The 54,032-nt window shown below is 71.9% G+C and carries 60 protein-coding genes and 2 pseudogenes (2 of these 62 cut by a window edge); 30 read left to right on the top strand and 32 right to left on the bottom strand.

Annotated elements, in window-relative coordinates; genetic code table 11:
* From ICC28_RS14585 to ICC28_RS14575, 3 genes are all read right to left on the bottom strand, one after another.
* Positions 1-541 carry the 5' portion of a lantibiotic dehydratase gene (locus tag ICC28_RS14585; RefSeq protein ID WP_188288958.1) on the bottom strand. It extends 2,753 nt beyond the left edge of the window, so 541 of the gene's 3,294 nt are visible here — the first part of the coding sequence; its start codon is at positions 539-541; the stop codon falls past the left edge of the window.
* A gap of 55 nt (positions 542-596) precedes the next feature.
* The gene (locus tag ICC28_RS14580; protein WP_188288957.1) at positions 597-2,057 is read right to left on the bottom strand and encodes a lanthionine synthetase C family protein; all 1,461 of its coding nucleotides are present in this window, start codon (positions 2,055-2,057) and stop codon (positions 597-599) included.
* Between the two features lie 173 nt (positions 2,058-2,230).
* Positions 2,231-2,425: an FDLD family class I lanthipeptide gene (locus ICC28_RS14575; protein WP_188288956.1), complete on the bottom strand. Its 195-nt coding sequence runs from the start codon at positions 2,423-2,425 to the stop codon at positions 2,231-2,233.
* Between the two features lie 181 nt (positions 2,426-2,606).
* Between ICC28_RS14575 and ICC28_RS14570 the strand changes: the two genes are divergently transcribed.
* A complete protein-coding gene (locus ICC28_RS14570) occupies positions 2,607-3,533 on the top strand; it encodes an LLM class F420-dependent oxidoreductase (protein ID WP_188288955.1) in 927 nt (308 codons plus the stop codon).
* A 145-nt stretch (positions 3,534-3,678) separates the two neighbouring features.
* On the top strand, positions 3,679-4,140 hold the full coding sequence (locus tag ICC28_RS14565; protein WP_188288954.1) for a hypothetical protein: 462 nt from the start codon (positions 3,679-3,681) through the stop codon (positions 4,138-4,140).
* Between the two features lie 6 nt (positions 4,141-4,146).
* On the opposite strand, the gene ICC28_RS14560 is transcribed toward ICC28_RS14565, so the two are convergent.
* Together ICC28_RS14560 and ICC28_RS14555 are read right to left on the bottom strand one after the other, a co-directional pair.
* Positions 4,147-4,854 (bottom strand): class I SAM-dependent methyltransferase, encoded by a 708-nt coding sequence (locus tag ICC28_RS14560; protein WP_282703829.1) that lies wholly within the window; start codon positions 4,852-4,854, stop codon positions 4,147-4,149.
* 194 nt (positions 4,855-5,048) lie between these two features.
* Positions 5,049-5,726 (bottom strand): ferritin-like domain-containing protein, encoded by a 678-nt coding sequence (locus ICC28_RS14555; RefSeq protein WP_188288953.1) that lies wholly within the window; start codon positions 5,724-5,726, stop codon positions 5,049-5,051.
* A gap of 173 nt (positions 5,727-5,899) precedes the next feature.
* Between ICC28_RS14555 and ICC28_RS14550 the strand changes: the two genes are divergently transcribed.
* The 8 genes and pseudogenes from ICC28_RS14550 to ICC28_RS14515 form a co-directional block, all read left to right on the top strand.
* A complete protein-coding gene (locus ICC28_RS14550) occupies positions 5,900-6,595 on the top strand; it encodes a response regulator transcription factor (RefSeq protein ID WP_188288952.1) in 696 nt (231 codons plus the stop codon).
* On the top strand, positions 6,585-8,072 hold the full coding sequence (locus tag ICC28_RS14545) for an ATP-binding protein (RefSeq protein WP_188288951.1): 1,488 nt from the start codon (positions 6,585-6,587) through the stop codon (positions 8,070-8,072). The genes ICC28_RS14550 and ICC28_RS14545 overlap by 11 nt, the downstream gene beginning before the upstream one ends.
* A gap of 68 nt (positions 8,073-8,140) precedes the next feature.
* Entirely contained in the window at positions 8,141-8,467 is a 327-nt protein-coding gene (locus ICC28_RS14540) for a rhodanese-like domain-containing protein (RefSeq protein ID WP_188288950.1), read from the top strand.
* A gap of 47 nt (positions 8,468-8,514) precedes the next feature.
* Entirely contained in the window at positions 8,515-9,744 is a 1,230-nt protein-coding gene (locus ICC28_RS14535) for an FAD/NAD(P)-binding oxidoreductase (protein ID WP_188288949.1), read from the top strand.
* Between the two features lie 125 nt (positions 9,745-9,869).
* A complete protein-coding gene (locus tag ICC28_RS14530) occupies positions 9,870-11,255 on the top strand; it encodes an MBL fold metallo-hydrolase (protein WP_188288948.1) in 1,386 nt (461 codons plus the stop codon).
* Positions 11,256-11,343: 88 nt separating this feature from the next.
* Entirely contained in the window at positions 11,344-11,925 is a 582-nt protein-coding gene (locus tag ICC28_RS14525; RefSeq protein WP_188288947.1) for a rhodanese-like domain-containing protein, read from the top strand.
* A complete protein-coding gene (locus ICC28_RS14520) occupies positions 11,922-12,842 on the top strand; it encodes a sulfite exporter TauE/SafE family protein (protein ID WP_188288946.1) in 921 nt (306 codons plus the stop codon). Before ICC28_RS14525 ends, ICC28_RS14520 begins: the two co-directional genes overlap by 4 nt.
* A gap of 18 nt (positions 12,843-12,860) precedes the next feature.
* Positions 12,861-12,989, top strand: a pseudogene (locus ICC28_RS14515) (metal-sensing transcriptional repressor); the annotation flags it as partial.
* A 421-nt stretch (positions 12,990-13,410) separates the two neighbouring features.
* On the opposite strand, the gene ICC28_RS14510 reads toward ICC28_RS14515, so the two are convergent.
* From ICC28_RS14510 to ICC28_RS14500, 3 genes are read right to left on the bottom strand one after another with little or no spacing between them, the layout of a single operon-like run.
* On the bottom strand, positions 13,411-13,884 hold the full coding sequence (locus ICC28_RS14510) for a DsrE/DsrF/DrsH-like family protein (RefSeq protein WP_188288945.1): 474 nt from the start codon (positions 13,882-13,884) through the stop codon (positions 13,411-13,413).
* 30 nt (positions 13,885-13,914) lie between these two features.
* Positions 13,915-14,232, bottom strand: coding sequence for a TusE/DsrC/DsvC family sulfur relay protein (locus ICC28_RS14505; protein ID WP_188288944.1), 318 nt, complete (start codon positions 14,230-14,232; stop codon positions 13,915-13,917).
* A 17-nt stretch (positions 14,233-14,249) separates the two neighbouring features.
* The gene (locus tag ICC28_RS14500; RefSeq protein WP_188288943.1) at positions 14,250-15,491 is read right to left on the bottom strand and encodes an NAD(P)/FAD-dependent oxidoreductase; all 1,242 of its coding nucleotides are present in this window, start codon (positions 15,489-15,491) and stop codon (positions 14,250-14,252) included.
* A gap of 276 nt (positions 15,492-15,767) precedes the next feature.
* Between ICC28_RS14500 and ICC28_RS14495 the strand changes: the two genes are divergently transcribed.
* The 4 genes from ICC28_RS14495 to ICC28_RS14480 all read left to right on the top strand — a co-directional run bounded on the left by ICC28_RS14495 (position 15,768) and on the right by ICC28_RS14480 (position 18,783).
* Positions 15,768-16,220, top strand: a complete 453-nt coding sequence (locus tag ICC28_RS14495; RefSeq protein WP_188288942.1) for an OsmC family protein — start codon at positions 15,768-15,770, stop codon at positions 16,218-16,220.
* Complete coding sequence (locus ICC28_RS14490) at positions 16,217-17,911, top strand: aminotransferase class V-fold PLP-dependent enzyme (protein WP_188288941.1); 1,695 nt, start codon at positions 16,217-16,219, stop codon at positions 17,909-17,911. The genes ICC28_RS14495 and ICC28_RS14490 overlap by 4 nt, the downstream gene beginning before the upstream one ends.
* Positions 17,912-17,962: 51 nt before the next feature.
* Positions 17,963-18,334: a thioredoxin family protein gene (locus ICC28_RS14485; protein ID WP_188288940.1), complete on the top strand. Its 372-nt coding sequence runs from the start codon at positions 17,963-17,965 to the stop codon at positions 18,332-18,334.
* Positions 18,335-18,495: 161 nt separating this feature from the next.
* Positions 18,496-18,783, top strand: a complete 288-nt coding sequence (locus ICC28_RS14480; protein WP_047017838.1) for a metal-sensitive transcriptional regulator — start codon at positions 18,496-18,498, stop codon at positions 18,781-18,783.
* 137 nt (positions 18,784-18,920) lie between these two features.
* Here the strand turns inward: ICC28_RS14480 and ICC28_RS14475 are convergent, their stop codons facing one another.
* On the bottom strand, positions 18,921-19,886 hold the full coding sequence (locus ICC28_RS14475) for a pirin family protein (RefSeq protein WP_188288939.1): 966 nt from the start codon (positions 19,884-19,886) through the stop codon (positions 18,921-18,923).
* A 111-nt stretch (positions 19,887-19,997) separates the two neighbouring features.
* On the opposite strand from ICC28_RS14475, the gene ICC28_RS14470 reads away from it, so the two are divergent.
* Together ICC28_RS14470 and ICC28_RS14465 are read left to right on the top strand one after the other, a co-directional pair.
* Positions 19,998-20,489 (top strand): MarR family winged helix-turn-helix transcriptional regulator, encoded by a 492-nt coding sequence (locus tag ICC28_RS14470; protein WP_188288938.1) that lies wholly within the window; start codon positions 19,998-20,000, stop codon positions 20,487-20,489.
* Positions 20,486-20,929, top strand: a complete 444-nt coding sequence (locus ICC28_RS14465; RefSeq protein ID WP_188288937.1) for a MarR family transcriptional regulator — start codon at positions 20,486-20,488, stop codon at positions 20,927-20,929. Before ICC28_RS14470 ends, ICC28_RS14465 begins: the two co-directional genes overlap by 4 nt.
* 10 nt (positions 20,930-20,939) lie before the next feature.
* On the opposite strand, the gene ICC28_RS14460 is transcribed toward ICC28_RS14465, so the two are convergent.
* On the bottom strand, positions 20,940-22,349 hold the full coding sequence (locus ICC28_RS14460; RefSeq protein WP_188288936.1) for a PepSY-associated TM helix domain-containing protein: 1,410 nt from the start codon (positions 22,347-22,349) through the stop codon (positions 20,940-20,942).
* 130 nt (positions 22,350-22,479) lie between these two features.
* Between ICC28_RS14460 and ICC28_RS14455 the strand changes: the two genes are divergently transcribed.
* The gene (locus tag ICC28_RS14455; RefSeq protein WP_188288935.1) at positions 22,480-23,127 is read left to right on the top strand and encodes a peptide deformylase; all 648 of its coding nucleotides are present in this window, start codon (positions 22,480-22,482) and stop codon (positions 23,125-23,127) included.
* Between the two features lie 5 nt (positions 23,128-23,132).
* Here the strand turns inward: ICC28_RS14455 and ICC28_RS14450 are convergent, their stop codons facing one another.
* Positions 23,133-24,566 (bottom strand): dihydrolipoyl dehydrogenase family protein, encoded by a 1,434-nt coding sequence (locus tag ICC28_RS14450; RefSeq protein WP_188288934.1) that lies wholly within the window; start codon positions 24,564-24,566, stop codon positions 23,133-23,135.
* Between the two features lie 154 nt (positions 24,567-24,720).
* On the opposite strand from ICC28_RS14450, the gene trxA reads away from it, so the two are divergent.
* A complete protein-coding gene (gene trxA, locus ICC28_RS14445) occupies positions 24,721-25,119 on the top strand; it encodes a thioredoxin (RefSeq protein WP_188288933.1) in 399 nt (132 codons plus the stop codon).
* A gap of 15 nt (positions 25,120-25,134) precedes the next feature.
* Here trxA and ICC28_RS14440 read toward each other — a convergent pair whose 3' ends face one another.
* From ICC28_RS14440 to ICC28_RS14430, 3 genes are all read right to left on the bottom strand, one after another.
* Complete coding sequence (locus ICC28_RS14440; RefSeq protein ID WP_188288932.1) at positions 25,135-26,571, bottom strand: aldehyde dehydrogenase family protein; 1,437 nt, start codon at positions 26,569-26,571, stop codon at positions 25,135-25,137.
* 280 nt (positions 26,572-26,851) lie between these two features.
* Complete coding sequence (locus ICC28_RS14435; RefSeq protein ID WP_188288931.1) at positions 26,852-27,898, bottom strand: LacI family DNA-binding transcriptional regulator; 1,047 nt, start codon at positions 27,896-27,898, stop codon at positions 26,852-26,854.
* Between the two features lie 300 nt (positions 27,899-28,198).
* Positions 28,199-28,861 carry a TetR/AcrR family transcriptional regulator gene (locus ICC28_RS14430; RefSeq protein WP_223188827.1) on the bottom strand — a complete coding sequence of 221 codons (663 nt, stop codon included), beginning with the start codon at positions 28,859-28,861 and terminating at the stop codon, positions 28,199-28,201.
* Positions 28,862-28,979: 118 nt separating this feature from the next.
* On the opposite strand from ICC28_RS14430, the gene ICC28_RS14425 reads away from it, so the two are divergent.
* A complete protein-coding gene (locus ICC28_RS14425) occupies positions 28,980-29,543 on the top strand; it encodes an NAD(P)H-dependent oxidoreductase (protein WP_188288929.1) in 564 nt (187 codons plus the stop codon).
* A gap of 57 nt (positions 29,544-29,600) precedes the next feature.
* Here the strand turns inward: ICC28_RS14425 and ICC28_RS14420 are convergent, their stop codons facing one another.
* A complete protein-coding gene (locus ICC28_RS14420; RefSeq protein WP_188288928.1) occupies positions 29,601-30,506 on the bottom strand; it encodes a LysR family transcriptional regulator in 906 nt (301 codons plus the stop codon).
* 114 nt (positions 30,507-30,620) lie between these two features.
* On the opposite strand from ICC28_RS14420, the gene ICC28_RS14415 reads away from it, so the two are divergent.
* Both ICC28_RS14415 and ICC28_RS14410 read left to right on the top strand, forming a co-directional pair.
* Positions 30,621-30,842, top strand: coding sequence for a hypothetical protein (locus ICC28_RS14415; protein WP_188288927.1), 222 nt, complete (start codon positions 30,621-30,623; stop codon positions 30,840-30,842).
* A 135-nt stretch (positions 30,843-30,977) separates the two neighbouring features.
* The gene (locus tag ICC28_RS14410) at positions 30,978-31,976 is read left to right on the top strand and encodes an FkbM family methyltransferase (RefSeq protein ID WP_188288926.1); all 999 of its coding nucleotides are present in this window, start codon (positions 30,978-30,980) and stop codon (positions 31,974-31,976) included.
* A 166-nt stretch (positions 31,977-32,142) separates the two neighbouring features.
* On the opposite strand, the gene ICC28_RS14405 is transcribed toward ICC28_RS14410, so the two are convergent.
* Positions 32,143-32,496 (bottom strand): hypothetical protein, encoded by a 354-nt coding sequence (locus tag ICC28_RS14405; protein ID WP_188288925.1) that lies wholly within the window; start codon positions 32,494-32,496, stop codon positions 32,143-32,145.
* A gap of 191 nt (positions 32,497-32,687) precedes the next feature.
* On the opposite strand from ICC28_RS14405, the gene ICC28_RS14400 reads away from it, so the two are divergent.
* A complete protein-coding gene (locus tag ICC28_RS14400; protein ID WP_188288924.1) occupies positions 32,688-33,158 on the top strand; it encodes a MarR family winged helix-turn-helix transcriptional regulator in 471 nt (156 codons plus the stop codon).
* Between the two features lies 1 nt (position 33,159).
* Here the strand turns inward: ICC28_RS14400 and ICC28_RS14395 are convergent, their stop codons facing one another.
* From ICC28_RS14395 to ICC28_RS14385, 3 genes are all read right to left on the bottom strand, one after another.
* Complete coding sequence (locus ICC28_RS14395; RefSeq protein ID WP_188288923.1) at positions 33,160-34,014, bottom strand: fructosamine kinase family protein; 855 nt, start codon at positions 34,012-34,014, stop codon at positions 33,160-33,162.
* A gap of 32 nt (positions 34,015-34,046) precedes the next feature.
* Entirely contained in the window at positions 34,047-34,181 is a 135-nt protein-coding gene (locus tag ICC28_RS41105) for a hypothetical protein (protein ID WP_262928470.1), read from the bottom strand.
* Between the two features lie 291 nt (positions 34,182-34,472).
* Positions 34,473-35,360 (bottom strand): LysR family transcriptional regulator, encoded by an 888-nt coding sequence (locus ICC28_RS14385; RefSeq protein WP_188288922.1) that lies wholly within the window; start codon positions 35,358-35,360, stop codon positions 34,473-34,475.
* Positions 35,361-35,491: 131 nt separating this feature from the next.
* Here ICC28_RS14385 and ICC28_RS14380 point away from each other — a divergent pair, with 131 nt between their 5' ends.
* Positions 35,492-35,965 (top strand): nuclear transport factor 2 family protein, encoded by a 474-nt coding sequence (locus ICC28_RS14380; protein ID WP_188288921.1) that lies wholly within the window; start codon positions 35,492-35,494, stop codon positions 35,963-35,965.
* Positions 35,966-36,017: 52 nt separating this feature from the next.
* Positions 36,018-37,214, top strand: a complete 1,197-nt coding sequence (locus tag ICC28_RS14375; protein WP_188288920.1) for an NAD(P)/FAD-dependent oxidoreductase — start codon at positions 36,018-36,020, stop codon at positions 37,212-37,214.
* On the opposite strand, the gene ICC28_RS14370 is transcribed toward ICC28_RS14375, so the two are convergent.
* The 5 genes from ICC28_RS14370 to ICC28_RS14350 form a co-directional block, all read right to left on the bottom strand.
* Positions 37,215-38,357, bottom strand: coding sequence for a winged helix DNA-binding domain-containing protein (locus ICC28_RS14370; RefSeq protein WP_188288919.1), 1,143 nt, complete (start codon positions 38,355-38,357; stop codon positions 37,215-37,217).
* Entirely contained in the window at positions 38,354-38,953 is a 600-nt protein-coding gene (locus ICC28_RS14365; RefSeq protein WP_317454018.1) for a 2'-5' RNA ligase family protein, read from the bottom strand. The genes ICC28_RS14370 and ICC28_RS14365 overlap by 4 nt, the downstream gene beginning before the upstream one ends.
* Before the next feature lie 167 nt (positions 38,954-39,120).
* Positions 39,121-39,501 carry a DUF2267 domain-containing protein gene (locus ICC28_RS14360; protein WP_223188865.1) on the bottom strand — a complete coding sequence of 127 codons (381 nt, stop codon included), beginning with the start codon at positions 39,499-39,501 and terminating at the stop codon, positions 39,121-39,123.
* Between the two features lie 113 nt (positions 39,502-39,614).
* A complete protein-coding gene (locus tag ICC28_RS14355) occupies positions 39,615-40,010 on the bottom strand; it encodes a DUF2267 domain-containing protein (RefSeq protein WP_188288916.1) in 396 nt (131 codons plus the stop codon).
* A 97-nt stretch (positions 40,011-40,107) separates the two neighbouring features.
* Positions 40,108-40,539 carry an Hsp20/alpha crystallin family protein gene (locus ICC28_RS14350; protein ID WP_188288915.1) on the bottom strand — a complete coding sequence of 144 codons (432 nt, stop codon included), beginning with the start codon at positions 40,537-40,539 and terminating at the stop codon, positions 40,108-40,110.
* Between the two features lie 128 nt (positions 40,540-40,667).
* Here ICC28_RS14350 and ICC28_RS14345 point away from each other — a divergent pair, with 128 nt between their 5' ends.
* Positions 40,668-41,318, top strand: coding sequence for a type III effector protein (locus ICC28_RS14345; protein WP_188288914.1), 651 nt, complete (start codon positions 40,668-40,670; stop codon positions 41,316-41,318).
* Positions 41,319-41,454: 136 nt separating this feature from the next.
* Complete coding sequence (locus tag ICC28_RS14340) at positions 41,455-42,201, top strand: peptidase E (RefSeq protein WP_317454017.1); 747 nt, start codon at positions 41,455-41,457, stop codon at positions 42,199-42,201.
* 57 nt (positions 42,202-42,258) lie between these two features.
* On the opposite strand, the gene ICC28_RS14335 is transcribed toward ICC28_RS14340, so the two are convergent.
* The 8 genes from ICC28_RS14335 to ICC28_RS14300 form a co-directional block, all read right to left on the bottom strand.
* Complete coding sequence (locus ICC28_RS14335) at positions 42,259-42,996, bottom strand: VOC family protein (RefSeq protein WP_188288913.1); 738 nt, start codon at positions 42,994-42,996, stop codon at positions 42,259-42,261.
* Between the two features lie 164 nt (positions 42,997-43,160).
* Positions 43,161-43,844 (bottom strand): response regulator, encoded by a 684-nt coding sequence (locus ICC28_RS14330; protein WP_188288912.1) that lies wholly within the window; start codon positions 43,842-43,844, stop codon positions 43,161-43,163.
* A gap of 106 nt (positions 43,845-43,950) precedes the next feature.
* Positions 43,951-44,565, bottom strand: a complete 615-nt coding sequence (gene kdpC, locus ICC28_RS14325) for a potassium-transporting ATPase subunit KdpC (protein ID WP_188288911.1) — start codon at positions 44,563-44,565, stop codon at positions 43,951-43,953.
* Positions 44,566-44,570: 5 nt separating this feature from the next.
* On the bottom strand, positions 44,571-46,700 hold the full coding sequence (kdpB, locus tag ICC28_RS14320) for a potassium-transporting ATPase subunit KdpB (protein WP_223188826.1): 2,130 nt from the start codon (positions 46,698-46,700) through the stop codon (positions 44,571-44,573).
* Positions 46,697-48,361, bottom strand: a complete 1,665-nt coding sequence (gene kdpA, locus ICC28_RS14315; protein ID WP_188288910.1) for a potassium-transporting ATPase subunit KdpA — start codon at positions 48,359-48,361, stop codon at positions 46,697-46,699. Before kdpA ends, kdpB begins: the two co-directional genes overlap by 4 nt.
* A gap of 9 nt (positions 48,362-48,370) precedes the next feature.
* The gene (gene kdpF / locus ICC28_RS14310) at positions 48,371-48,460 is read right to left on the bottom strand and encodes a K(+)-transporting ATPase subunit F (protein ID WP_188288909.1); all 90 of its coding nucleotides are present in this window, start codon (positions 48,458-48,460) and stop codon (positions 48,371-48,373) included.
* A 541-nt stretch (positions 48,461-49,001) separates the two neighbouring features.
* Positions 49,002-49,898 (bottom strand): alpha/beta hydrolase, encoded by an 897-nt coding sequence (locus tag ICC28_RS14305; protein WP_317454016.1) that lies wholly within the window; start codon positions 49,896-49,898, stop codon positions 49,002-49,004.
* Positions 49,895-50,773, bottom strand: coding sequence for a PhzF family phenazine biosynthesis isomerase (locus ICC28_RS14300; RefSeq protein ID WP_188288908.1), 879 nt, complete (start codon positions 50,771-50,773; stop codon positions 49,895-49,897). Before ICC28_RS14300 ends, ICC28_RS14305 begins: the two co-directional genes overlap by 4 nt.
* Before the next feature lie 94 nt (positions 50,774-50,867).
* On the opposite strand from ICC28_RS14300, the gene ICC28_RS14295 reads away from it, so the two are divergent.
* The 4 genes and pseudogenes from ICC28_RS14295 to ICC28_RS14280 form a co-directional block, all read left to right on the top strand.
* On the top strand, positions 50,868-51,767 hold the full coding sequence (locus ICC28_RS14295; protein ID WP_188288907.1) for a LysR family transcriptional regulator: 900 nt from the start codon (positions 50,868-50,870) through the stop codon (positions 51,765-51,767).
* 222 nt (positions 51,768-51,989) lie between these two features.
* Positions 51,990-52,988, top strand: coding sequence for a threonine/serine dehydratase (locus ICC28_RS14290; protein WP_223188825.1), 999 nt, complete (start codon positions 51,990-51,992; stop codon positions 52,986-52,988).
* A 243-nt stretch (positions 52,989-53,231) separates the two neighbouring features.
* Positions 53,232-53,684: pseudogene (locus ICC28_RS40530) on the top strand (sporulation protein); the annotation flags it as partial.
* Positions 53,685-53,794: 110 nt separating this feature from the next.
* Positions 53,795-54,032: the 5' portion of a tellurite resistance TerB family protein gene (locus ICC28_RS14280; protein WP_188288905.1), read on the top strand. It continues 218 nt past the right edge of the window; the window shows 238 of its 456 coding nt (coding positions 1-238); its start codon is at positions 53,795-53,797; its stop codon lies beyond the right edge, outside the window.

The raw sequence follows: 54,032 nt of genomic DNA, 5'->3' as shown, positions 1-54,032 counted from the left end.
CGTCGCGCTCGATCCGTTCCACCAGGCCCATCAGCCAGTTCATGTCGGGCCTGGTGTGGACGGTCCCGGTCACGGGCAGCCCGAGACGCATCGGCGCTGTGCCCGCACCGTCTTCCGTCCGGTCGCCGAACCGCCCTGCGGCCACTCCCGCGAACAGGCCGAAGGGGGTGGCGCGCGTACTCATCCGGATCAGGTAGCGCAGCAGGCTCCGGTACGTGCGCTCGGTGCGGCGAGCCGACGTTCCGTCCGTGTCGAGGGAGTCCGTGGCATCGGCCAGCGACGGGCTCGCGGCCCTGAGCGCCTGCCTGATCTCCGCCCGGGCCGCCGCCGCGCGCAGCAGCTCCCGGATCCGTTCCCCCGCCTCGCGCAGAGCCCGGTCGAGATCCTCGCCGGGAGCGTTGCGCAGGTTGTCCGCCGGGGCCATCAGCCGGTGATAGGCGGTGACGGGCAGTACGGGCGCGCGCAGCAGGAAGAAGCCCGCAGGTTCGTAGACACCACCGGTGGCGGAGGGGTGAGGTGATCCCTTGTCGAGCTGGCTCATGGGTATGTGATTCCTGCCTTTCGGACTGCGTGAGTCACCTTCGCCATGTCTGCGGTCAAGACATCAGCAGGGCCCGGTCCCACTCCGGCGTGACGGACGTGGCCGCGGCCAGGAGGGCGAGGACCACTCCGGCCGCGCCGGTCAGGAGTCCGGGGTCGTCGACGAACACACCGGGCTGTTCCTCGTCGCGGTAGCCCAGGGGCGCCGTGGGCATGAAGCGGTCCAGGATTTGTTCGGCCAGGACGGGAATCCCGGCCTCGATCGCGGAGCCGGGGGCGTCCGGCAGCATGCGCAGACACACCATGAGAAGACCTGCCGCACCATGGCACAGGGTCGGTGAGGGGATGTGCCGCTCGGGCAACGGGCGGCGCAGCACGCTCTCCACGGCCTCGATCGCGAGGCGTCTGAGCTCGGGGGCTTCCAGGGCGTGTCCCGCGTGCCACAGCGCCATGGCGATGCCGGGCGCTCCGTAGCACCATCCTGCGCGCGACGGCGGCCGGGTGACCGCGGCACCCTGCGCGGGAGGGGCGTGACGGCCCACGTGGTTGGGCCAGTTGACACCCCATGGATCCTCGACGCGATGGTCCGCCAGCCAGTCGGCCAGTGTTCGGATCGCCCCGAGTTGCCCCGGGTGTCGATGGCCCGCCCGCCAGGCCAGCGCGAGGGCGGCGAGCGGGCCGGCGCCGCCGTGCGCAAGTCCCAGGTCGAAGTAGCCCTCCGGGCATTCTTCCAGGAGCGCCGGATCGGGCGATTCGGCCGAGGAAAGCAGACGTCGAGAACCGCCTCCCTCGGCCAGCCGGATCAGATGGCGGACCAGAATTCCCGCCGACTCCCGCTCGGCCGGCTCCTGGGTACCGGTGCCCAGGAGCGCGCAGAGAGCGCCGGAGGCTCCGGTGACCACGTCGTAGAGGTGATCTTGTGTGTACTCGCCAGAAGCGCCGGTGTCCTGGTGCCACGGGCCTTCGGTGATCTGGCGGAGGAGGGCGGAGTGCACCTTTCCCGCTGCGGTCGCGTACCGCGGCTCGCTCTCGGCGGCCTGGGCGAGGACCAGCGCGAGGCCGCCGGTACCCCCGTACAGGCTCGGGGTCAGCAGGGGAGTCTGCGCGGTCGAGCGTGCGGAAAGGCTCAGACAGATGTGCATCTGCCGCTCCCAGCCTTCCCCGGGCAGGGCGCGTGCGAGGTACACGAATGCCATGGCCAGGCTGGGAAAGCCACAGGCCAGAGTCGGGCCGACGAATTCGAACCGAGATGAGCGCCGGGCGGCATCCGCCGTGGTGGCGCCCACCAGCTCCAGGTCGCCCAGGCGTTGGCCCACGGACCGCACGCGGTCGAGCGCGCGCTCCCGCAGAGAACCGGACAGCGTGGGCTGCCATGCGCGTGCGGGCGGGTGGGCCTGTGCGGCGCGGTCGTACTCAGGGGTCCTGGTGTTCGTGGGGCCGTCAGTGTTCGTGGGGCCGTCAGTGTTCGTGGCGGCCTGGTCGACCGCGGACGGATGTGCGCGGGACGTCGATGCCATGGAGCGTCCTTACCCGGGCGGCCCGGAGGGGCTGCGCCGACGTGACTGCAAGGGATCTTCGCCAGAGCTGGGACGGGCCACTTGTTGGTGCTCACCGCAACACGTCCCAGCCACTGGCCTCCGTCAGAGGGAGTCACCTCGGCGGGAGTGAAAGGTCACCCCCGGTGGCGCTGCTAGTTCCAGTACTCCGTGGGCATGTTGACGTTCTGCGCGACCTCGCCGGAGCAGCACTTCGTCCACCGGCAGCTGTAGCGGTGCGTGCACCACCAGGCCATCGGGTCGGTGTCCTCCGCTCCGGCCTCCGGAGCGTCGACCCGAATATCCAGGTCGAATTCGTCCAGAGGGATGTCGAGGGTTTGAGTGGTCATGAAATGAGCCTCCAAGTCGGTTGACGTAGAGCGGCTATCGACAGTAGGGATCTCACTCCCGTGATGTAACCCCTACTCGACGGGCCGAATTCTCGACCCCTATTCGAAATTGAGGGGTACCCCTACTCGGAGGGGTCGACTGGGGTAGCCAACATGGAACGAGACTGTCATTCTCGTCGCCATGCGCGGATTCCGGTTTTCCTTCAACATCTGCCAGGCGGAGTCCAAAGAAGACTTCGCCAAAATGTGCCGGAGGAGTGAGGAGTACGGCTATGACGTCGTTCTGACTGCCGATCACCTCGGCATGCTGGCACCGTTTCCCGCCCTCGTTGCGGCAGCGGACGCCACGGACAGGCTGCGTGTCGGCACGCTGGTCCTGAACACTTCGTTCTGGAACCCGGCGCTGCTGGCCAGGGAGATCCTCAGTACCGACCTGCTCACGGACGGCCGCCTCGAAGTCGGCCTCGGCGCCAGCCACATGCGCTGGCAGTTCGACGAGGCGGGCATTCCCTGGGAGCCCATCGCCACTCGTGCCGATCGGCTCGCGAGCACGGTCAGCGAACTGGAGCGGCACTTCACTACGGAGGTCGGCGCGCCGCCGGAAGCGCGGGGCGAGTCACGGGCCGTACAGCAGCGCGGGTTCCACCGCACGGGCCCGCCGCTGCTCATCGGGGGCGTCGGCGACCGCGTGTTGCGGATCGCCGCGGAGCACGCCGACATCGTCAGCATCTCCGGTGTCCACCAGATGCACGGCAAGCCCGCCGGTATGTGCCGTCTCGGCTCCGCCGCCGAGGCGGCCGACCGGGTGCGCTTCGTACGGGAGCACGCGGGCGCCCGGTCCGCCGACCTGGAGTGGCACATGCTGGCGCACGCCGTCGAGGTGACCGACGACCGGCGGGCAGCGGCTGAGAAGCTCCTCAAGCAGCTCGGCATGGGCATCAGCGTGGAGGATGCCTTGGAGACGCCCTATCTGCTGATCGGGACCGTCGACGAGATCGCCGAACAGCTCGTCACCAACCGGGAGAGATACGGATTCTCCTACATCACCGTGCACCAGCCCTACATCGAGGCGTTCGCCCCCGTCATCGACAAGCTCCGGGGCAGTTGACCGGCAGCCGCACCCACCTCCGTCACCCCCTTCTGCCCGGCAGAGGGGGGTCGCTTCACGTCCTCACCCCGAAAGGGCGGGCCTGGGTGTGCGGATGATACCTTCACAGCGCGTATTCGTATCCTGCTATGAGAGTTGACGCATCATGGCTGAAAAACGGCGCTTGAAGAGGCCGGCCACCCTGATTCCCCTGATCGGTGTGATTTTCCTCGTCGGGTGGATGGCGACCGTCATCGTGTCGATCCTGAATGAAGAGCCCGACGGTGAGCCCACATTGAACGAACTGAGCTCGGCCGTGGAGCGAGCCCTGAAGGACGGTGACGCGGGAGCATTCGGCCGCCTCGTCGACTCCGACAGTTCGGGAGACGATTACGCCGCCAACTATGTGGAGCGCCTCGACCGGACCCGTCCGCAGGGGATCCGTACAACGGTGCTGCGGCGCGAGAAGGATCCCGCGATCACGGTCGTCGCGAACGTGGACGGTGGGGGCGTCGTGTGCAGCACTTGGTCGGCGATCCGCAGCGAGGGGCGCTGGGTCCTGGACGCGGCACCGGCCCTGAGCCAGGACGGGGGCTGTGGTGCCGCCGGCGGTGACAACTCCCGCTGAGCGCAGTCAGATCCGGCGGGCTCGCACCCACCAGGCGGCGCTGTGCACCCTGTTGTCCGCGTCCGTCGTGCCGTCGATGCTGAAGCGGCTCACGAAGATCTTCCGCAGTGCCGCGGACGGGACACGCCCGAGCAGAGTGCCCCGGCGCACTTCGAGAGTCTGCCAGCCCGCCACCTCCAGGGCCTCACGAACATAGCGCGCGGAGATCCGGAAGAGCTCCGGGTTGCCCGGCGGCAGTGCGTCCGAGAAGCAGACGAGATGCAACTGTGCGCCGGGGGCGGTGGCACGGTTCAGCGCCCGGAGGTAGCGGGGGCGTTCCTCCTCGTCCAGGCAGTGGAACAGGGCGCAGTCGACCACGGTGTCGAAACGCCCTTCGTACCCGCTCAGTCGGACGGCGTCGGCGACGGCCAGGTCGACGCGGAGCCCACGCCGACGCGCCAGTTCTCGCGCCCGCTCGATCGCGTGGGGGGAGGAATCGAGCCCGGTGACCCGGTGCCCGTGGGCGGACAGGAAGGCGGCGTTCTCCCCCAGGCCGCAGCCCGCATCGAGAACCGCGCCCCGTATGGTGCCCTCGCGCTGCCACTGCACGACGGCCGGCTGAGGCTCGCCGATGTCCCACGGCATGCACTCCTCCGACCCGTCGGCCGCCGCGGATGCGCCCGCACCGTGATCCATGAGCTCGCCCTGCCGGAACGACCCACCGCCATCGGTCACTTGCCCCTCCTCTCCGGTCGCCCGCTCCCCGCTCCCCGGGCCGGCCGGGGGCTTCGAACGTGTCAGCTCGCAACCTGAGCCACAACCCCTACCGCGGGCGAATAAGGGCTTCCCGGGTGCGGCTGCCACGGCGGAGACGGAAGTGGTTCCGAGCGCCCTGCCACGGCGTCACATGCGGACCCGACTTCACTCCCCTATTCCGCGGCGATCCAGTGCTCGAACGCCGCCTGATGCCGCTCGGAGGCGGCGAGCAGGTTGGTGTACACCTGGCGGGTGTCCGGGGCGGTGAGCCCGGACAGCGCCTCGGTCAGTGCGGCGATGTCCTCGGTCTCGACCGTGCGCCCGGCCTTCAGAGCGCCGGACAGGCTGTCCTCTCCCTGCTTCAACAGCCGGTCGTAGGTGGCCTGGACGGTCGGGTCGGTGAACTCACCGGTCGGCTTGCCGGCGGTCGGGTCGGTGACGTCGTAGCGGTCCAGCAGGGTGCGCACGGCGCTCAGCTGGCTGGTCTCTGCCGCGGCGATCCGTTCGAAGACACGTACGTCGTAGCGTGCGGCGAACGCGGTGTAGAGGTCGTGCGCGAGCTTCTCCTCCTCGGCCATGCCCGCCAGCGTGGTCTTCTGGGCCGCGGTCAGGGTGCCCTGCGCGGCGAGGGCGGTGTAGCCGGTGCAGCTCCCGTCGCGGCGGGAATCGTGCATGCCCTCACCGTGCCGTCCGGCGTAGTGCTGACGTCCCGTCATCATCTGCTGCTGCATGGTGGTGCCCGGCGCCGGGGTCTCGTCCGTGCCCGCCGCCACCGCGCCGCCGGCCAGCAGGCCGCCGATGGCGAGCACGCCCGCGGTGACAGCCGTCGCGATCCTGACATTGCGCTTCATGGCGAACCTCCTCGTCTCCGCGGGAGCCTCTTCCGTTCCCGCACCGTCACCGTCGCGCCCGGTCCTGCAGTCGTCGTGCGCTGTGTGTGGAGACGGGATGGAGACGACCGCCGGGCGGGTTGGGGCTGTTCGGCCCCTCGCAGGGGCGGGCGTGTGACGCGTAGATGTGGGACATGGCCGCCACCGTGCTCGTAGTCGAGGACGAGAAGGAGATCCGTGACCTGCTGCGCCGCTACCTGGAGCGCGCGGGGTACGGAGTGCTGACGACCGGCTCGGGTGCGGAGGCGGTACGGCTGCTCGGTGAGCCGGGGATCGACCTGACGTTGCTGGATCTCGGGCTGCCGGACGTGGACGGTGACGAGGTGCTGCGCGAGGCCCGCGAGCGCGGCCGGGTGCCGGTGGTCGTGCTGACCGCGCGTACGACCGTCGAGGACCGTATCCACGGGCTGCGGCTGGGCGCCGACGACTATGTGACCAAGCCGTTCAGTCCCACCGAGGTGGTGCTGCGAGTGGGTGCGGTGCTGCAGCGGGTCGGGGGCACGGCGACCGGGGCGACTCCGGTTCCGTCGTACGGCGACGGACGGCTGCGGATCGACGAGGCCCGGCACGAGGCGGTACTGGATGGCTGTTCCCTGGAGCTGACGCCCACCGAGTGGGGTCTGCTGACCGCGCTGGCTTCGGTGCCCGGTCGGGTGTTCTCGCGCTATGAGCTGGTCAACCGCGTGCGCGGCTACGAGTTCGCCGGGTACGAGCGGACGATCGACTCGCATGTGAAGAATCTGCGGCACAAGCTCGGGGAGGCCGGCGCCGACCTCGTGGTGACTGTGCTGGGCGTGGGCTATCGGCTGGGGTGGTCCCGTGACCCGTGAGCCCGGTTCGCCGCACTCCGGCGTTCGGCCGTCCGGCCGGCTCGGACCGCTCGGGCGGCGCCTGTTCGCCGCGTTCGCCGTGGTGGCGCTGGCCTCCGTGGCACTGCTGACGGCCGCGGCGCTCTTCGGAACCGACCGCGGGCTGAGCAGCGCTCACCAAGCCGACCGGCAGCGCACCGCCGATCGGGTGGCCGCGGCGGCAGCCGACGCCTACCGGGCCGGGGGCGACTGGTCGACGGCCGACCTGTCGGCGGCGCGTTCCCTCGCCGCGGGCGCCGGGGCGGTGCTCACGGTGCGCAACGCGGACGACGGGACGATCTCCGGCCCCTCCGGAGCCGAATCCCGGGACGAGCACGGCGTGCCCGGTTCGGGGCAGGGGCACCACGGGCAGGGCATGGGCTCGGGCCCCGGCGCGAACGCGCTCGTGGTGGTCGACGGCCGCACTGTCGGCTCCGTGCACCTGGCCTTCTCGGCCGGCTCCGGGACGGCGGGTCTGTCCGTCGCCTGGGGCTGGGTGGCCGCGGCTGCCGTCGGTGCGCTGGCTCTGGCGCTGGGCGTGAGCTGGTTCGTCACCCGGCGCCTGACGGCTCCGGTCGTGCGGGTCGCCGCGACCGCGCGTGCGCTGGCCGCCGGGGACCGCAGCGCCCGGGCCCGGATCGACGCACCCGGTGAACTGGGCGACCTCGCCCGCGCCTTCGACGCCATGGCCGACGACGTGGGCCACGCGGAGCAGGCCCGTCACCGCCTCGCCGCAGATGTCGCCCACGAACTGCGCACGCCCCTGGCCTCGCTGCAGGCGGGGCTGGAGGAATTGCGCGACGGCTACACCGAGCCGGCCCCGGACCGTCTGGCCTCGCTGCACGACCAGGCCCTGCGGCTGGGCCGCATCGTCGACGACCTCGGGAAACTCGCCGAGGCCGAGTCCGCCCGGCTGTCCCTGCACCTGGCCGAGGTGGATCTGACCGCCCTGGCCGAGGCCGCCGTGGCCGAACGGGGGGCCGAGCTGCGCACCGCCGGGCTGACCGTGCACACGGTCTCCAGCCCCGCTTCCCTGCCGGTGCGCGCCGACGCCGACCGGCTGCACCAGGCGCTCGGCAACCTGCTCAGCAACACCGCCCGCCACTGCCGTCCCGGCGACACCGTCACCGTCACGACGTCCGCCACGCCCACCGAAGCTCTCGTCGAGGTGGCCGACACCGGCCCCGGCATCCCCGCCGACGAGCTGCCGCACGTCTTCGACCGGCTGTGGCGCGGGGCCCGCGCTCGCGCCGGAGGCGGCAGCGGCATCGGCCTGGCCGTGGTCAAGGAGCTGGTCACCGCCCACGGCGGCACGGTCACCGCGGTCTGCGGACCGGGCGGCGGGACACGGATGACCCTCCGACTGCCCAGGCCCGCGCCGCAGGGATCCCGACTCGGTCCGGGCTCCGTCACCGAGCCCCGCGTTGCCTCTCGGGCAAATACCCCCAGGGGTATTTGACGCCGGTCTCCGGGTCGCCGTACTCTCGGCGACAAGATACCCCCTGGGGTAATTGAGGAGGCAACGAAGTGGCTCGTGAAGTGACACAGGAAGCGTTCGTGGCGGACTGGGCCGACGGCGCACTCGTCATCGACGTACGGGAGGCGGACGAATACGCGGCCGGACACGTCCCCGGCGCGCGTCTGATGCCGCTGCGCACCGTGCCCGCCCGCTGCGGCGAACTGCCCACCGACCGGCCGGTGTACGTGATCTGCGCCAGCGGCAACCGCAGCCGGACCGCCGCCGACCGGATGACCTCCCGCGGCATCGACGCCTACTCCGTCGTCGGCGGCACCGGCGCCTGGGCCCGCGCCGGACGTCCGGTCGCGGCCGGTTCACCCGAGCACGCCGCCTGATCCCTGTCCGACACCCGCACACCGGCCAGTCGGAAAGGAGCCCCGCCTTGGCCGCCACCCCCTCCCCCACCGACGCCCCGATCTCCGGCCGTCACCGTGTCGCCGTCGTCGGCGGCGGCAGCGCCGGCATCAGCGTCGCCGCCCGGCTGCGCCGCGCCGGGATCAGCGACATCACCCTGATCGAACCGTCCGACACGCACTGGTACCAGCCGCTGTGGACCCTGGTCGGCGGCGGCCAGGCACCCCTGCGCAGCACCCGCCGCCCCCAAGGGTCGGTCATCCCGGACGGCGTCCGGTGGATCCAGCGGCGCGCCCTCGCCGTCGACCCCGACGCCCGCACGGTGAGCCTCTCCGGCGGAGCCGAACTCACCTACGAACACCTGGTGATGGCACCGGGTCTCCAGCTCGACTGGGACGGCGTCCCCGGCCTCGGCGAGGCCGTGGGCCACGACCGGGTGAGCAGCAACTATGCCCCCGAGTACGCCCCGCGCACCTGGGAGCTGATCCGGCAGATGCGCTCGGGTACGGCCGTCTTCACGCACCCCGCGACCCCGCTGAAGTGCGGCGGGGCCCCGCAGAAGATCGCCTACCTGACCGCCGACCACTGGCGCAAGCAGAAGGTCCTCGACGACATCCGCATCGTCCTGGTCATCCCCGATCCGGCGATGTTCAAGGTGCCCGCCTGGTCTCGGGTCCTGGAGAAGGTGGCCGCCCGGTACGGCATCGAGGTGCGGCTGCGCTCCGAGATGACCGCCGTCGACGGCGACGCCCGCGAGCTCACCGTCACCGACCGTGCGAACGGCACCAAGGAGACCCTCGGCTACGACCTGCTGCACGCCGTGCCGCCGCAGAGCGCACCCGACTGGGTCAAGACGAGCCCGCTCGCCGACCCGGCCGGCCCGCAGGGCTTCGTCGCGGCCGACAAGCACACCCTCCAACACCCTTCGTACGAGAACGTCTTCGCGCTCGGTGACGTGGCGAACCTGCCCACGTCGAAGACCGGCGCCGCGGTACGCAAGCAGGCCCCGGTGGTCGCGGCGAATCTCCTCGACGTCATGAACGGCCGTTCCCCGTCGCACCGGTACGACGGCTACACGTCCTGCCCGCTGGTGACCGCCCGCGACCGGATGCTGCTCGCCGAGTTCGACTACGACCTGACCCCCACGCCCACGTTCCCGCTGCTCGACCCGTTCAAGGAACGGCGCACGATGTGGCTGTTCAAGCGGTACGGCCTGCCGCCGGTGTACTGGCACGGCATGCTCACCGGCCGCCTCTGACCGGTCGGCCCGGGCCTCCCCCGACCCGGGCCGACCACTCCCCCCGCCCCCGCCAAGGGCGGACCAGAACCCTCTATATACCCCCCGGGGTAATCAACCCAGTCCGACATGGAGGTCACCCGACCATGTTCTTCGCCCAGTACTACCTCGACTGCCTCTCCCAGGCGTCCTACATGATCGCCGACGAGAGCACCGGCAAGGCCGTCGTCGTCGACCCGCGCCGCGACGTCTCCGAGTACCTCACCGACGCCGCCGAGCACGGCTTCACCATCGAGGCCGTCATCAACACCCACTTCCACGCCGACTTCCTCGCCGGCCACCTGGAGCTCGCCGACCGCACCGGCGCCTGGATCGGCTACGGACAGCGCGCCGAGGCCGAGTACCCCATCCGCAAACTGACCGACGGCGAGCGCATCAGCCTCGGCGACGTGCAGCTGCAGATCCTCGAAACCCCCGGGCACACCCCGGAGTCGATCAGCGTCCTGGTGTACGAGCACACGGGCGACGCCGTCCCCTACGGCGTCCTGACCGGCGACGCGCTGTTCATCGGCGACGTGGGCCGGCCCGACCTGCTCGCCTCGATCGGCGTCACCGCCGACGAACTCGGCCACATGCTCTACGACACCATCCAGCACAAGCTGATGGACCTCCCGGACGCGGTCCGGGTCTTCCCCGCCCACGGCGCCGGCTCCGCCTGCGGCAAGAACCTCTCCACCCAGCGCCAGTCCACCATCGGCGAACAGCGCGCCACCAACTACGCCTGCCGCCCCATGAGTGAGGAGAAGTTCGTCCAGCTGGTGACGGCGGGCCAGCCGTCCGCGCCCGCCTACTTCGTCTACGACGCCATCCTCAACCGCAAGGAGCACGGCCTGTTCGACGCGGCCGCCGCGCCCCGGCCCCTGTCGGTGGAGGAGTTCATGGAGCGGCGAGCGGCCGGAGCCGTCGTGGTCGACGCCCGTTCCCCGCAGGACTTCGCCCCGGGACACCTGCGCGGCTCGGTCAACGTCCCCGCGGACGGACGCTTCGCCGAGCAGGCGGGCATGGTCGTCGCCCCCGAACAGGACGTCGTCGTCATCGCCCCGCAGGACCGGGAGGAGGAGGTTGTCACCCGGCTCGCCCGGATCGGCTTCGACAGGGTCGGCGGCTATCTGCGCGAACCCGAGGGCGCCTTCCCGGCCCTGGCCGACGAGATGACGCAGGCCAGCCGGCTGACCGCCGACGAGTTGCACCGTCTGCTCGACGGCGAGGAACCGCCGCTGGTGCTCGACGTGCGCAACACCGCCGAGCGCGAAGAGGGCTTCATCGAGGGCTCGTTGCACATCCCGCTGGCCGAACTCGCCCGCCGCGCCGACGAGATCCCGGCCGACCGGCCCCTGGTCGTCCACTGCGCGGGCGGCCACCGCTCCTCCATCGCCGCCAGCCTGCTGCGCCACCAGGGCCGCACCGACGTCTCCGACCTCCTCGGCGGCTACGGCGCCTGGCTCGCCCTGCCCGCGTCCGCCGACGTCTGATCCGCCGCGCCGCTGACTCCGGGCGGCGGCCACGGGAACCGGCCGCCGCCCGCCCCCAACCGCTTCGACGACATCAAGGAACCCAGCGATGACCACCCACGCCGACAAGCCACGACTCGATCCCGCTGCCCTGCACGACCTCACCCGGGACGGGGAGGGCCCGCGCCTGCTGGACGTGCGCACGCCCGGCGAGTTCCGCACCGCCCACATCCCCGGCTCCTACAACGTCCCCCTCGACACCCTGCGCGAACACCGCGCCGAACTGCGCCACCACCTCGACGAAGACGTCATCCTCATCTGCCGCTCCGGCGCCCGCGCCGCCCAGGCCGAACAGGCCCTCGCCGAGGCCGGACTGCCCAACCTGCGCGTCCTCGACGGCGGCGTCATGGCCTGGGAGAACGCCGGCGGCCCACTCACCCGCGGCCCCGAACGCTGGGACCTGGAGCGACAGGTCCGGCTCATCGCCGGAACCCTCGTCCTGGTGACCGGCATCGCGGGCCTGTTCGTGCCCGGACTGCACCTGATCGGTACCGCCGTCGGCGGCGGGCTGACCGTCGCCGCGCTCACCAACACCTGTGCCATGGGCATGCTGCTGTCGAAGCTGCCCTACAACCGCGGCCCGCGCACCGACCTCGATACCGTCGTCGCCGCCCTGCGGGGCACCCCATGATCGCTGTCATCATCGCCGCGTCCCTGCTCATCGGCGTCAGCCTCGGCATCCTGGGCGGCGGCGGATCCATCCTGACCGTCCCCATCCTGGTCTACCTGGCCGGCATGGAGACCAAGCAGGCCATCGCCACCTCCCTGTTCGTCGTCGGGGTCACCAGCGCCGCCGGCGTCGTCTCCCACGCCCGCGCCGGACGCGTCCGCTGGCGTACCGGGCTGCTGTTCGGCCTGGCCGGCATGACCGGCGCCTACGCGGGCGGACGGCTCGCCGAGTTCATCCCCGGCAGCATCCTGCTGCTCGCGTTCGCCCTCATGATGATCGCCACGGCCGTCGCCATGATCCGGGGACGGAGGCGGGCGCCGAAGAAGGTCCACCACGAACTCCCCGTGCTGCACGTGCTCTTGGACGGCATCGTCGTGGGCCTGGTGACCGGACTGGTCGGCGCCGGCGGAGGCTTCCTCGTCGTTCCCGCGCTCGCCCTGCTCGGCGGGCTGCCGATGACCGTCGCGGTCGGCACCTCGCTGCTGGTCATCTCCATGAAGTCCTTCGCGGGCCTGGCCGGATACCTCGCCAGCGTGCACATCGACTGGGGCCTGGCGGCCCTCGTCACGACGGCGGCCGTCGTCGGCAGCCTGCTCGGCGGCCTGCTCGCCGGACGCATCCCGCAGGACGCGCTGCGCAAGTCCTTCGGCTGGTTCGTCGCCGTCATGGGCATCTTCGTCCTCGGCCAGCAGACCGACTCCGACCTACGCCACACCCTGCTCACCAGCCCCTGGACCTGGGCCTCCGCAGCCGCGGCGGCGGGCATCGCCCTCAGCTGGTACATGCTCGGGCGCTCCGGCCGAACACCGGAGCAGCCGGGCGACGCCCCGGCCGTGCCGGGCGACAACAGCCCGGACCGCCTCGCCAGCCGTCCATGAGGACAGGAGGTGAGAGCCATGGACGAGAAGACGGGCTCGTGGGCCGAGGCGCTCCTTCGGCTGCGGCGGGCCCAGGGACAACTGGCCGCGGTCATCGCCATGATCGAGGCGGAGCACGACCGCAGGGACGTCGTCACTCAGCTGGCTCACCGACTGGGTCGGCCGGCCGGGCAGCCACTGCCCCGACGCCCGACGGGGCGGCCCACCGACACCAGCAGCGGAGCAGCGCGCCCGCGAGGACGCCCGGGCGCGGCTCATCCGCCGGTTCCCGGGCATCCCGCCCGGAACACTGACGACGGCGACGACGGAGGCGTTCGCGTGCTTCGCGGACGCCCGCGCTGCCCCTGTCCGTATCTGCTCGCCGGGGACGATCCAGCGAACCGGGGCACGGGGACGTTGTCGAGAGCGCCGTCCGGGCGACCGGCCAGTTCCACGCGCTCGACGCCCAGTTCCCGTGGGGCGCAGGCGAGTTCGCCCGGCCGCACGTGCGCAGGTCGCCCGGACCACCGCCGGCACGCGCCGCATCCCGCCCGGCAGGCCGCGCCCGGCATCTGTGCTGCCGGCCGTCTCAGGTGTAGATGATCTGGCCGCCGGCCGCGTACTCGTAGAACTCGCCGACGGTGATGATGCCCTGGACCTGCTCGACGAGGTCGTCCTTGTCGAGTTCGAAGAGGTCGACGGACGCCTTGCACGCGTAGATGCCGGCGCCGGTGTCGGCGATCATCTCGATGAACTCCGGGATCGGCGGGATGTCGAGCTTGTCCATCTTGCGTTCCATGTAGCGGGTGACGAGGTCGGGCACGCCCGGCATGCCGCCCAGCAGGGTCGGCAGGTGCAGGCCGGGGTTGCCCACGGTCGCGAGCTTGATGTGCTCCCAGCGCTTCTTCGTGATCGCGTCCAGACCGAAGAAGGTGAAGAACAGATCGGCCTCGATGCCCTCGGCGCGGGCGCCGTTGGCCATGATCAGGGCCGGGTAGATCCCTTCCAGGGATCCCTTGGAGACGATGATCGAGACCTTCTCGATCGTTGCGGTGTCGGCCATGACGGCACGCACTCCTTCGTGTCAGGCGTATCAGATGCAGCCGCGGGGCTTGGGGATGCCGGCGATCTTCGCGGCGGTCTTCGCCGGGCCCTTGGGGAAGAGCTGGTAGAGCTCCTTGACGCCGACGCCGGAGGTCTTGCCGAGGACCCGCACGGTGGGACCGGTGCCCTTGGCCGCGTACTGGTCGCGCATGAAGTGGATGACGATCCAGTGCCGGTCGGTCAAGGTGTCGATGTCGAGTTCCTTGGCGATCTGTTCGGCCATGGGCTCGGTCCACCGGTCGGGCTCGGTGAAGAAGCCTTCCTCGTCGACCGGGACGGGGGTGCCGTCGTAGGTGGCGGTGGGCATGGCGGTACTCCTTCGGTTCAGGCGTGGGTGTGGTGCTTGCCGTGCTCGGGCATGGCCGAGCCGATGCCGGGCAGCTCCCGGCCGGGCAGCAGGCTGTGCCAGTACAGCCACTCGAAGGCGAGCTTGCCGAGGTGGTTGGCGTGCGACTCCTTCAGCAGCGGCAGGCCGACGGCGGCCGGGAAGTGGCCGGGCAGCGGTTCGGTGTCGTAGTTGAAGTCGATGAGCAGGGCCTTGTGGAAGCCCGTCTCGACGAAACAGTTGGCGTGCCCGTCGAAGGAGGCGTCCAGCGGCTGTCCGGCAAGGAACCGGCCGATGTTGTGCACCAGTACCTCGCCCTCGAAGTGGGCCACCGACCCGGCCTTGGAGGCCGGCAGGCCCGCGGCGTCACCGATCGCGAACACCTCGGGGTGGTCGGGGTGTTGGAGGGTGTGAGGGTCGACCGGCACGAAGTCCAGCTCGTCGCCCAGTCCCTCGGAGCGTCCGATGTACTCGGCACCGCCGTGCAGTGGGACGACGACCGCCAGGTCGAAGGGCACCTCCCGTTCGTCGTACGACACGAGCCGGCCGCCCGGGCCGTCGACCTCGCCGAGCGTGAACTCGGTGACCAGCTCGATGCCCTTCTCCTTCAGCAGCCCGCCCAGCGCCTTCGCGGCGACCGGCTTGGTGAACGCGCCGTCGAGCGGCGTGGCGTACGTCAGCTCCACCCGGTCACGGATGCCGAGTCGCTGGAAGTACCAGTCGGCGAGGAACGCGAACTCCAGTGGTGCGACCGGGCATTTGAGGGGCAGGTCGGCCACGTCAATCACGATCCGGCCGCCGTCGAAGCGCTCCAGGGCATGGTGCAGACCGACGGCGCCGGGCAGGTCGTAGAAGGTGAAGACCTTCTCGCCCCAGCCGGGCCCGGTCAGGCCCTCGGTCTCCTCCGGCAACAGCCGGGCTCCGGTGGCGACCACGAGGACGTCGTAGGAGAGCCGGATGCCGTCGGCCAGGTGCACTGTCCGCGCGTCCAGGTCGACCCGCTCGATGCGGGCCTGCTTGTAGTCGACGGCGGTGTTCAGCTGCCGCGGACGGGAGCGGACGAGGTGATGCGGCTGGGCCAGCCCGAAGGGGACGAACAGCAGTCCGGGCTGGTAGATGTGGTCGTCGTCCCGGTCGACGACCGTGATCCGGAAATCCCGCTCGTCGTACGTGCGTTGCAGGCGGTTGGCCGTCAGGGTGCCGGCGGTGCCGCTTCCGAGGATCACGATGTGTTTGCCCATGCCTCCACTGTCATGCGGGAAGTGGGGGCGAGGCATGGGCCGCTGGTCCCCGGCCGAGTACCCACCCGGGTATGTCTTCGGCCGGGCCCACTGGCCTCATGACTCATGTGCCCGCCGTGAACGCCCTGATAAAATACCCAGCAGGGTATACGGCCGCGAGGCCAGGCACGAGGGCCGAGCGGCCCCCGCCGCACCCCGTCGGCCCCTCACCCCGCCCCCGCATCCAGCGGTCGACTGGAATCCGGAGCAGCCGACACCAACGAGAAGGGCTCGGCCATGACCGGCAGCACCCCGCAGACCCTCGGCACGAACCCCCCGCACCCCCTGGACGTGCACCGCCTCGAGGTCGTCCACGTCGACCGGGACGCCTACACGGTGGATGTCCGCGAGCACCGCCTCCGCGTCGACCAGCCCGCCGAGGCGGGCGGCACGGACACCGCGCCCACCCCCACCGAGCTGTTCGCGGCGTCGCTGGCCACCTGCGTGGCGTTCTACGCGGGCCGTTACCTGCACCGGCACGGTCTGCCCCGCGCCGGCCTGCGCGTCCGTACGGAGTTCGTCATGGCCACCGACCGCCCGGCGCGTGTCGCCTCCCTGCGCCTTGTGATCATTCCTCCGCCGGAGCTGCCCGAGCAGCGCCGCGCGGGCCTGCTGGCCGTGGCCTCGCACTGCACGGTCCACAACACCCTCCACCAGCCGCCCGAGATCGACATCGAGCTGGAGCCATGAGTACGGCCTCCCCGCCGGCCGCGTCGGCGCTGCTGGAACGCATTCGCGGCGGTCTGATCGGCGACGACGAGGTGCTGGACGGTCCCTACGGCCCGATGCGGATCGTCTACGCCGACTACACCGCGTCCGGCCGCGCACTGGACTTCGTCGAGGACTTCGTCCGCGAGCAGGTGCTGCCGCGCTACGGCAACACGCACACGGAGAGCTCCAGCACCGGGCTGCAGACCACCCGGCTGCGCGAGGACGCCCGCCGAATCATCCGCGACGCGGTCGGCGGCACCGAGGACGACCTGGTGATCTTCTGCGGCTCCGGTGCCACCGCCGCGGTGAACAAGCTGGTCGGCATCCTGGAGCTGCGCCGCCCGGACCGGCCACCACCGGCCGAGCGGCCGGTGGTGTTCGTGGGCCCCTACGAACACCACTCCAACGAGCTGCCCTGGCGTGAATCGGTCGCCGACGTCGTGGTCATCGACGAGGACCCGGACGGCCACATCGACCTTGCCCGGCTCGAGGCGGAACTGCGACGGTACGCCGGGCGCCCGCTGCTCATCGGCAGCTTCTCCGCCGCGTCCAACGTCACCGGCATCCTCACCGACACCGACCGGGTCGCGCATCTGCTGCACGCCCACGGCGCCCTGTCCTTCTGGGACTACGCCGCGGCGGCACCGTACGTCCCGATCAGGATGGCCGAGAGCGCTCCGGGCGCCGTGGACCACAAAGACGCGCTGTTCCTGTCCCCGCACAAGTTCGTCGGCGGCCCGCAGACCCCCGGCGTGCTCGTGGTGCGGCGCGCACTGGTGCGCAACCCGGTGCCCACCGCGCCCGGCGGCGGCACGGTCGCCTTCGTCGATCCGCTCGGCCACCGCTATCTCGACGACCCGGTGGCCCGCGAGGAGGGCGGCACCCCGGCGATCGTCGAGTCCGTCCGGGCCGGGCTCGTCCTCGCCCTCAAGCAGGCGGTCGGCACCGACACCATCCAGGCCGCCGAGGAGCGCCACTGGCGCCGCGCCCTCGCGGCCTGGGAGAGCAACCCCGGCATCGAGATCCTCGGCAACCACCACGCCCGCCGCCTGTCCATCGTCTCGTTCCGCATCCGCCACGGCGAGCACGCCTACCTGCATCACCACTACGTCGTCGCCCTGCTCAACGACCTGTTCGGCATCCAGGCCCGCGGCGGCTGCTCCTGCGCGGGCCCCTACGGCCACCGCCTGCTCGCGATCGACTCCCCCACCTCCCATGCCCTGCTCGACGAGGTCGTCCACGGCTGCGACGGCATCAAACCCGGCTGGGCCCGGGTGAACTTCAACTACTTCATCAGCGACACCGTCCGCGACTACCTCATCGACGCCGTCGAACTGATCGCCACGCACGGCCACCGGCTGCTTCCCGAGTACCGCTTCGATGCGCACAGCGGACAGTGGCGCCACCACAGCGGCCCCGCCCAACCCCCGCTGCGTCTGACCGACGTGCGCTTCGGCACCGACGGCCGGATCACCGCCCCGGCCGTCCGACACCGCCGGCTGGGCGAGGCGGCACTGGCCGGCCAACTCGCCCGTGCCCGTGCGGTGCTGGCGGCCGGTCCCGACCACCTGGACGACGGCCCCACCGGATTGCCGGCCGACTTCGAGCGCATGCGCTGGTTCCCGCTGCCGCCCGTCTGCCTGGAACAAAACCGCACCGGTGTCGGTTGAACCGGGCAGACAGACATACCCCACCGGGTATATGAGAGAAGAGGGAAGCCCATGCCGACCGTCGAACTGACCAAGGACAACTTCGAGGAGACCGTCACCGGCTCCGACATCCTGCTGATCGACTTCTGGGCCGCCTGGTGCGGACCGTGCCGGATGTTCGGCCCCGTGTACGAGAAGGCGTCCGAGCGCCACCCGGACATCGTCTTCGGCAAGGTCGACACCGAGGCACAGCCCGAACTGGCGGGAGCCTTTCGGATCTCGTCCATCCCCACGCTGATGGCCGTCCGCGAGCGGACCGTCCTGTACGCGCAGCCGGGCGCGCTGCCGCCGCAGGCACTGGAGGAGCTCATCGGGAAGATCCGGGCCGTCGACATGGAGGAGGTGCGGCAGAAGACCGCCGCGGGCTCGGCGGAAGCGAACTGAGGGCTCGGGCCAACCCGCGGCGGGTGTGCGCACATCGATGACGGTCAGCTCGTGCAGCCGCGCGCGGGGGTGCCGGTCATGACAGATGTGATCCTTGATGGTCGCCGCCGTCCCGAACCGGGACGTACAGTACCCCTAGGGGTATTTTTCGAGGAGTGATCGTGGAACTGGAACTTGAGGGTGCGGACCTGAAGGCCGTACTGAACCGGCTGCGGCGGGCGCAGGGTCAGATCTCCGGCGTGATCCGGATGATCGAGGAGGGACGCGACTGCGAGGACGTCGTCACGCAGCTCGCCGCCGCCTCGCGCGCGCTGGACCGGGCCGGTTTCGCGATCATCGCGACGGGCCTGCAGCAGTGCGTGACCGACATGGAGTCCGGGCGCAAGAACGGCGAGGACCCGGAGGCGATGCGCGCCCGCCTGGAGAAGCTGTTCCTGTCCCTGGCCTGACACTGCCCGCCGCGGCCGTCACAGCACTGCGTCGATCAGCATGAAGGCCGCGACCGCCGGCAGCACCAGGGCGAAGATCCGCTGCAGCGTGGCCGCCTTCCGCCTCGCGGCCGCCAACGCTGATGTGTTTCAGCAGGTCAGCGCACTCTTCCCCGCGGCTTCAACGGCACCGGCGGCAACTCCGGTGCGGGCAGTGGCGCCCCGTCGTACCCCTTCACCTCGCCGAAGCGTGTGCCTTCCATCCAGTCCGTGCGGGCCTGGACGATCTCTTCCTGGGAGCGCCCGATCCAGTTCCAGAACATGATCAGCTCTTCCTCGAACGGCTCGCCGCCCAGGAGCATCAGGCTTGCGTCGGAGTCGGCGCGCAGGGGGAGTTCGGTGCGGCCGCAGCCGAGGTAGAGCATGGAGCCGGGGAGGACGGGGACGCCGTCGACATGGGACTCGCCGGACATGGACAGCACGGCGTACTCGAAGTCGGGTTCCAGCGGGAGGCGTACGTCGGCCCCGCGGGCGAGGGTCAGGTCGGCGCCGACGATGGGGGTGTACGTCGTTCCGGGCGAGGTGGCGCCGTCCATGTCGCCGAGGATCAGCGTGGCGGTCAGTCCGGGTGCCGTGACCGTCGGCAGGTCGGCGTGGTGCTCGAAGTGCGGGTCGGTGTGGCGGTGGCCGTCCGGGAGGGCGACCCAGAGCTGGGCGCCGTGCAGGAAGCGGGCGTGCGAGCGGGGGCTCTCCTCGGAGTGGCTGATCGCCCGGCCGGAGGTCATCAGGCCCAGCTCGCGCGGGCGGATCGTCTGCAGGCTGCCGGTGGAGTCGCGGTGCAGCACCTCGCCCTCGTGCAGCCAGCTCACCGTCTGCAGGCCCATGTGCGGGTGCGGCGGCACCTGCATGCCGGGCTCGTCGGCGATGTCGTCGGGGCCGTAGTGATCGACGAAGCACCAGGCACCCACCATGCGCCGGCCCAGGTTGGGCAGCAGGCGGCGCACTTCGGAGGACTCGCCGAGCTTGACCCGGCGAGGGCTGAGGAGTTCGCGTACGGGCTCCGCCACCACGAAGCCACGGCCGCCGCACACCGCGGGCACCGCCTCGCGATCAAGATTGCTCATGGCGCCCAACCTAGCCCTTGGACGCCCGTCCGTCAGGCCAACTCCGGGCGAGGTCGGGCCCGCACCCGAAAATAGTAGCCATGTACATAGTAGCCATGTACTGTATCCGTCATGAGCAAGGGAACGGAGCAGGCCTCACCCGGCTTCCTGGTGTGGCGCCTGTCCACGAAGTGGCGGGTCGCGGTCGACCGTGCCGTGGCCCCGCTGGGCCTCACCCACGCGCAGTACGCGCTGGTCGCCTCGCTGTACGGCATGCAGCGGGCCGGCGAGCGCCCCAGCCAGCGGCGCCTCGCCGACCACACCGGCCTCGAACCGCTGTACGTCTCCAAGCTAGCCCGCGCCCTCGAAGCCTCCGGCCTCCTCGAACGCACCCGGGACCCGCGCGACCCGCGCGCCGTGCAGCTCGCGCTCACGGACCGGGGCCGCGAGACGACCGGGCAGGCCATCGGGGTCGTCCAGGGGCTCCTGGACCAGCTGCTGCAGCCGCTCGGCGGTCTCGACAGCGACCGGACACGGGAGTTCGGGCGAGATCTGGCTGCCCTGCTCGACGCACCTCTTGATCCGTTCGGCGACGACAGCGACACCAAGAAGGAGCCCTCATGACCACCACCGCCCCCAGCGCCGACGCGCGCGCTCTCGGCCTGGCGCACTACGCCGCCCGTGGCGTCCTGGAGACCGTCCTGGCCCGGTACGGCACCACGTTCCAGCAGATGATCGCCCTCAGAGCCGTCGCCACGGCCGAGACCCCCGTCGAGCGCGGCGAAGTCGTCGGATACGTCGTCGACTCCCTCAAGGCCGAAGCGGCGGAGGCCGACGCCGTGGTCGAGGAGCTGCTCGCCGGGGGACTGATCGCGGCCGAGGCGTCCCGGCTCCGCGTCACGGACTCGGGGCGGGAGCTGTTCGCCCGGACCGGCTCCGAGCAGAAGGAGATATCCGCCCGCATCTGGGGCGGCATCCCGGCGGAGGACCTGGCGGCGGCGGGGCGCGTGCTGAGCCTGGTCACCGAGCGGGCCAACAGGGAGCTGGCGACCCTGTCGGCCTGAGCCCGCCTCGCTACTCGGCCCGGGTGGGCGCGTAACTGCGCTTCCCCCGCCGGTGGGCGATCTCGCCGAGCACGATGTCGACGGCGAGGAAGGCCAGCAGGGAAATGCCGAGCAGCGGGACGAAGTAGCCGACCACGGCGACGACGGCCGCGAGCGGTACGAGGATGTGCGGCGGCACCTGCTGCCAGGTGCCGCGCGGCAACGGGCGGCCGAAAGTGGAGCCGCGGCCGCGCTGCCACCACATGCGGTAGCCCCACACGATCAGCAGGATCAGCGAGAGCGCGAGCAGCATCAGCGCGATCTGGCTGGCCAGGCCGAACAGGATGCCGGTGTGCAGGTCGATGCCCCAGCGGGTGAGCTTGGCGAGCACCGGGTAGTCGGCGAACCGCAGCACATCGACGACCTCGCCGTCGGCGGGGTCGACGGCGACGGAGTCCTGCTTCGTCGGCCAGCTGCGCTGGATCTGCTTGACCACGTACGCGGACTCCGGGTCCGCGGGCGGCACGATCTCGACGGGGTCGCCGAGGCCCTCGGCCCGGGCCGCCGCCAGCACCTTGTCCAGGCCGACGCCCTCCCCGCCCTCCCCCGCGGAGGCCGACGCGCCGTGGCCGGAGTGCTCCCCGCCCGCCGACGCCGAGAGGGACGGCGTCGCGCCGCCGAGCGAGGTGCGCAGGTCGTCGATGTTGGCGCCGGCGTACGCCGACCAGGTCAGTCCGGTCGCCGACAGGAAGAGGAACCCGGCCCCGGCCCAGACGCCCACCGTGCCGTGCAGGCCCAGCGTCCGGCGACGCCCGTTCGTCCCGCGTACCTTCCGCTGGGCGCGGCGCCGGGAGAACCACAGCACCAGGCCGCCGCCCGCTATCACCCACAGCCAGCTCGCGGCGAGTTCGCTGTAGAGGCGGCCGGTCTCGCCGAGGTGCAGGTCGCGGTGGAACTCGTCGATCCAGGTGCGCAGCGGCAGCGCGCCGGTCGAGCCGTACTGTTCCAGCGCGCCGCGCACCTCGCCGGTGTAGGGGTCGACGAACACGGCGAGGGTGTGGGTCTCGTCGACGCCCTCGACGCCGGACAGCAGCACCCTGGTGGTCGCGTCGTCCTCGGGCGAGGGCCGTACGGCCGTGACCGTGCCCTCGGGGTGGGCCTTGCGGGCCGCGGCCACCTGCTCGGAGACGGGCAGCTTCTCCTCGCCCACGGGAACGGTCAGTTCGTGCGCGTAGACGATCTTCTCGGCCGGGAACGCGGCGGCGTACAGGAGGCCGGTCACGGCGGCGACGAGCAGGAAGGGCGCGACGAGGACTCCGGCGTAGAAGTGCAGCCGCAGGATCAGCGGGCGCAGCGGGGCCCAGCCGCGGCGGGCCGGCGCCGGGGCTTGCGGGGGCAGGGCCTCGTCCGATGAGGGTCGGGGCGAGGGAGCGGTGGACATCGGCGGGCCTCTCCGGGCTGGGAATGCTTTGGTGCTGTTGCGGTCCAGTAGTCGGACCGGCGTGACAGCGAGTTCCCGGCATGTGAAGTGACCTGTGTCACAGGCGTGGTGGGCGTGGCATCCTGGCCCCATGTCCTCTCCGACCGCCCCCGTCCCCCTGGCCGACCGGGTCGAGCAACTCCTCGCCACGGACGGCCCGTTGCCGATCGTGGCGGCCGGTGACCCGGTCCTGCGCCGCACCGCCGAGCGCTACGACGGCCAGCTCTCCCCCGCGCTGCTGACCCGTTTCGTCGAGGCCCTGCGCCGCACCATGCACGCGGCCCCGGGCGTCGGCCTCGCCGCGCCCCAGGTCGGTGTTCCGCTGCGGATCGCGGTGATCGAGGATCCGGCGCCGGTTCCGGAGGAGGTACGGCTGGCCCGCGGGCGTGTGCCGCAGCCGTTCCGGGTGCTGGTCAACCCCTCGTACGCGCCGGTCGGTTCCGCCCGCGCCGCGTTCTTCGAGGGGTGCCTGAGCGTGCCGGGCTGGCAGGCGGTGGTGGCCCGGCACGCCGAGGTCCGGCTGACGGGCGAGGACGAGGGCGGCCGCCCGCTGGACGAGGTCTTCTCCGGCTGGCCCGCGCGGATCGTGCAGCACGAGACGGACCACCTGGACGGCATGCTCTACCTGGACCGGGCAGAACTGCGGTCCCTGTCCTCGAACGAGGCGATGGCCGAGCGCTGGGCCCGGCCGACCCCGAAGGAGGCGGCGGCCGCGCTCGGCTTCGAACTGCCCGAGTAGGAAGGTCAGTTGTCCCGGTAGGTCTCCAGCAGCCGCAACCACACCTCGCTGATGGTCGGATACGACGGAACCGCGTGCCACAGCCGGCTGATCGGCACCTCGCCCGCGACCGCGATCGTCGCCGAGTGGATGAGTTCGCCGACGCCGGGGCCGACGAAGGTGACACCGAGGAGGATCTCGCGTTCGAGGTCGACGACCATGCGGGCACGGCCGCGGTAGCCGTCGCCGTAGAGGGAGGCGCCGGAGACGTTCGCGAGGTCGTAGTCGACGGCGCGGACGCGGTGGCCCGCCTGTTCGGCCTCCGCCAGGGAGAGGCCGACGGCGGCGGCCTCGGGGTCGGTGAAGACGACCTGCGGGACGGCGGCGTGGTCGGCGGTGGCGGCGTGGGCGCCCCAGGGGTCCGACTCCAGCAGCGGGACGCCCGAGGCGCGGGCGGCGATGGCGGCGCCGGCGATGCGCGCCTGGTACTTGCCCTGGTGGGTGAGGAGGGCGCGGTGGTTGACGTCGCCGACGGCGTAGAGCCAGGTGCTGCCGGTGACGCGCAGGCTGTCGTCGACCTGGAGCCAGGAGCCGGGTTCGATGCCGATGGTGTCCAGGCCGATGTCGTCGGTGCGCGGGGTGCGGCCGGTGGCGAAGAGGATCTCGTCGGCCTCGATGCGGTCGCCGGTGTCGGTGACGACGACGACCGTGCCGTTCTCGCGGGTCACGGACGCGACGGAGGTGCCGGTGCGGATGTCGGTGCCGGCCTCGGCGAGCCCCTCGGCGACCAGTTCGCCGGCGAAGGGCTCCATGCGGTTCAGCAGTCCCTTGCCGCGGACCAGGAGGGTGACCCGGGAGCCGAGGGCCTGCCAGGCGCAGGCCATCTCGGTGGCGACGACTCCGCCGCCGACCACGATCAGGCGTCCGGGTGCCTGCCGGGCGCTGGTGGCTTCGCGGCTGGTCCAGGGCTTGACGTCGGCGAGGCCGGGCAGGTCGGGCAGTTGGGCGCGGGTGCCGGTGCAGACGGCGACCGCGTGCCGGGCGGTCAGGACGTGCTCGCTGCCGTCGGGGCCGGTCACGGTGACCGTGCGCGCGCCGGAGAGGCGACCGTGTCCGCGGTAGAGGTCGGCGCCGGTGCCCTCCAGCCAGCCGACCTGACCGTCGTCCTTCCAGTGGGAGGTGTACTCGTCCCGGCGGGCGAGGACCGCGGCCGTGTCGAGGGGGCCCCGCACCGCGCCGGACAGGCCGGGCAGGCGGCGGGCGTCGGCCTGGGCGATGACCGGGCGCAGCAGGGCCTTGCTGGGCATGCACGCCCAGTACGAGCACTCGCCGCCGACCAGTTCGCTCTCCACGACCGCGGTGGACAGGCCGGCCGCACGGGTGCGGTCCGCCACGTTCTCCCCCACGGGTCCGGCTCCGAGCACGACCACGTCGTACGTCTTGGTTTCCGTTTCCGTCATGGGGTCAGTCTGGGGGGTGGTGTGCGGTGTGGCCACATGGGTAAGCGCGCGGATGCGTGCCCGTCCGCGCACGGAACGCGCGCACGGAATACCTGTCCGTCCGGCCGTGTTGTGCGGACGGCTTCGCCCCGACACCAGGAAGAGGGAACACGCCATGAGCAGCACCGTGGAGCTCACCAAGGAGAACTTCGACCAGATGGTCACGGACAACGAGTTCGTCCTGATCGACTTCTGGGCGGCTTGGTGCGGTCCGTGCCGGCAGTTCGCCCCGGTCTACGAGAAGGCGGCCGAGGAGAACCCGGACCTGGTGTTCGGCAAGGTGGACACCGAGGCCCAGCCGGAGCTGGCCGCGGCCTTCGGCATCCAGTCGATCCCGACGCTGATGATCGTGCGGGACCAGGTGGCCGTGTTCGCGCAGCCGGGCGCGCTGCCCGAGGCCGCCCTGACGGACGTCATCGGACAGGCGCGCAAGCTCGACATGGACGAGGTCCGCAAGGCCGTGGCCGCCCAGCAGGCGCAGGCCCAGGGCCAGGACCAGCAGGACGACCAGTAGCACCTCGTCCGACGGTCAGAACGGGTACGGCGCCACGTCCCCGCGCACGGTCGTCCAGCGCAGATCGGTGAAGGCCTCCAGGTTGGCCTCGCCGCCGAACCGGGCGCCGGTGCCGGAGGCCGCCGTACCGCCGAAGGGCGCCACGGCCTCGTCGTTCACCGTCTGGTCGTTGATGTGCACGATGCCGGTCGGAATGCGCTCGGCGAGGTCGAGGCCCCGGGCGGCGTCGCGGGTGACGATGCCCAGGGACAGGCCGTAGGGGCCGTCCGCGGCCAGGGCGGCGGCCTCGTCGACGGTCGCGAAGGAGCGTACGGGCGCCACCGGGCCGAAGACCTCCTCGGCGTAGGCGGGGGTGTCGTCGTCCACGCCGGCGAGGACCGTGGGCCGGTAGAAGAGCCGCTCGTGGGTGCCGCCCGCGGCCAGCTTGGCGCCGCCCGAGGTGCTGGCCTCGACCAGGCCGTGCACCTTGGCGAGCTGGGTGTCGTCGATGAGCGGACCGAGGTGGACCTGGTCGCGGTGCGGGTCGCCGACGGCGAGGGAGTCGGCCTTGGCGGCCAGGCGCTCGACGTACTGCTCGTACAGCGATCGGTGGACCAGGTGGCGGCCGGTCGTCATGCAGATCTGGCCCTGGTGGAAGAAGGAGCCCCAGGCGGCGGTGGAGATCACCGCGTCGATGTCGGCGTCCTCCATGACGATCAGGGCGGAGTTGCCGCCCAGTTCCAGGTGCGCGCGCTTGAGGTGGCGGCCGGCGGCCTCGCCGACGGCCCGGCCGGCGGCGGTGGAGCCGGTGAAGGAGATGACCGGCACCAGCGGGTCGGCGACCAGGGCCGCGCCGGTCTCCGCGCCGCCCGGCAGGATGTGCAGCAGGTTCTCGGGCAGTCCGGCCTCGGCGAAGACCGCGGCGAGGGAGAGTCCGCCGCAGACGGCGGTGCGCGGGTCGGGCTTGAGCACGACCGCGTTGCCGAGCGCGAGGGCGGGGGCGACGGAGCGGATGGAGAGGATCAGCGGGGCGTTGAACGGGGAGATCACGCCGACGACGCCGACGGGGACCCGGCGGGTGTACGACAGCCGGGGTGCCTCGCTGGGCAGGACGTGTCCGGCCGGGCGGGAGGCGAGGGCCGCGGCCTCGTAGCACTCCTGGGCGGCGACGTGCAGTTCGAAGTCGGCCTTGCCGGGGATGGAGCCCGACTCGCGGACCAGCCACTCGCGCAGTTCGTCCGCGTGCGCGGCGAACAGGTCGCCGGCCCTGCGCAGGACCCCGGCGCGCACGAAGTGCGGCAGGCGCGCCCACTCGGCCTGGGCGGCGCGGGCGGCGTCCGCGGCCGGTGCGACGTCCTCGGCGGCGGCGAGCGTGACCGTCGCGAGCGCCTCGCCGGTGGCGGGTTCGGTGACGGTGTGCTCGGGCCCGGCGAGGGGCCGGGGCTGCCAGGACTTGGGGTCGAGCAACGACATGACGGCTCTCCGTTCGGTCACCGCGGGACTCGCAGGGGGAGCGGAAGTCCCGTGTAGTTCGCCGCCGGTCCGGCGGGCGCGTGGCGGGATGCGGTGACCCGGCGCAGACGTGCGAGCCGCATCCGCTGGTCGAACGCACCCCCGTCTTGTTGAGCATGCAACATCTTAGTCATGTCATGCGGGAAACGGGCCGCTTGCCGCACAGGTTCCGGGCACGCGTCCGGCGTCGCCCGCGACCGCCCGCGGCCCGGAGAACAGCTCGGGACCGTCGGCGAGTTGATCAGCTGGAGTCGCGGTGCACCAGCGAGGCGCCGAGCGCCTCGTACGTCTCGGGCGCGGCCGCGGGGTCGCCCACCGCGCGGTCGACCAGTCCGGCGAGTTCGCGGCCGGACGGCAGTGCGATGTGGACCGTGCTGAGCCTCGGCCGCAACAGACGGCCGAGCATCAGGTCGTCGGCGCCGATGACGGCCGCGTCCTCGGGGATGCGGACGCCCTCGTCCTGAAGGGCGCGCATCAGCAGCATGGCGTACTCGTCGTTGTACGCGAACACGGCGTCGAGGCCGAGGTCGCGCCAACGCGCGGCAAGACGTGCGGCGGCATCCTCCTCGTAGGCGAGGGGCAGTTCGGTGACGGTGGCGTCCGTGCCGGACAGGGCGCGGCGCACGCCGGCGAGGCGGGGTGCGGAGAAGGCCTCCAGACCGGGCAGTTCGGGGACGACGACGCCGATGCGGCGGCGGCCGCGCTCGTACAGGTGGGTTCCCGCGCAGTGCCCGACGGCCGAGTGGTCCATGAGCAACGCGTGGGCGCCCTCGACCGATGCGGGCCCCATGGTGACCACGGCGCGGGCGCCGGACCGCTTGAGCACGGTGACCCCCTGCGGGCCGAGCCCGGAGCCGGGCACCAGGACGGCGACCGGGCGCAGTTCGGCCCATGCGCGGGCGGCCTCGTCGCCGTACAGGCCGACACTGCCGTACTGCACCACCGTGTAGTCCAGGCGGACCAGCGCGCCCTGGAGGTCGGCGACGAACTGGCTGTAGAGCGGGCCGACCGGGAAGGCGGGCGCGGGCATGAGGACCATACGGCTGTGCCCGGCGCGCAGGCTGCGGGCCGCCGCGTGCGGGACGTACCCCAACTCCTCGGCGGCCTCGTGCACTCGGCGCCGGGTGGGCTCGCTGATCCGTACGGCGCTGGTGTTGTTGAGCACGTAGGAGACGGTCGCGCGCGAGACGCCGGCCAGGCGGGCCACATCGGCGCTCGTGGGCACGGAGCGCGGTGCGGAGGACGCGGGGGCGGGCGTGTTCGGTATCTGCACCATGACGTACGGCATCTTGGCAGAGGCGCGGGGCGGGGGTCCGGGCGGGGGCCGAAGGTACAAGACTCGACAAATGCATCCACCACACACGTCGGCGGGACCGGGGCGGCGACGCAAGGCTTCACGCACGCGTGGGGGCACTCGCGCCGACGGGACCGGGGCAGCAGCACAAGGCCACACGCACGCGTGCGAGCACACACGTCGGCAGGGCCGGGCGACGGCACAAGACCTCACGCACATGCGCGGACACCCGCGCCGACGGGACCGGGGCAGCAGCACAAGGCCACACGCCCGCGTGGGGGCACGCATGCCGGCTCAGCCCGGCGGCTCCGTGCGGGTCACGCGTGCGACCAGGTCCAGCCAGCCTGCCTCGACCCGCTCCTGCGGCATCCCGCAGACCTTGGTGCGGTAGTGGATCATCGCGGGGTCCAGGTAGGCCATGAGCGTCAGGGCGAGGAGTTCACAGTCCGCGTCCGGGACGATCTGGCGCAGGAGCAGCAGGACGTGGCCGCGCAGGAAGCGGCGCGGGGTGTGGGAGAACCGGTGTTCCGCGCCGGGGTCGGCCGCCAGCTGGAGCTCCAGCTCGTCGGCCGAGCGGCGCAGCATGGCGCAGCCGAAGGCGCGCAGCCGCTCCAGCGGGGGCGCGCCGGGGCCCAGCGGGGGCGGGCCGCCGATAAACGCGGCCTGGAAGTTCTTCTCCGAGTGGTCGAGCAGGGCCGTGAGCAGGCCGGTGCGGTCGCCGAAGCGGCGGAAGACCGTCCCCTTGCCGACCGAGGCCGCCGCGGCCACCGCCTCCATCGTCACGCCGGCCGCACCGTGCTCGGCCACCAGCCGGGCCGCCGCCTCCAGCAGCCGTGCCCGGTTGCGGGCCGCGTCGGCGCGCAGGCACGGCTCGTCCCCGGCGGAACCGAGCTGCAGCAACTCGGGCTCGCCGGAGGGCTCGTGCGGCAGCGGCAGGGGCGGCAGGGAGGTGGACATGAAGCCAGCGTAAAGCATCGGGAATGAAACTGGACCGCGGTCCGGTTAGGGTGCTACAACGGTATCCGGACCGCGGTCCGCTTCTTGATCCTCTGCTTCAGTACCCCTGGGAGTCAGCATGTCTGTCCGCATCCTCGCGCTCGTCGGCAGCCTTCGCGCCGGTTCGCACAACCGCCAGCTCGCCGAGGCGGCCGTGAAGCTCGCCCCCGCGGGCTCCGAGGTCGTGCTCTTCGAGGGCCTGGCCGAGATCCCCTTCTACAACGAGGACGTCGACGTGGAGGGCAGCGTCCCGGCCGCCGCCGCCAAGCTGCGCGAGGCCGCCCAGAACTCCGACGCGTTCCTGCTGTTCTCCCCCGAGTACAACGGCACCATCCCGGCCGTACTGAAGAACGCCATCGACTGGCTGTCCCGCCCCTACGGCGCTGGTGCCTTCGGCGGCAAGCCCGTCGCCGTGGTCGGCACCGCCTTCGGCCAGTACGGCGGCGTCTGGGCACAGGACGACACCCGCAAGGCCGTGGGCATCGCCGGCGGCAAGGTGCTGGAGGACGTCAAGCTCTCCATCCCCGGCTCCGTGACCCGCTTCTCCGAGATCCACCCGGCCGACGACACCGAGGTCGCCGCCCAGCTGACGGAGGTCATCGCGCGGGTGTACGGCCACGCCGGCGAGGCCGCGGCCGCCTGACGCGTCCTTCGGCGAGCGGGGCGGGAACCGACACGGTTCCCGCCCCGCTTCCGTGCGTCAGGCCTCCGCCGTGGCCGCCAGCTCGCGCAGTTGCTCCAGGGCCGCCGCCACCGCCGGGCGGGTCCGGCAACCGCTGCGGGTGGCGCTGAGGATTCTGCGGTGGGGGTTGCCGGCGCAGCGGACCCGGGTGATCGGCAGGTCCGGGCTCAGCCGGGCCAGGCGGGGGATCAGGGCGACGCCCAGACGGTGGGCGATCAGATGGGCCGTGACATTCCAGTCCTTGGCGTGATGGATCACGTCGGGGGTGAAGCCCGCCGCCCCGCAGGCCGACATCACATGCGGACGGCAGGGGCTGTCCGGCACGGGCGCGATCCAGGCCTCCCGCGCCGCCTCCGCGAGGTCGACACGGGCGAGGCCGGCCAGCCGGTGGTCGTCGGGGACGACGAGATCGTACGGGTCGTCCAGCAGCGGCTGCTGGTCGAAGCGCGCGTCGCCGGGCGGCGGGTTGTGCGGGGTCACCTCCACCACGGCCAGGTCGATCTCCCCCTCGAAGAGCAGGTCGAAGCACTCCGGCACGCCCGACTCCCGGATCCGCACGGTCAGCCGCGGATGCCGCTCCGCCAGCCGTACCGCCATCGGCGGCAGCAGCAACGCCGCGGCCGTCTGAAAGCCGCTGACGCGCAGTTGGCCGGACGGGGCGCTGTACTCGGCGCGCAGATCGAGCTCGGCCTCCTCCCAACGGGCCTGGATGGCATCGGCGTGGGCCAGCAGACTCTCCGCGGCCGGGGTGAGCCGTACCCCTCTCCCTTGCGGTTCCAGCAGGTCGACGCCCAGGTCACGGGCGAGCTGACGGATCTGCTGGGAGGCGGCGGACGGGGTGAAGTGCAGGGCGCGGGCTGCCGCGGTGACCGTGCCGTAGTGGGCCACCGCCCGCAGGACGTGCAGTCGGCGCAGGTCAATCATGAAGCCCACGCTTCACGGTGATGTCCGCAAAGTCAACCTGGACGTGTACGGATGCCGCACCGCACCCTGGCAGTGTCGCGACGCCGAACCGACCACGACGCACGAGGAGTCGCCATGACGAGCACGACCGGCACCGCCTGCCCGTACTGCGGGTGGCCCGACGGCGCCGCGCCCTTCCAGGTGGTGTCCCGACACGGCACCGCGGCCGGCAGCACGGTCTGGACGCGGTGCGCCTGCGGCTCGTTGCAGGTCCGCGTGATCGCACCGGAGGGCACCCGCGTCGTCTCGCGCAGCCGTCCGCCCGCCATACCCCGGTCGAGCCCGGCGGGCCACTGAACGACCGGAGCCCTGACGCCGCACCCCGGCGACCGAACCGATCGCCGCGCGCACGCCAACTCCGACACGCCACCCGCCCGTTGCAAACCGTTCAAACCATCGATAACTCCCGGCCCACTCTGCGAGGGTGGGTGAATGCAGACCCTTTACCGACGACTCCTCCAGCTGGTGCCCCGGCTCGGCCTGCGGGTGACGGACCTCGGACCGGGGACCGCGGTGGTCTCCCGGCGCGGCGGGCGTGTGCGCACCCCGCTCGGGCCGGGGGCCGACCTGCTGACCCGGGACGACGGCCGGTACGCGGTGACCGGCGCGGGCAAGGACACCTGGGTCGTGCTGCGCGACAAGCCCGGCACGGCACCCGGCCCGTGGGAGAGCGTGCGGCTCGGCGACACCGGGGCGCGGCTCCTGCTCGGCGAGCGGGCCGCGGCCGACGAGCGCAAGTTCCAGATGGCGGCCGCCGAGTACCTGTGCACCCAGCACGTGACGGCGATGCTCGATCTGTACGGCGTGAACTGCGTCATCGACGTCGGCGCCAACCACGGCCAGTACGCCAAGCGGCTGCGCCGGCTCGGCTACACCGGCCGGATCGTCTCCTTCGAACCCACGGCCGAGGCCTTCGCCCGGCTGAGCAAGGCCGCCGAGCAGGACCCGGAATGGCAGGTGCACCACTGCGGGCTGGGCCGCGAGGACACCACCGCCGACATCCACGTCGGCTGGAACACGATGAACTCCCTGCTGCCCGCCAGTGACTACGGCCGCGGCCGCTACCAGCGCTTCCACACGACGCGCACGGAGCAGATCCGCATCCGGCGCCTGGACGGCGTACTGGAGGAGGCCCTCGACGGCCTCGCCGAGCCGCGCCCCTTCCTCAAGATGGACACCCAGGGCTACGACCTGGAGGTGTTCGCCGGCGGCGGCGAGCGCATCGCCGACTTCGTGGGCCTGCAGTCGGAGGTCGCCGTGCTGCGACTCTACGAGGGCAGCCCGGCGATGTCCGAGGCGATCGCCGCGTACGAGAACGGCGGCTTCGAGATCACCGGCATGTACCCGGTGACGCGCGAGGCGACGACGGGGCGCGTGGTGGAGTTCGACTGCGTGATGATGCGGGCGAAGGCGGCGCCGGGCGCGGACTGAACGGGCGGCCGGGGCGGCGACCGGGCCTGCGTGCCGGTCGGCCGCGAGGACGGGACCGTCGACCCCCGGCACCGTCGCCGGACCCGCGCAGGACCCTCCAGTCGTGAAGGGCAGGACCCGACGTGAGAGGCCCCTCCGGTCGCGTTCCGGAGAGTCCGCCTCCGGATCACCGGAACTCGTGGACGACCTCGATCGTGCCGACGATGTGCGCGTTGAACTCGTCGAGTTCCTCGGCCGGCACCCACAGCTCCAGGATCGTCTCGCCGCCCGCCTGCTGGACGGGGTACCGGCTCAGGAAGTCCGACTCGACCTCGAAGCGGGTCACGAATCCGGCGCCGTCGTGCTTGACGTTCCAGTCGCGGGCGATCCTGATCGCGTAGTCCTCGTTGAGCACGGGGTAGAAGATCGGCTGCTCGGGCAGGCGCGGCGGCCAGGCCCGCCACCGGAGTTCACGGACCAGGTCCAGCTCCTTGGGGCCGGTGGGACGCCAGAGGGTCGTGGTCGCGGGCCGGATGGTCATGGGATTCGCTCTCTGCGGGGCCGTCGGTCGCCGGAGTCGGCCGACGGGGAGAACGGGACGATACCGGCGGCGTGATCACCACGGCCACCCGATTGCATACTCATTGCATACGCCCTATAACCGCTCACGCCGACAATTTCATTCTTGGCTATCCTGGAGGCAGCCGTATCCGGACGGAGGAGGCAGGCCTCATGACCGCCACTGACCCCGCGCTCACCGCCCTCGCCCAGGGCTGGTGCGCGCTCTCCCTGCTGCACGGACGGATCGAGGCCCACATCGAACGCGCCCTCCAGACCGGCCACGGCCTCAGCGTGCGCGAGTACTCCCTGCTGGACGTCCTCAGCCGCCAGCACGACGGCGACGGCGGCCACCTGCAGATGAAACAGGTCGCCGACGCCGTCGTCCTCAGCCAGAGCGCCACCACCCGCCTGGTCACCCGCCTCGAAGACCGCGGCCTGCTCGCCCGCTACCTCTGCCCCACCGACCGCCGCGGCATCTACACCAACGTCACCGAAGCAGGCCTCACCCTCCTCGAAGAAGCCCGCCCCACCAACGAGACCGCCCTGCGCCAGGCCCTCGACGAAGCCGCGAACAACCCCGAACTCGCCCCCCTCGTCCGGGCGGTCGAGTCACTGAAGGCGCCCGAGGTGCTCGCCGGCTGAGTCAGCGGGACAGCGCCGAGCGGGCCGCCGCCAGGGCCTGTTCGGCGTAGCCGCGGCCGAAGAGGACCGCGTGGACCAGGAGCGGGAAGAGCTGGTGGAGGCCGATGCGGTCGGGCCATCCGTCGGCGAGGGGCGCCACCCGCTGATAGCCGTCCAGCACCTGCTCCAGGTGGGGGCAGCCGAAGAGGTGGAGCATCGCGAGGTCGGTCTCGCGGTGGCCGCCGTGGGCGGCCGGGTCGATCAGCCAGGCGTGGCCGTCGGCGCCCCACACGACGTTGCCGTTCCACAGGTCGCCGTGCAGGCGGGCGGGAGGCTCGGTGGGGCCCGCCAGGGCGGGCAGACGGGCGCAGAGCTCCTCGATCACCCCGGCCTCCGCGACAGCGACGGTGCCGTTGTCGACCGCTCGGCGCAGATACGGCAGCACCCGGTGCTCGACGTACCAGTGCGGCCAGTCCGGGCCGGGGGCGTTGCGCATCGGGGCGAGGCCGATGTAGGCCTCGCGCGGGCCGTCGGGGGGCGGGGCGCCGAACGCCGGTGCTCCGGCGGCGTGCAGGGCGGCCAGTTGGCGGCCGAACCGCTCCGCCGCGGCAGGGCCGGGCGGGCCGGACGGGACCCGTTCGGTCACCAGCCAGTGCGCGTCGTGCCCGTGGACGACGGGGACGCGGACCGTTCCGGCGGCGGCGAGCCAGCGCAGGCCCGCCGCCTCGGCCCGCGCGGCGCCTGCGCCCTCGCCGCGCTTGACCATCACCACCCGCCCGTCGCCGAGGGTGACTTCGGCGAGCGTGCCGGACAGGCGGCGCTCGGTGAGCACCGCCTGTCCGGTCAGACGCACCGCCGCCTGCGCTGCTTCGCTCATGGCGGCAGCGTAAGGGACGTCGGACCCCGGCCCTACGGGAGTTTGACGAACGGGGACAGGAACGCGCGGGCGCCCGGGGTGTCCAGGCGGTACACCACGTTGGTGGCGTAGCACGGGCTGTCGCCGGTGATCGTGGTGGCGGCCAGGACGTTCCTGCTGCCGATCACCGCGAAGTCGGGGCCGCCGGAATCGCCTTAGCAGGCACCGCCGTTGGCCTGGGGTGCGGTCATTCCGAGGCGGGCCCCAACGGGGTTGAGGGCGTTGAAGGTGACGGGTGCCTTCAGCGGGAGGGCGGTCGTTGTCGATGCTGTTCGTGACAGAGCTGAACTTCTTCCGGGTCCGGGCCGAATGCGTGCGTGGTCGACCCGGCCGTGACGAGGCGCGGCGCGGGTTCGCCCGCGGTCAGGCCGGCGCGTCCCTTGTCCGTCGTCCGTCGGGCAAGGCGGCCGGTGTCGCCGTCACATCGGGATCGGGCCGAGGTCGGCGGCCGTCCGGGCCAGTGTGCGGAGGATGGGACTGTCGGCGGTGGAGCGCCAGGTGAGGGCCCATTCGAGGGTGGGGGCGTCCTGGAGGGGCAGGAAGACGATGCCGGGGGGCCGGTTGTAGCGTGCGGCCAGTTCGCCCAGCGGGTGGACGCACTCCCCCGAGGCGACCAGCGACAGGATCTCGTGGAAGGTCCGCGCGGCGGGCCCGCGCCGAATACGGCGACCGAGCGGCGTACGGGTGGGGACCATGGACGCGACCCAGTACTCGGGGGCGTCGGGGCCGAGATCCACGACGTGGTGGTCGGCGAGGTCCTCCAGCGTCGCGGTGCCGCGCTCGGCCAGTGGATGGTCGGCGGCCACGGCCAGGACCCGGCCGCCGGTCAGCACGGTGGGGCCGACCGTGAGGTCCGGTTCGGCCACGGGCAGCCACAGCACGTGCGCGTCGTGCTCTCCGGTGCGCAGGGCGGTGAACGGGTCGCTGCCGCTGACCTCGCCGAACTGGATGTCACTGCCGGGGCAGCGGGCGCGGAACTCGTCGACCAGGGGGCGCAGTTGGTGTCCGGCGTGACCGAACACGCCCACCCGCAGGGTCTGTTTCGCCACTCCGGCCGCTTCGGCCCTGGCCAGTGCCTCCCTGAGCAGGTCGACGACCTGCTGCAGGTCCTCGCGCAGCCGCCGGCCGACCGGGGTCAGCGTCACCCGTCGGCTGGTGCGGTCGAACAGGGCCACGCCGAGGCGCCGTTCCTGTTTGGCGATGGCCTGGCTGACCCGGGCCTGGGACACATGGAGGCGTTCGGCGGTGCGGCCGAAGTGCAGTTCCTCCGCCAGGGTCAGGAAGATCTCTATCTCGCGCAGCTCCATGGATAACCCCCACCTTATGAACAGCCCCACGAACCTTACATTGTTCCGCCACTGACCTGCGGCGATGCTGGATCCATCACCACCGGACAGGCGGTAGCCGCCTGACAGACCCAGGGACGGGGAGGGACATCATGAACGTCATGCGGGCCGTCGCCGATCGCGTCGAGATCGCGGGGCTGGGCGCCGAACTCACCGACGCGGTGATGATGCGCGACTTCGACCGCGTCGTCGCGCTGTTCACACCCGACGGTGCTCTCCGCTGGCCGCACATCGGCAAGGAGTTCGTCGGCCGGGAGGAGATCCGCGCGGGGCTCGCATGGGGCCAGGGCCTCTGGGAGTTCTTCGTGCAGAACGTCCACCCGGGCGTCGTACGGCTCGACGGCGACACCGCGACCGGCCGGACGTACATCCACGAGTTCGGCCGGATGCACGACGGCAGTTCGCACCTGAACCACGCCCTGTACCACGAGCGTTACCGGCGCACCGCCGACGGCTGGCGGTTCGCCGAGCGGGTGTACGAGGTCCGGTACCTGGACTCCACTCCGCTCCCCGGCTCGGCACCCGGGCGGCTCGCCCCGCCCGTCTCGCCCGCCCGCACGGCCTGACCACACCTCGATTCGGCTTCACCACACATCCATACGACGGAGGAGATCAACCATGGCTGGAACCACCGAAGTTGTCGTGATCGGCGGCGGCTACGCCGGAGTGATGGCGGCCAACCGCCTGACGCAGCGCGACGACGTGACGGTGACGCTGGTCAACTCCCGTCCGGAGTTCGTCGAGCGGATCCGGCTGCACCAGCTGGCGGGCGGGACGCACGGGGCCGTCACCGACTACCGCTCGGTCCTCGGCGAGCGTGTCCGGCTGGTGGTCGACACCGTGACCCGGATCGACGCGACGGGACGCGGGATCGAGCTGGCGAGCGGCGCCAAGGTCGGCTACGACTACCTGATCTACGCCGTGGGCAGCGGCAGCGCCACCCCGAGCGTGCCCGGAGCGGCGGAGTTCGCCCACCCGATCGCCACCTTCGAGGAGGCGCAGCGGCTGCGGTCGGCCCTGGACGCCGCTCCCGCCGCGGCGGCCGTGACCGTCGTCGGAGGGGGTCCGACCGGTATCGAGACCGCCGCCGAACTGGCCGAGGCGGGCCGGGCCGTGACCCTGGTCTGCGGCCGGGTGCTCGGTCCGTATCTGCACCCGAAGGGCCGGAGTTCGGTCGCCAAGCGGCTGGCCGGCCTCGGTGTGACCGTGCTGGAGGGCCCCGGTGTCGAGGTCGTGGAGGTGACCCGGGACGCCGTGCGGCTCGGCGACGGTCGCGAGCTGCCGAGCGAGGTCACCGTCTGGACCGTCGGGTTCGGTGTGCCGGACCTGGCCGCCCGGAGCGGGCTGAGCACCGATGCCATCGGCCGCCTGATCACCGACGAGACGCTGACGAGCGTGGACGACGAGCGCATCGTCGCGGCCGGTGACTCCGCGGCGCCGTCGGACATGCCGTACCGGATGAGCTGCCAGGCCGCGGGTCCGCTGGGCGCGCACGCCGCCGACACGGTGCTCGGCCGGATCGCGGGTGAGCGGCCCGAGCCGTTCGACATGGGGTTCGCCGGCCAGTGCCTCAGCCTGGGCCGCGGGACCGGTCTCTTCCAGTTCGCCCACAAGGACGACACCGCGAAGAAGCTCAGTGTCGGCGGCTGGACCGGCGCGAAGGTGAAGGAGCTCGTGTGCAAGCTCACCGTCAAGCAGCTGACGAGTGAGGCACGCAAGCCCGGCTCCCACACCTGGGTCAAGGGCGAGAAGGGCCGTGCGCTGCTGCGGGCCCAGCACCGCGAGCAGTCGGCCGGCTCCGCGCCCGTCGCCTGATCAGTGGGCGGGCAGCAGGCGGACCTCGGCCTCGGGGAGCTTGGCCCACCAGTTGCGGTACCGGCTGTAGACGGCCTCCTCGCGATCGGCGAGGAGCGCCGTCAGGGCCTGTGCCTCGGCGGTGAGCCCGTCCCAGGCGGCGGGCGGCAGCGGGTGGAAGGCGGTGGCCTCGATGCCGCCTTCCACCGGCCGCCACACGCCGGCGACGTGGCCGTCGACGAGCAGGGTGGGCAGCACGTCGCCGTTGTTCCGGATGACCAGGGGACGGTAGGCGGGCGGGATCACCCGGCTGCGGTCGGCGTAGGCCAGCAGGATGCTGTCCCACATGGCCATGAGGCGGGGCGGGGCGGGGGTGTCCGCGGGCGGCCGGGAAGCGCCCGGGAGGTCGAACAGGGTGGTGCCGTCCGGGCCTTGGAGCTGTTCGACGACGCCGTCCAGGGCCTTCAGGGCCGCGCGTACGGGCGCCCGCTGCACCATGGCGAACTGCGCCACGTCGGCGACCGAGGCGGGTCCGAAGCCGGACAGGTAACGCAGGATCAGCGCCCGCAGGGCCTCCGGGTCCATCGTCCGTCCGGTGGGTACGGGACCGGTGCCGGCCGCGACGAAGGACGGCCGGACGCCGAACGACCAGGGTCCGCCGGTCGGCGCGTGGTGCAGCGGTGCATAGGCCTTCAGCCCCCACCACGCCCCGTCCCTCTTCTCGGCGCCCACCCGCTCCTCGATCCACGCCTGCATCTCGGCTCCGGTCCGTCGCTGCTCCGCGAAGGCCAGCAGACCGGGCACCAGCTGCTGAGCGTCCGCGGGTGTCAGACCCGCGTCGGCGAAGCGGTAGCCGAGGCGGGAGCCGTACAGCGTCGGCTGCATCGCCGTACGGAAGACGGGATAGTCGTCGGCGTGCACGGCGTGCAGGGTGATCCGCATCAGGGTCGCCTTGACCACCGACCGCCCGGCGAACGCGGCGTCCACCTCGTCCGGCGCGAAGCCGGCGAGCCGGTTCCACAGCGCGAGGTACGGCGAGGCCGGATGCTGGGCCTGGAGTGCCACCACCCGCCGCACTCCCTCCGCGACGGTCATCGGCTCCCGGGCCAGCAGGAGTTGGCGACCGAGCGTGGCACGGTTGAGTTCGAGCGCACTGATCTTCATGGCAGGGGATTCTGCCGTGCCGCGGCCGGTACGGGCCTGCGTCGACCCGGGCGACCGAGCGGGTATGCGGTGCGGTCCCGCCAGCGTTCGCCGTCCCAGACGACGAGCCGGACCGCGTCCACGTGGCAGCGCAGCGGCAGCACGGGCGCGATGTCGGCCTCCAGCGCGTCGTAGGCCGCGTCCTGGGTCGCCGGGCCCTCGTGGTTCGCGATCGTCAGATGAGGGTCGAGTCCGGCACCGAACAGGCCTCGGTACGGCCGGAGTTCGGGCCAGCGTCGAGTGAGGTCGGCGGTCAGCGCCTTGACCGGGTCGTGCGGCCGCGGGTCGAGGTACAGCACGCCGGGATAGCGGCCGAAGGCGGCGAAGGTGAGGGTGAACGCCTCGTGCCGGGCGAAGAGGCCGGTGAGTGCACGCCGGGCCGGGGCGTCCAGGCGGCTCTCGTGCAGGAACGGGTAGAGCACCGTCACGTGGGCGGGGAATCCCGCCCGGACCAGTGCGTCGGCCTCCGGGATGTTGATGGTGAGCGCCGTGTCGCCGGGTATGTCCGGCCATCGGTCCGTCTCTGCGCCGTCGGCCCTGCTGTCGTCTGCGATCACCACGCCGCATGATCACAGGCGGGACGCGCCGTGGGCAAGGGGGTGACCGCGCGAGAGCGTCCCTCGTCACGGGGAACGCGCCGTTCGCCCGTGGTGTCCCTCGGCTCGGGGCGGGCAGTGACGCGGGGGTCGTCAGGCTGCCCGCCCCGGGTGCGTGGGTCGTCGTCCTAGGCGGCGGGGGTGAGTTCGGCCTGGCCGAACAGCAGGGCGTAGCCGCTGGGGAGTTGGTGGAGGATGCGGGTGGTCAGCTCGGGGCCGGCGTGGGCGGCGACGGCGGAGAAGACAGAGCCGGTGTCCCAGCGCGTGGTGGCGAGGGAGGCGCCGCTTCGGGCGGCGAGATCCTTGACGAAGGCCCAGCCGGTCAGCGGCTGGGGGTCGGGGATCTGTGCGGTCAGCACGCGTGCGGCTTCCAGGGGCAGGCGGGCGGCCAGGTCGACGCGTTCGTCGCCGGTCAGCTGGCGGCCCAGTCCGGCGAGAACCAGGCGCACGACTTCGTCGGCTCTCTCGCGGGTGGGGTAGGCGCCCTCGTAGCGGACCTTCTCCAGCATCTGCTGGTACGCCGTCCCGTACGACTGCTGGGACGGTGCGTGCCGGTCGGAGATCACTGGGGTGATTGCCTTTCTTGCTGTGGCCGGTGTTGGGGTACCGGTGTGCGGGATGGTCAGGTGGGCTGGGGGCGGCCGAAGAGCAGGTCGTAGCCGGCGGGGAGCTGGAGCAGGATCTGGTCCAGCAGGTCTTCGCCGACCGCGTCCGCGACGGTGGACAGCACGGCGCTGACGTCCCAGGCCGCGGTCCGGTCGGTGGCGCCCTCGATCCAGGCGGCGGTCGCGCGCACGAACCGCTCCGGGGACAACGGCTCGGCGCTCTGCAGCGGGTTGAGCAGGATCAGGGCGAACTCCTCGGGCAGGTGTGCCGCCAACTGGGCGCGGACGTCGCCGACCAGGTGGGCGCCGAGGAGGGCGAGGACCACACGGGCCGCGCGCCCGGCTTCCTCCGGGGTGTCGTACTTACCGCGTTCCTGGACATGGCCGAGGAACGCCTCGTGTCGCAGAGTCATTTCGGCCCCACCGCCTCTTCTTCGGACCGCCGACGGGGTGCGGAGGGCGGGGAAGGGGGAGAACAGGTGCCCGCCCTCCGCACGCGTCCGGCCGGTGTCAGCCGGAGATCTCCTTGCGGGTGGATCCGACGCCGATGGAGACCTTGCGGGGCTTGGCGCGCTCCGCGATCGGGATGCGCAGGGTGAGTACGCCTGCGTCGTAGTCGGCCTGGATGTGCTCGGTGTCGAGCGTGTCGGCGAGCACGAGCTGGCGGGAGAAGGCGCCCAGTGGCCGCTCGGACAGCTCCATCTGGACGTCGTCGGCCTTCGCCAGCGGCCGCCGCTCGGCCTTGACGGTGAGCATGTTCCGCTCGACGTCGATGTCGATCGCGTCCGGGGTGACGCCCGGGAGGTCGAAGGCCACCACGTACTCGTCGCCCTCACGGTAGGCGTCCATCGGCATGGCCGACGGGCGGGACCAGGTGCCGGGGCCCATCAGCTGCTGCGCCAGCCGGTCCAGCTCACGGAAGGGGTCGGTGCGCATCAACATCGTGAAAACACCTCCAGCAGGTTCGGGCGGTTGCTGCCAATGCGCTTCACTGACACCGTTGTAACATGTCATCCAATGGATGACAAACATGATGTCGTCGAAACGATGACAGACCGAGGGAGGTGCCCGTGACCGCAGCCGATGAACCGTCCGTGACCAGCACGAACGTCCACGGTCCGCCGTCGTTCCTGGCCGCAGCGGCGGCCCTCAACGCCATCGACGACGCCCTGAGAGACGCCCAGCAGGAGTCCCCGGACACCCCCGACACCCCGGACACCTCCGATGCGCCCGGTCCCGGCCCGGAGCAGGCACTGGCCTCCCTGTTGCTGCTACGACAGGTCCGCGAGCGGCTCGCCGGCTGGGAGACCGGCCTGATCGAGACCGCCCGCGACGCGGGTGCCAGCTGGGCCGACCTCGCCCATCCTCTCGGCGTCGCCAGCCGCCAGGCCGCCGAGCGCCGCTATCTGCGCGGCCGCCCCGGCCCGGCCGGTACCACCGGCGAACAACGTGTCCAGGCCACCCGCGAGCGCCGAGCCGCCGAACGCACCACCGCCGCCTGGGCCCGCCGCAACGCGGCCGACCTGCGCCGCATCGCCGGCCAGATCGCCGCCCTCACCGACCTGCCCGCTCCGGCCCGCCGCCCGCTCAGCCAGCTCCACGCGGCCCTCGCCCACGACGACCCCGCCGAGCTCCTGAGCCCCCTTGAGGCCACCCGCCCCCACCTGACCACCACCCACCCCGACCTCGCCGCACAACTCGACAGCCTCACCCCGCCGTGAGCGCACCCGGGCAGGATGGTGGCCTCCGAACCCGGCTTCGCCGCCCGGTCCACCAGGAGCCACGACGGTCACGGCCCGGGGCGAGCAGGCAAGGCACCGTCCACCGCCCGACGTTCAGCACGGAGGAGCAGAACCAGTGGTCCCCCTTCCCGAGCACCGCCTGGCTCTCCTCGGCGGCGGTTTCTCCACCGACGACGACGGCCTGCTGGACGACTGGGTCCTCGGGCATGCGCGTACGTCCCGGCCCAAGGTCTGCTTCGTGCCCACGGCCAGCGGCGACGCGCCCGCCTACGTCGAGAGGTTCCTCGCCGCGTTCACGCGCCGCCGCTCCTGCGATCCCGGTGTTCTGCCACTCTTCCGCAGGGAACTCGACGACACCGCGCTGCGTACGTTCCTGCTCGCGCAGGACGTCGTGTACGTGGGGGGCGGCAACACCGCGAACATGCTGGCGGTGTGGCGTGCGCACGGAGTGGACCGGCTGCTGCGCGAGGCCTACGACCGCGGCACCCTGCTGTGCGGGATCAGCGCCGGGGCCAACTGCTGGGCCGAGGGCTCGCTCACGGACTCCTACGGGCCGCTGACCTCCCTGTCCGACGGCCTGGGCCTGCTGTCCGGCTCGGTCTGCCCGCACTACGACAGCGAACCGGGCCGCCGCCCCGCCTACCGCGCGGCCGTGGAATCCGGGGCGCTTCCCGCCGGATGGGCTCTGGACGACGGCGTCGGGGCCCTGTTCACCGACGGCCGCCTGACGGAGACGGTCGCCCGCGCTTCACGGGCCGACCTGTACCGGGTCGACCACGACGGGGAACGGGCCGTACCGTGTCGCCGGCTGACCGCGGACGCCGGACCGACCTGTGCCCCTCTCCGTCCGGCTCGCCCGTGAACGCGACCGCCCGCAGGGGGCGTCGAGAACGCACCCGGTATGAATCGCGGCGCAAGGTCAGCGAGGAGTGAGGAGGCAGAACTCGTTGCCCTCCGGGTCGGCCAGGACCTTCCAGTGGATCTCGGACTCGTCGAACTCGGGGTCGGTGGCGCCCAGCGCGCGCAGTCGGGCCGCCTCTGCTTCCAGGTCGTCACCGGGGTAGGGGCAGATGTCGAGGTGGACGCGGTTCCACACGCTCTTCGGGTCGGGGGTGCGGACGAACTCCAGATAGGGGCCGACGCCCTTGGCGGAGCGCATGGTCGCGTGGTCGTCGGCGACCTCGTGCAGCGTCCAGTCCATCGCCTCGTCCCAGAACCGGGCCATGGCTCGGGGGTCGGCGCAGTCGACCACCACGGCGGCGATCGGCCCGGTGTCCCGGTAGATCGGGCGGGGCTCCAGGACGCAGAACTCGTTGCCCTCCGGGTCGGCCAGGACCGTCCAGGGGACGTCGCCCTGCCCCACGTCGGCGGGCGTCGCGCCGAGATCCTTCAGACGCGCGACCAACTCCGTCTGATGGGCGGTCGAGGTGGTGGCCAGATCGAGGTGCACCCGGTTCTTCACCGTCTTGGGTTCCGGGCGGGCGACGAGATCGATGCAGACGGCCGCGGGGTCGGGGTAGGCGAAGCCCACGGGTTCGAGGTTGGTCACGCCGGGCCCCTCGCTGTCCACACCCCAACCCAGCGCCTCCGCCCAGAACCGGCCGAGCGCCGAGTCGTCGTGGGCCTTCATGTTGATCTGCACGAGTCTTGTCGCCATACCGAAGATGCTAGAAGCTGTCGCCACCCCAGGCCGAGTTGATTTTCCCTGGTCGAACGGTCAGCGGCAGGCATGCCGCACACGACCGTGGTCGCCGCCGCGGCCTGCACCCCCACGGCACCGGACCGCGCTCGGTACCACCGGCGGCCCTCCCGGGGTGGTGTTCACTCCTCGAAGCGGTAGCCCATGCCGGGTTCGGTGATGAGGTAGCGCGGGTGCGAGGGGTCCGCTTCGAGTTTGCGCCGCAGTTGGGCCATGTACACGCGCAGGTAGTTGGTCTTGCTGCTCCGCGCGGCTCCCCAGACCTCCTGGAGCAGACGCTTCTGCGTGACCAGGTGCCCGGGGCTGGTCACCAGGATCTCCAGCAGCTGCCACTCGGTGGGGGTCAGCCGGACGTCATGTCCGCGGCGCCGTACCCGTTTCGCGGCCAGGTCGACGGTGAAGTCGTCCGTCTCGACCAGGGTCCCTTCCGAGGTGGCGGGTCCGCTCTCGGTGCGGCGGACGGCCGCGCGCAGCCGGGCGAGCAGTTCGTCCATGCTGAAGGGTTTGGTGATGTAGTCGTCGGCGCCGGCGTCCAGTGCCGTGACCTTCTCCGCGGACGCCCGCCGGGCGGAGAGGACGAGGATCGGCACCCGGGTCCAGCCGCGCAGCGTCCTGATGATGTCGACGCCGTCCATGTCGGGCAGGCCCAGGTCGAGGACGACGACGTCGGGCCGGCGCATGGCCGCCAGCCGCAGGGCCGTGGCGCCGTTCGGGGAGGCGTCGACGCCGTAGTGGCGGGCCTGCAGGTTGATGACGAGCGCGCGGACGAGTTGGGGGTCGTCCTCGACGACCAGCACCCGGGTCATCGGTGTGCGCCTTTCGTGTCGTGCGCGAGGGTGGGGTGAGCGGCGGGAGCCGGCGGCGCGGACGGTTCTTCCCGGCCGTCGGCTCCCCTGCCGTGCGGTAAGGCCATCAGTTCTTCGCCGCGAGGGCCTTGAGGGCGATGTTCAACTCCAGCACGTTGACGTGCGGTTCGCCCAGGAAGCCGAGCGTGCGGCCCTCCGTGTGGTCGTCTACCAGCCGCTGGACCTGCGCGACGGTCAGGCCGTTGGCCTCGGCGACCCGCTTGACCTGGATGTCGGCGTAGTCGGGCGAGATGTCCGGGTCGATCGCGGAGGCCGAGCCGGTGACGGCGTCGGCGGGCACCTTGGATTCCGGTACGCCGTTGAAGGCGGCGACCTGCTTCCTGGCCGCCCCGACGGCCTTGACGAGCCTGGGGTCGCTCGCGCCCAGCTGGCTGGAGCCGGTGGACAGGGGGTCGTAGCCGCTGTGCGAGGGGCGGCCCTGGAACCACTTGGGGTCCGGGGTGTCGGTGCCCTTGAGGTTCCAGCTCTGGCCGACGAGCCGGGAGCCGACCTCCCTGCCGTCCGCCGTCACGAGGGAGCCGTTGGCCTGGTCGTGGAAGGCCAGTTGGCCGATGCCGGTGACGACGAGGGGGTAGGCGACGCCGGTCAGCACGGTGAGGACGAGCAGCATGCGCAGGGCGGCCCAGGCCGTGCGCCCGGTGGTCACTACGGAAGTGTTCATGTCCTTCAGCCGATCCCGGGGATGAGCGAGACGAGTACGTCGATGAGCTTGATGCCGAGGAAGGGCGCGACGAGGCCGCCCAGCCCGTAGACGGTGAGGTTGCGGCGGAGCATGCTGTCCGCGCTGCCCGGCCGGTACTGCACGCCCTTCAGGGACAGCGGCACCAGCGCGATGATGATCAGCGCGTTGAAGACGACCGCGGACAGGATCGCGGACTGGGGCGAGGACAGGTTCATGATGTTGAGCCGGTCCAGCGACGGGTAGGCCGCGGCGAACAGCGCCGGGATGATCGCGAAGTACTTGGCGACGTCGTTGGCGATGGAGAACGTCGTCAACGCGCCCCGGGTGATGAGGAGTTGTTTGCCGATCTCGACGATCTCGATCAGCTTGGTCGGGTCGGAGTCGAGGTCGACCATGTTGCCGGCCTCCTTGGCGGCCGACGTACCGGTGTTCATCGCGACGCCGACGTCCGCCTGGGCCAGTGCCGGGGCGTCGTTGGTGCCGTCGCCGGTCATCGCGACCAGCTTGCCGCCGGCCTGCTCCCGCTTGATCAGCGCCATCTTGTCCTCGGGCGTGGCCTCCGCGAGGAAGTCGTCGACGCCCGCCTCGTCCGCGATGGCCTTGGCGGTCAGCGGGTTGTCGCCCGTGATCATGATCGTCTTGATGCCCATGCGGCGCAGTTCCTCGAACCGTTCCCGCATGCCCTCCTTGACGACGTCCTTGAGGTGGATGACGCCCAGGACGCGGGCGCCCCTGTCGTCGGCGACGGCCACCAGCAGGGGCGTGCCGCCCGCCTCGGAGATCCGGTTCGCGATCCCGTCCGCGTCCTCGGCGACCGTGCCGCCCTGCTCGCGCACCCAGCCGACGACCGAACCGGCCGCGCCCTTGCGGATGCTGCGTCCGTCCACGTCCACGCCCGACATGCGGGTCTGGGCGGTGAACTCGATCCAGGTGGCGTGCGCCAGCTCGCCCTGGTGGCGTTCGCGCAGCCCGTACTTCTCCTTGGCGAGGACGACGATCGAGCGGCCCTCGGGGGTCTCGTCGGCCAGCGACGACAGTTGCGCGGCGTCGGCCACCTCGGTCTCGGTGGTGCCGCGCACCGGCACGAACTCGGCGGCCCGGCGGTTGCCGAGGGTGATGGTGCCGGTCTTGTCGAGCAGCAGGGTGGAGACGTCGCCGGCGGCCTCGACCGCGCGGCCGGACATGGCGAGCACGTTGCGCTGCACCAGCCGGTCCATGCCCGCGATGCCGATCGCGGACAGCAGCGCGCCGATGGTGGTCGGGATCAGACAGACCAGCAGGGCGACCAGGACGACCGTCGTCAGGTCGGTGCCCGCGTAGTCGGCGAACGGCGGCAGGGTGGCCACCGCGAGCAGGAAGACGACCGTCAGCGAGGCGAGCAGGATGTTCAGCGCGATCTCGTTGGGCGTCTTCTGCCGGGCCGCGCCCTCGACCAGGCTGATCATCCGGTCGATGAAGGTCTCACCCGGCTTTGTGGTGATCTTGATGACGATGCGGTCGGAGAGGACCTTCGTGCCGCCCGTCACGGCGCTGCGGTCGCCGCCGGACTCCCGGATGACGGGGGCGGATTCACCGGTGATCGCCGATTCGTCGACCGAGGCGACGCCCTCGACGACGTCGCCGTCGCCGGGGATGACGTCACCGGCCTCGCAGACGACCAGGTCACCGATCCTCAGCTCGGTGCCGGCGACCACGGTCCCGTCGACCCGGCGGGCCACCGTGTCGGTCTTGGCCTTGCGCAGGGTGTCCGCCTGCGCCTTTCCGCGGCCCTCGGCGACGGCCTCCGCCAGGTTGGCGAAGACCACGGTCAGCCACAGCCAGACGGCGATGGTCCAGCCGAACCGGTCGCCGGGGTCGGTGACGGCGAAGCCGGTGGTCAGGACGGACCCGATCCACACCACGAACATCACGGGGGACTTGACCATCACCCGCGGGTCGAGCTTGCGGAAGGCGTCCGGCAGCGACCTGACGAGCTGCCGGGGGTCGAACAGGCCCGCGCCGACACGCCCCTCGGGCGCCTTGTGCCCGGTCGGCGCGTCCTGGTGGGGCGCGAGGGTGGGAGTGGACATGGGGTCCCGCTTCTTCACGTCGGTGTGGTGGGTGTCGGTGGTCATGACGCCAGCCCCTCGGCGAGCGGTCCCAGCGCCAGGGCCGGGAAGAACGTCAGACCGGTGATGATCAGGATCGCGCCCACCAGCAGGCCGGTGAACAGCGGTTTCTCGGTGCGCAGGGTGCCCGCGGTGGCCGGTACCGGCTGCTGCCCGGCGAGCGAGCCGGCCAGCGCCAGCACGAACACCATCGGCAGGAAGCGGCCGAGCAGCATGCACAGGCCGAGCATCGTGTTGTGGTACTCGGTGTTCGCCCCGAAGCCCGCGAAGGCGGACCCGTTGTTGTTACTGGCGGAGGCGTAGGCGTAGAGCACCTCGGAGAAGCCGTGCGCGCCGGTGTTCGTCATCGAGGACTCGCCCTTGCCGAGCGCCATCGCCAGCGCGGTGCCGACCAGCACCAGGGTCGGGGTGACGAGGAGGTAGCAGGCGGCCAGCTTGATCTCGCGCGAGCCGATCTTCTTGCCCAGGTACTCGGGTGTGCGGCCGACCATCAGACCGGCGATGAACACCGCGATGACCGCCATGATCAGCATGCCGTAGAGGCCGGAGCCGACGCCGCCGGGCGCGATCTCGCCCAGCATCATGCCGAGCAGCAGCACACCGCCGGACAGGCCAGAGTAGGAGTCGTGGAAGGAGTTCACCGAGCCGGTCGAGGTCATGGTCGTGGAGACCGCGAACAGCGAGGAGTTGCCCTCGCCGAACCGCTGCTCCTTGCCCTCCATCGCGCCGCCCGCCAGTTGCGAGGCGGTGCCCGGGTGGGCGTACTCGATCCAGGTCACCGCGATCACGCCGAGGAACCAGATGGTGGCCATCGCGCCGACGATCGCGTAGCCCTGCCGGACCGAGCCGACCATCCTGCCGAAGGTGCGCGGCAGCGAGAACGGGATCACCAGCAGCAGGAAGATCTCCAGCAGGTTCGTGAAACCGCTCGGGTTCTCGAACGGGTGCGAGGAGTTGGCGTTGAAGTAGCCGCCTCCGTTGGTGCCCAGGTCCTTGATGGCCTCCTGGGAGGCGACCGCGCCCGGGCTGAGGGACTGCTGGTCCCCGGTCAGCGTGGTGACGGTGTGGATGTCGCCGAAGTTCTGGATCGCACCGCAGGCGATCAGCACCAGCGCCGCGACCACCGAGATCGGGATCAGGATCCGGACGACGCCGCGCACCAGGTCGGCCCAGAAGTTGCCCAGCTCACCGGTGCGGGAGCGGGCGAAGCCGCGGACGAGCGCGACGGCGACCGCGATGCCGACGGCGGCGGAGACGAAGTTCTGCACGGCCAGGCCCATGGTCTGGGTGACATGGCTCATGGCGGACTCGCCCGAGTACGACTGCCAGTTGGTGTTGGACACGAAGGAGGCGGCCGTGTTGAACGCCTGGTCCGGCGTGATCGGCGCGAAGCCCAGTGACAGCGGCAGCTTGTCCTGCACCCGCATCAGCAGACAGAGGAACAGCACGCCGACCGCGGAGAAGGCCAGCACCGCGCGCAGATAGGCCGGCCAGCGCATCTCGGCGTCCGGGTCGGCGCCGACGGAACGGTAGATCCACTTCTCGACCCGGAGGTGCTTGCGGGAGGAGAAGACGGCGGCCATGTAGTCACCGAAGGGGCGGTGCACGAGAGCGAGCGCGCCGATCAGCGCGGTCACCACGAGCATGTCAGCAAGTACGGGACTCATCTCGGGGCCTCAGAACCTCTCCGGGAACAGGAGGGCGGCCACCAGATAGCCCAGCAGGGCGACGGCCACCACCAGGCCCACCACGTTCTCGACGCTCACAGCCGGCCCACCCCTCGGGCGATGAGGGCCACCAGTACGAACACCGCGACCGTGGCGACGACGAAGGCCACATCGGCCATCGCAAACTCCCTGAACAAGGTTCGGAAAACGAATCGGACCAGTTCAGGAAACCTGCCGCCGGACGAGAATCGACCGCCGCTAACGCTCCCCTGACGCCACCCCCGACGTCCTTGACGCACCTCTAACGCCGCACCTCGGCTCCGCCTGCCGGCCCTGAGCTGCGCCTGCCCGTCCTGAGCTCCGCCTGCCGGCCCTGGGGGCGGCGCCTCCGGGGGCCCGGCGCGTGCGGCGCTTGCCCTCCTCCCCCTTCGCCCCAACATCGTCAACGGCGGCTGGATGCGGCCAACGCGCATGTCTCCGTACCAAGTTGAGGGTTTCTACGGATGTCCGCACGCTACGGCGTGTGCGAGGCTCCTTCCCGAGCCGCCGCGCCGCTCCTGCGCCACCGCGTGCCACCGCCACCATCCCCCGGACGGCGTTGGGCCGGGTGGTGGAGAGCGGCCCGGCGGCTCTCCTCCCTTCAATGCGGAAGCCCACACCCTGGTGCCGTCACCGGGCGGTGGCGCGCGAGGAACGACGTGAGTTCCCTGTTCACGGTCGCCGGGTCCTGCTCGGCCGGGTAGTGGCCGGCCTGTGCGACCTGGAGGTCCTGGACGTCCGTGGCGAGCTGGGCGAGGCATTTGGTCACCGCCGTGCCCATGCCGTACCGTCCGCCGATCGCCAGCACGGGCGTGTCCAGCGGGTGGTGCGAGCGGGTCCGGACGGCTGCCGCGTCCGCCTGAGCCGTCCGGTAGTAGCCCAGGCCCGCCGCGAGGGTGCCGGGCCGCCGGTAGGCGTCGAGGTAGACCTGTTCCGCGTCGCCGGGAAGGGCCAGTGGCGCGGGGCCCGCGCTCTGCCGTAGGAAGGTGCCGTAGTAGGCGTCCTCCCGCCCGGGTACGAGGGTTTCGGCCAGGCCCGCCCGGCGGTTGAACGGGCCGTGCCAGTCCGGGTAGTGGCTGCGTCCGGGCTCCGGGATCTCAGCGTCGATGCCCGGGAGGACCTCTTCCTCGACGGCGAGAGCCCACACCCGCTCGGGGTGGGCGGCAGCGACGAGGTAGCCGACCGTGCCGCCCCAGTCGTGCCCCACGACGGCGAAGCGGGCCACGTCGAGGCGGTCGGCCAGGGCGATGACGTCCCCGGCCAGCAACTCCTTGTCGAACCGCCCGCCGCCCGCCGTGGAGTTCCCTAGCCCGCGCAGATCGGCGGCCACGGCCCGGAAGCCGGCCTCGGCGAGGGCCGGGACGGTCAGGCGCCAGTGGTACGAGGTCACCGGCCAGCCGTGCAGCAGCAGGACCACGGGCCCGTCGCCGCCGCTGTCCGTCACCGCCAGCCGGACCCCGTCCCCGACGTCCACGGCCGTGGCAGCGCCGGGCGTCACCGGGGTCCGCCGATGGACTGCGCCCGGCCGGTGACCCGTACCCGGGGGTCGGCCGGGTCGATGCCGACGAGGAGTTCGCTCGGGCGGCCCATGTCCTCGCCCTGCCGGACGGCGATCGTCACCGGCTCCGGCACCAGGCCGAGGGTGCGCAGATAGCCGCCGAGGGCGGCCGCGGCGGCGCCCGTGGCCGGGTCCTCCACCACGCCGCCGACCGGGAAGGGGTCGCGGGCGTGGAACCGTTCGGCGGACTCGCGCCACACCAGTTGGACGGTGGTCCAGCCGTGGCTGCGCATCACCTCGGCGAGGCCCTCGAAGTCGTAGGCGAGATCCGCCAGCCGGGCCCGGGTGGCGGCGGCCAGGACGAGGTGCTCGGCCCCGCCGAAAGCGACGTGCGGGGGCAGTTCGGGGTCGAGGTCGCCGCGCTCCCAGCCCAGGGCGGCGAGCGCGGCGTCGAGTTCCTCCGACGTGGCCGGCCGGGAGCGGGTGGGCACGCTGGTGAGCGTGGCCCGTACCACGCCGTCCGCGTCGGTGGCCGTCGACACCGGGATCTCCCCGGCCGGGGTCTCGAAGAGCAACTCGCCCGGGCCGATCCGCTCGGCGAGCGCCACCGCCGTGGCCACGGTGGCGTGCCCGCAGAACGGGACCTCGGTGAGCGGGCTGAAGTAGCGGACCCGGAAGCGGCCGCGGGAGTCGTCCCGGGCCGTGACGAACGCCGTCTCGGAGTAGCCCACTTCGGCGGCTACGGACAGCATCGCCGTGTCGTCGAGGCCCGAGGCGTCCAGGACGACGCCGGCCGGATTGCCGCCGTCGGGGACGGTCGTGCCGGGGGTGAAGGCGGAGTACCGCAGGACGTCCAGGCTGCTGTCGATGTTCATGGCCCTTACGCTGCCACGCTTGAGCCATGCAGGGAAATGATAATCCACGAAGATCACGATCGAGTATTCCGATGGCTTCGGCTAGGGTCGGCCCGTGGACACCCGACTCCTGCGCACCTTCGCCGCGCTCGCCCGCACCGGCAACTTCACCGCGACCGCCGCCGAACTCCACCTGGCCCAGTCCACGGTCACCGTGCACGTCCGGACGCTGGAGAAGGACCTCGGGACCCGCCTGTTCGACCGGCTGCCGCGCGGCACGGTGCTCACCGACGCCGGGCGGCGCCTGCTCACGGACGCCGAGGCCGTTCTGGAGGCGGAGGAGCGGCTGCGGGCCACCGCCGCGGCGAGCGGCGGCGGGCCGGTCACCGGCCGGGTGGTCATCGGCGCCGGCGAGACGCTGTGCTCGGCGCGGCTGCCAGGTGTGATCGCCGCCCTGCGCCGCACGCATCCGGAGGTGGAGATCCACCTCCACCCGACGGGCACGACGGATGCGGTCGAAGGGCTGCGCTCCGGCCGGCTGGACCTCGCCCTGCTGCTGGAGGAGAAGGCCGAGTACGCCGACCTCACCGCCGAACGCCTGGCCGCCGAGCCCCTGGTCCTCGTCGCCGCGCCCGGCCACCCGCTGGCCGGCGGGGACGGATCCGGCATCGGCTGGGAGGAACTCTCCCGTGAGCACGTCTTCCTGCACGAACAGGGCTGCTCCTACAGCGACCGGCTCGCCCGGGACCTGCTCGCGGTGCCCGGGGCACAGCCGCGGCTGACCCGGTTCGGCAGTATCGAGGCCGCCCGCTCGTGCGTCGCGGCCGGCCTGGGCCTCACCCTCCTCCCCCGCGTCACCGTCGAAGGCGCGCTCAGCGAAGGCCGCCTCGCGGAGGTGCCGGGCCCCCGCTTCCCGGACGTCCCCGTGCAGCTCGTACGCCTCGGCAGGCGCTGGCTCTCTCCCGCCCTGCGCGCCGTCGTCGCCGAACTCGGCCGGCACTTCCCCGACGCCTGACGCCAGTCGGTGCGGGTCGGCGATGCGTTGCTCCTCGTCGCGGACCTCCGCCGACAGCACGGACATCGCGGCAGGCAGTAGGCGACAAGGGGGCCGTCGACCTCCTCAACGGACGCCCGGCAGTCGGCGGGCGGGAGGGATCCGTGAAAGTACCCAATCCGCCACGGACCCTCCGGCATGACGGCCGGGGACCGATTAGCATCAGTCATGACCGTTAAGCGTTTGTCTGCTGACAGCATCGAAGAGGCTGCCAGTCTCATCGACCCCGCCTTCCTCCGCACACCCCAGTTCTCCGATGCCGCACTCTCCCGTGCGCTCGGCCGGGACACCGTGGTCAAGGTGGAGACGCTGAATCCGCTGCGCTCCTTCAAGGGCCGGGGCGCGGACCTCTACATGCGCCGACTGGCCGCCGGTCAGCACGTCGTCTGCGCCTCCGCCGGGAACTTCGGCCAGGCCATGGCCTACGCCGGACAGGCGCGTTCGCTGCCGGTGACCGTGTTCGCCGCGCACGACGCCAACCCGAACAAGGTGGCGCGGATGCGGGAGCTGGGGGCCGAGGTCGTCCTGGCCGGTGGGGACTTCGACGCCGCCAAGGACGCGGCCCGGACCTTCGCGGGCACCCGCCCGGACTACGTCTTCGTCGAGGACGGTGACGAGCCGCTCATCGCCGAGGGCGCCGGCACCATCGCGGTGGAACTGGCCCCGCTCGGCCTCGACGCACTCCTCGTCCCGGTCGGCAACGGCGCCCTGATCAGCGGCATCGGCTGCTGGACGAAGGCCCGTTCACCGCGCACCCGGATCATCGGCGTCTGTGCGGCGGGCGCGCCGGCCATGGCCACCAGCTGGCGCACCGGTGCACCCGAGGCGACGGGCCCGGTGAGCACGATGGCGGACGGCATCGCCGTGCGGGTGCCCGTGCCCGCCGCGGTCGACTGGATGCGCGAGGTCGTCGACGATGTCCTCCTCGTCGACGAGGAGGACATCCTGCAGGCCCTGCGCCTCGTGCGGGACACCCTGGGGCTCCTCCTGGAGCCCTCGGGCGCGGTCGCCGTCGCCGCGGCACTGCGGCACGACCTGGGCCCCGGCTCCCTGGGAGCGGTCCTCACCGGCGGCAACTTCTCCCCGTCCCTCCTGGACGAACTCGCCCCGGACCCGTCCCGGACGCGACGCCCCGCCTCGCCCGCCGACGTCGGGCCCGGGGCGGGGCCGGCTCACACGTAGCCGATGCGGCCCGGCGACGCACTCCTCCGGATCACGCCGGAGCGGTGGCGGCCGGGCCGACCGGTTCGGCGAGGACGTGCTCTCGACGCGGACGCGGGTGACCGGATGCAGGGCACCCTCGGCCGCCGAGTGCTCGGCGATCGCGATCAGTTCCTCGGCGCCGCGGCCCGGCCGCCACGAACACGGCACGGGCGGGCGGCGACGCCCTTCACGCCTCTACGCACCTGTAGAGAACGACCGGGGATTCCCGTCGTTCCAGCCAGAGAACAGACGCGCCAGGTCAACGAGATCGAGCTCACCTTCCTGGCCGCCCCGGGCGGGATGGAGGTGGTCCTGGAGGCCGACAAGCGCGGCGGGCTCCTGTCGGCGGGCCACGACGCCCTCACCCGCTTCACCGTGGGACTGCACGAGGCCCGCGACTAAAACGCCGAGGTCGACGGCTGGATCCGGCAGTTGGTCGAGCATCGGTCGGCGCACGGCGCCCACACCTCCTACGGGCACGAGGGCCACTACGGACACCACGACCACGAGGGCCACGACGGCCACCGCTCCGGCCCCGGCGTCGGCACGGCGGTCGCCGCGGGCGCCGCGGGGCTGGCCGTGGGTGTGGTCGGCGACATGGTCGCGGCCGAAGTCGTCGACGAGATCGGTGACTTCTTCGAGGGCGACGAGGGCGACGAAGGGGACGAGGGCTGAGCCTCCCGGCCGCTCCGGGAACCAGCTCGCCGCGGCCGGAACTTATCCGCCTCCCCGCTAGTTTCTACGTTGCTGTAGATCTATTACGACAACGAACACATGGAGTTCTCATGGCCCTGTGGGACCGCATCAAGGAGTCCGCGTCGACGATGCAGACCCAGCTCATGGCGAAGAAGAACGACCTCAAGAGCGGCGCCTTCCGCGATGCCAGCATGGCGATGTGCGCCCTGGTCGCCGCAGCCGACGGCACGATCGACCCGGCCGAACGGCAGCGCGTGGCCCAGCTGATCGCCACCAACGAGGTGCTGCAGAACTTCGACGCGACCGACCTCCAGCGCCGCTTCGACG

This window comes from Streptomyces sp. TRM68416, from assembly GCF_014596915.1.
Lineage (GTDB): Bacteria > Actinomycetota > Actinomycetes > Streptomycetales > Streptomycetaceae > Streptomyces.
Note: the sequence above shows the minus strand (reverse complement) of the source record. Positions and strands in the feature narration are given on the sequence as shown.

Coding starts and splice junctions, on each gene's coding strand:
- ICC28_RS14580 (WP_188288957.1), bottom strand. CDS start 2,057: ATGGCATCGACGTCCCGCGCACATCCGTCCGCGGTCGACCAGGCCGCC.
- ICC28_RS14575 (WP_188288956.1), bottom strand. CDS start 2,425: ATGACCACTCAAACCCTCGACATCCCTCTGGACGAATTCGACCTGGAT.
- ICC28_RS14570 (WP_188288955.1), top strand. CDS start 2,607: ATGCGCGGATTCCGGTTTTCCTTCAACATCTGCCAGGCGGAGTCCAAA.
- ICC28_RS14565 (WP_188288954.1), top strand. CDS start 3,679: ATGGCTGAAAAACGGCGCTTGAAGAGGCCGGCCACCCTGATTCCCCTG.
- ICC28_RS14555 (WP_188288953.1), bottom strand. CDS start 5,726: ATGAAGCGCAATGTCAGGATCGCGACGGCTGTCACCGCGGGCGTGCTC.
- ICC28_RS14550 (WP_188288952.1), top strand. CDS start 5,900: ATGGCCGCCACCGTGCTCGTAGTCGAGGACGAGAAGGAGATCCGTGAC.
- ICC28_RS14530 (WP_188288948.1), top strand. CDS start 9,870: ATGTTCTTCGCCCAGTACTACCTCGACTGCCTCTCCCAGGCGTCCTAC.
- ICC28_RS14525 (WP_188288947.1), top strand. CDS start 11,344: ATGACCACCCACGCCGACAAGCCACGACTCGATCCCGCTGCCCTGCAC.
- ICC28_RS14520 (WP_188288946.1), top strand. CDS start 11,922: ATGATCGCTGTCATCATCGCCGCGTCCCTGCTCATCGGCGTCAGCCTC.
- ICC28_RS14510 (WP_188288945.1), bottom strand. CDS start 13,884: ATGGCCGACACCGCAACGATCGAGAAGGTCTCGATCATCGTCTCCAAG.
- ICC28_RS14505 (WP_188288944.1), bottom strand. CDS start 14,232: ATGCCCACCGCCACCTACGACGGCACCCCCGTCCCGGTCGACGAGGAA.
- ICC28_RS14500 (WP_188288943.1), bottom strand. CDS start 15,491: ATGGGCAAACACATCGTGATCCTCGGAAGCGGCACCGCCGGCACCCTG.
- ICC28_RS14495 (WP_188288942.1), top strand. CDS start 15,768: ATGACCGGCAGCACCCCGCAGACCCTCGGCACGAACCCCCCGCACCCC.
- ICC28_RS14490 (WP_188288941.1), top strand. CDS start 16,217: ATGAGTACGGCCTCCCCGCCGGCCGCGTCGGCGCTGCTGGAACGCATT.
- ICC28_RS14485 (WP_188288940.1), top strand. CDS start 17,963: ATGCCGACCGTCGAACTGACCAAGGACAACTTCGAGGAGACCGTCACC.
- ICC28_RS14475 (WP_188288939.1), bottom strand. CDS start 19,886: ATGAGCAATCTTGATCGCGAGGCGGTGCCCGCGGTGTGCGGCGGCCGT.
- ICC28_RS14470 (WP_188288938.1), top strand. CDS start 19,998: ATGAGCAAGGGAACGGAGCAGGCCTCACCCGGCTTCCTGGTGTGGCGC.
- ICC28_RS14465 (WP_188288937.1), top strand. CDS start 20,486: ATGACCACCACCGCCCCCAGCGCCGACGCGCGCGCTCTCGGCCTGGCG.
- ICC28_RS14460 (WP_188288936.1), bottom strand. CDS start 22,349: ATGTCCACCGCTCCCTCGCCCCGACCCTCATCGGACGAGGCCCTGCCC.
- ICC28_RS14455 (WP_188288935.1), top strand. CDS start 22,480: ATGTCCTCTCCGACCGCCCCCGTCCCCCTGGCCGACCGGGTCGAGCAA.
- ICC28_RS14450 (WP_188288934.1), bottom strand. CDS start 24,566: ATGACGGAAACGGAAACCAAGACGTACGACGTGGTCGTGCTCGGAGCC.
- trxA (WP_188288933.1), top strand. CDS start 24,721: ATGAGCAGCACCGTGGAGCTCACCAAGGAGAACTTCGACCAGATGGTC.
- ICC28_RS14440 (WP_188288932.1), bottom strand. CDS start 26,571: ATGTCGTTGCTCGACCCCAAGTCCTGGCAGCCCCGGCCCCTCGCCGGG.
- ICC28_RS14435 (WP_188288931.1), bottom strand. CDS start 27,898: ATGCCGTACGTCATGGTGCAGATACCGAACACGCCCGCCCCCGCGTCC.
- ICC28_RS14430 (WP_223188827.1), bottom strand. CDS start 28,861: ATGTCCACCTCCCTGCCGCCCCTGCCGCTGCCGCACGAGCCCTCCGGC.
- ICC28_RS14425 (WP_188288929.1), top strand. CDS start 28,980: ATGTCTGTCCGCATCCTCGCGCTCGTCGGCAGCCTTCGCGCCGGTTCG.
- ICC28_RS14420 (WP_188288928.1), bottom strand. CDS start 30,506: ATGATTGACCTGCGCCGACTGCACGTCCTGCGGGCGGTGGCCCACTAC.
- ICC28_RS14415 (WP_188288927.1), top strand. CDS start 30,621: ATGACGAGCACGACCGGCACCGCCTGCCCGTACTGCGGGTGGCCCGAC.
- ICC28_RS14410 (WP_188288926.1), top strand. CDS start 30,978: ATGCAGACCCTTTACCGACGACTCCTCCAGCTGGTGCCCCGGCTCGGC.
- ICC28_RS14405 (WP_188288925.1), bottom strand. CDS start 32,496: ATGACCATCCGGCCCGCGACCACGACCCTCTGGCGTCCCACCGGCCCC.
- ICC28_RS14400 (WP_188288924.1), top strand. CDS start 32,688: ATGACCGCCACTGACCCCGCGCTCACCGCCCTCGCCCAGGGCTGGTGC.
- ICC28_RS14395 (WP_188288923.1), bottom strand. CDS start 34,014: ATGAGCGAAGCAGCGCAGGCGGCGGTGCGTCTGACCGGACAGGCGGTG.
- ICC28_RS14385 (WP_188288922.1), bottom strand. CDS start 35,360: ATGGAGCTGCGCGAGATAGAGATCTTCCTGACCCTGGCGGAGGAACTG.
- ICC28_RS14380 (WP_188288921.1), top strand. CDS start 35,492: ATGAACGTCATGCGGGCCGTCGCCGATCGCGTCGAGATCGCGGGGCTG.
- ICC28_RS14375 (WP_188288920.1), top strand. CDS start 36,018: ATGGCTGGAACCACCGAAGTTGTCGTGATCGGCGGCGGCTACGCCGGA.
- ICC28_RS14370 (WP_188288919.1), bottom strand. CDS start 38,357: ATGAAGATCAGTGCGCTCGAACTCAACCGTGCCACGCTCGGTCGCCAA.
- ICC28_RS14360 (WP_223188865.1), bottom strand. CDS start 39,501: ATGCTGGAGAAGGTCCGCTACGAGGGCGCCTACCCCACCCGCGAGAGA.
- ICC28_RS14355 (WP_188288916.1), bottom strand. CDS start 40,010: ATGACTCTGCGACACGAGGCGTTCCTCGGCCATGTCCAGGAACGCGGT.
- ICC28_RS14350 (WP_188288915.1), bottom strand. CDS start 40,539: ATGTTGATGCGCACCGACCCCTTCCGTGAGCTGGACCGGCTGGCGCAG.
- ICC28_RS14335 (WP_188288913.1), bottom strand. CDS start 42,996: ATGGCGACAAGACTCGTGCAGATCAACATGAAGGCCCACGACGACTCG.
- ICC28_RS14330 (WP_188288912.1), bottom strand. CDS start 43,844: ATGACCCGGGTGCTGGTCGTCGAGGACGACCCCCAACTCGTCCGCGCG.
- kdpC (WP_188288911.1), bottom strand. CDS start 44,565: ATGAACACTTCCGTAGTGACCACCGGGCGCACGGCCTGGGCCGCCCTG.
- kdpB (WP_223188826.1), bottom strand. CDS start 46,700: ATGACCACCGACACCCACCACACCGACGTGAAGAAGCGGGACCCCATG.
- kdpA (WP_188288910.1), bottom strand. CDS start 48,361: ATGAGTCCCGTACTTGCTGACATGCTCGTGGTGACCGCGCTGATCGGC.
- ICC28_RS14300 (WP_188288908.1), bottom strand. CDS start 50,773: ATGAACATCGACAGCAGCCTGGACGTCCTGCGGTACTCCGCCTTCACC.